This is a genomic window from Sphingomonas sp. PAMC 26621 (assembly GCF_000251145.1).
Classification (GTDB): Bacteria; Pseudomonadota; Alphaproteobacteria; order Sphingomonadales; family Sphingomonadaceae; genus Sphingomonas.
The window spans coordinates 1-42,262 of the sequence record NZ_AIDW01000031.1; the positions used below are offsets into that span (position 1 = coordinate 1).

A 42,262-nucleotide genomic window follows, 5' to 3' on the forward strand; every position below is an offset into this window, starting at 1 on the left:
CCTATCCCCTGTGTGCCTTGGCAGTCTCAGTGATGCCGTTCTTCTGGCCGACCCGCGCCTCATCCTGCCACCACAGTTCTATAGGTGTACCGCCAGGGAGCGCTGCCCGGATCGCTGCCACTTGGGCGGGGAAGCCTTTTTAAAAACGTCGATGGCGTCAGCCGCCTGCGCATGATGCCTCGGTCGTGCCGTCAGCTTCCTGTAGCCCATGGCGCGCAGGTCGCGGCTCAGCGTCTGCTTGCTGACCGACACACCATATTCGTCGAACAGCCACTGGATCAAATCGACGATCCGCCAGCGCACCACGCCATGCGACGCCGGGACCGGGCCCTGTTCGATGATCTCGGCAAGCGCCCGCTTATGCTCTGGGCCAAGCACTGGACGGGGACCGGGGGCTTTGCCGTCGAGCAAGCCGTCGGGCCCGCTGGTATTGAAGCGCAGCACCCAGTCTCGAACCGTCTGCAAACCAACGCCGCCGACCTGTGCCGCCGCGTGCCGCGCACCACCATCGTAAATCACCGCCAGCGCCAGCAGCCGCCGGACCTGATTGGCGTCACCGCTCAAACGCGCCAACCTTCGAAGACCAGACCCGTCGAAATCGTCCCTTAGCCCAACCGCTGATGCCACCGCCAACCTCCCACCGTTTGCGATGTTGAATCAGATCATGACCGACTTGGGAATCCCCGGCGCTGAGTCAGGCTCCGAGGGACTTGGTATAAAGCTCCCTGCGTTTGCGCCACTCCGCTATGTTCTGGAGGATCGCCGTCCGGCTTATGAGCGCCGCTACAATCAGGATGTCGCCGGGGCTGGGGGGGGCGCTAGTGTATTCCGCCAGCTCGATCGTGAGGAAAGCCTGACTGCGCTGCTGCGGGTCAATTTGCTTAAACGCATGGAAAGTTCGGTCCATGCCTTCGCACTAACGATCGGCCGACAGCTTGAGGTGGTTGAAGCGCTGATTGCTCGCATCGATGCCCATGACGACAGCGTAACCGCGCCCTCAATCGACGACTTGGATGACGACGATCCTGCCTTCGACCAGCTCGGAGTTGGACGAAGTGTACGCGTTCTGCTGAGCGATGCAGACCTCGTCCGCTGGCGTCAGGATCTAGCGGAAGATCGAGATCGGCTTGCGCGCCTCCACGCACAAGCGGAAAGCGTCACGGCGGAACGTGACGCCAAGCTCGCCGACTTGAAGGAGCTAACTGCCGCCAAGCTTGCCGAGCCATTCAACCCCGGCAATTCGAAGCTACTGGTCTTCACCGCCTTCGCTGATACCGCCGCCTACCTCTATGAAGAGCTACGTGCCGACTACCCACGTTATATGGCGCTAGTAACGGGATCGGGCCGCAACAAGACAACTCATCCAAAGATCACCTCCGACCTCGGCTCTATCCTGACCGCTTTTGCGCCTCGCGCTAGGTCCCGCCCTGAGGCCTTATCCGACGAGGAGGAAATCGACCTGATCATAGCCACGGACTGCATCTCTGAAGGTCAAAACCTGCAGGATTGCGACTGTGTTGTGAACTACGACATTCACTGGAACCCAGTCCGCATCGTACAACGTTTCGGCCGCATCGATCGGCTTGGGTCGCCCAACGCTGTCATTAAGCTGGTTAACTTCTGGCCTAATATGGACCTGGATACCTACATTGGCCTTGAGCGTAGCGTGTCGGGCAAAATGATGCTTCTCGACGTTTCAGCAACGGGCGAGGAGAACCTGATCGAGGCGCAAGCCGGCGATCAGATGAACGATTTGGAGTATCGGCGCCAGCAGCTCGAGACCCTGCAATCGCGGGTAGTCGATCTGGAAGATCTGTCCTCGGGTGTGTCCATCACCGATTTAACACTCAATGACCTGCGGCTGGATTTGGCCCGCCTGTCACCCGACCAACGCGAAGTTCTCAGCAAGCAGCTGCTCGGCACCTATTCGCCCATTTTTGCTAGCGACGATTTCCCACCCGGCGCACTGTTCGTTCTTCGTGCAGCTACGCCGTCGGCTGAGCGGTCGATCGCGAAGGGGGATCCGCTGTTCCCGCATGCCCTGATCTACGTCGGTGGAAAGGGGCACATCATCCTGCCGCATAGCCAACCCAAGCGCATGTTGGACCTACTACGCCTCGCTGCTGCAACACCGGCGGACCGACAGGCCGAAGCCTGGCTCTGCTTCGATGCGGAAACCAAAGGTGGTGACGCGATGGAAACGTGGCAGGCATTGCTTGCCGCTGCTATCCGTGGAGTCACTGGAAAAGCCGAGGAGCGCGCGGTCGAGAGCCTATTCACTTCCGGTGGGATTGAGGGGGCGGGAGGCGAGAGCGGGCTGGACGATTGGGAAGTCGTTTGCTGGCTGGCAATCCTTCCACCCGTATGACGATCACGCCTGCCGATGTCCGGGCCGCGCTAACGTTGCCGTTGACGGGGGCGCCGGTGCGGCGTCTTCCGAAGGACGTGTTGGCACAGCACGGCGCGGGCAATGCGGCTGATCGCAAAATGATCGATAACGCGATCGAGCGGCTAGACTGGTGGGCGACGCTGTCGCCAAGCACCGTGGGGGTCGCAGCAGGAACCGATGGCGAGCGGCCTGTCCCGGCTATTCAATTGCTGGCGATGACCGCTCGGATCGAACCTACTCAGCGGCTGCTGACGCTGATCCACCGTGCCATTCCAGTGCCAATCATTCTTATTACGGCGTTACCGGGGAATGCCGGCACCCGCCTGAGCGTCGCGCCGCTACGCCGAGCCGAGCGTATTACAGACCAAATGGTCATTGAGAGGCTCATCGTTGCGCCGGATCTCACGGCAAAGACCGATACTGCTACGTCTGCTTTTTTAAGCAGCCTTGCGCTACTCACGTTGCCTCAAACCACGCTTGCGGCTCTCTATGGTGCGCTGATCGAACGGACCGAAGCGCTCGCAGTCTCGCGCATCACTAACGAGCCATTCAAGCTTCTCAGCAATCCAATGTTGGTGACGGAAAGGCGCGACGCGCTAGTCCGTTACGAACAGGCTGAAACCGAATGGCTCGCCATCCGCTCAGCTGCAAGGCGGGAAAATCGGCTGGCCGAACAGGTCGTACTTGGCAATCAGGCGCGCACGCTTAAGGATAGGCTGCAGGCCATTGTGGGCGAGTTGGCCAACGCCGCAATCGCTTGTCCATAGTGTTTTTTAAAGAGATGCACGCCGATGGCGGGCACGGAGATAAATGTGACTGACGCCAGCGATCCCATTCTGCAGATCACCCGTGATAATGAGGCTGCGGGGAGTGGCGATCTTGTCGCGGGCAATGTCGCCCGGTTGAAGGCAATTTTTCCCGACATCGTGACCGACGGTAAGATTGACCTAGACACTTTGCGGGAGTTGCTCGGAGACGAAATAGAGGATGGTCAAGAGCGCTACGGCCTCAACTGGAAGGGTAAGCGCCGTGCTCGCGCTTTCGCGCTAACGCCGAGCCTCGGCACGCTGCGGCCTGCACCCAATGACAGCGTCGATTGGGAAACGACGCAGAACATCGTTGTTCAAGGCGACAATCTTGAGGCCCTCAAGCTCCTTCGGCGTTCTTACGCTAACAAGGTTAAGCTCATCTACATCGACCCGCCGTATAATACGGCAGGTGACTTCATTTACCCAGATAACTACAGAAATCCAATAGCCCAATACTTAGCTCTCACTGGTCAAACTGGGGGCGATGGAGAAGCGCTTATTAGTGACCGTGAGGAGCGCGGTCGCCTTCACACCGACTGGCTTAATATGATTTATCCCCGATTGATGCTCGCCAAAGAGATAATGGCCGATGACGGTATCATAGCCATTTCAATAAATGACATCGAGTCACCTAACCTCAGACTAGTATGTGATGAGTTGTTTGGTTCTGAAAATATAATATCCCAGTTTGTGTGGAACAATGAAGGCAACGTCGATCAGCAAAGCAAGATTAAAGGTGTACACGAATACATCGTTTGTTATGCTAAAAAGATTGCTATGATTGCCCGGCCAAATATCATTGATCCAAATGTCGAGGAAACTAGTAAATTATTTAATGATGCAATAGAAAATACCATAACGAAAAATGGGCCGGCAAACCCTGCTTCCATTGTGGTATTACCTATAGGCTTTCCCGCAACTTTCTCTGACGGGATCATAAAACCACGAAAAGACATGTGGCCTCATATTCACGAAACTATACGGGTTAAAGATGGTGTTGTGACTGCGCCTGCCACTGTCGAGAGTGGATGGAGTAGCCGCAACCTACTTGACCTATTTATCAGAAACGGGTTCGAAGATATTGTTGATGCGGAAGGCAATGCGAGGCGCTTTGCCCTGACGGAAAGTGGTGCGATATATACTTATAAGTCGCGCGGAGCGGGCCAGGGGCACGTTTTATCCGTAATACGGAATGTCGGAACTACAAAACAAAACAGCTAAATGCTAAAGAAATGGAATATAGACTTTTCATATCCAAAGCCAGTTCTACTAATTGAGCATCTTATACGGGTATTCAGTCAAAACTCCGGAGATGCAATTCTCGATTTCTTTGCTGGTTCGGGAACTACCGGACATGCTACATTCCGGGCTAATGCACGCGACGGTAAAACCCGACGATTTGTCCTAGTGCAACTTCCGGAGCCCGTTGAGCGGGGTAGCATAGCGGACATTACGGTAAAGCGACTTCAGTGTGCCGGTGCGCAGGTCAAGGACGAAAACTTAGACAAGACAATTGATGTGGGCTTTCGAGTCTACAAACTTGCTACGTCAAACCTGAAACCATGGCAACCAGACGCAGAGGATCTAGAGGCGAGCATCCTTGACGCCGTCGACAATGTGCTGCCGGGTCGCACCGAGGACGATCTCCTTGTCAAGTTGCTACTCAAGACGGGCATCGACCTAACTTTACCTGAGGAAAAGCGGGGCGTCGCCGGGCAGACCGTTTATGCACTGGGTGGCGGTACGTTAATAGTATGCTTGGGCAATGTCGGTGCCGACAGCGCCGAAGCGGTGAGTCAGGGCATAGCTGATTGGGTGAGCGAGCTCGATCCAGTGCAGACCACAGTCTATTTCAAGGATACTGGGTTGGGTACCAACGGTAATCGGGCCGCGACTAAGGCAAACCTCGCGGCAATTCTGCGCCAGCGCCTTGGCGATCGCATCGCCAAAATCGCCAGCATTTGATCGGCGACCCATGAAATTTGTCTTTGAAGCTGAGCTACCCCACCAGATCGGGGCAATCGATGCGGTCGTCGATTTGTTCGTCGGCCAGGAAGAGCGTCAATCTCTCTTCACCATCGCGCCGCGCCAAATTGCGGGTGAGCTGGAATATAACGAAAAACTGCTTGGCTATGCCAACCGCTCCGACCTGCTGGAGGAAGCGGTGCTGGACAACTTACACAACGTGCAGAACCGCCACGCACTGCCCGCCTCGCCGGAGCTGAACGTCGCGGCCAAGGGCAAGAAGGATGCTGGCGGTGATTACGGTATGGATTTCACCGTTGAGATGGAGACCGGCACTGGTAAAACCTACGTATATCTGCGCACTATTTTCGAACTGAACCGACGCTATGGCTTCACCAAATTCGTCATTGTCGTTCCCTCTGTTGCGATCCGCGAGGGTGTTAAAAAGACAATAGAGCAGACCGGCGAGCATTTCCGCCAAATCTATGACGGCGTGCCATTCGAGAGCTTTGTTTATGATAGCTCCGACCTGTCACAGATAATCGATTTCGCTTCTTCTCCATCGATTCGAGTGATGATCGCTACTGTGCAGTCGCTAGGCAGCAAGGCTGCAGTGTTTCAGCAGGCGCGCGAGCAGACCCGCGACATTCCCGGCGTAGATTGGGTAAAGAACACTCGGCCGATAATCATCGTCGACGAGCCGCAATCAGTCGATGCCAATCCCACTGGCGCCGGGCGCACGATCATGCGGGCTATGCAACCACTTGCGACGATCCGCTACTCGGCAACGCATGTGGCGAAGTTCCACCCGGTGTATCGCCTCGACGCCTTTGACGCGCATGATCGTGGACTGGTCAAATCGATCGAGGTCGATGGAGCTCAAGTTCAAGATGCAAACAACAGCCCGTATGTAAAGCTTCTGGAGATCGAGATCAAAAAGGGCCAACTGCCGCGGGCCCGGATCGAGATTGCCAAGCAGATGAAGGGTGGCGTTTCCCGCCAGTCGATGTGGGTTTATGACGGTAGTGAACTGGCCGAGGAGCAAGTTTCTGGCGGACGCACGGTCTACAATGGCTATCGGATCGGTATCATCGAAAAGATGCGTGGCGCCGGCTCTATGCAGCTGGTCGTACCGGGCGACGGCGTGAAGATACTGGAAGCCGGAGGTACCTGGGGCGATGTCGATGCCGGGTCGCTCTCACGCGCAATGGTGCGGCAGACGATTGAGCATCACTTTCGTAAGGAGCTGCGAAACCGGCCACTAGGGATCAAGACACTCAGCCTCTTTTTTATCGACGCCGTCGCCGATTACCGCCGGTATGATGAGGTCGGCCACGCCCAACGAGGCCCGCTCGCGGTAATTTTCGAAGACGAATACGCCAAGCTGGCGGCTCAGCCACGCTTCCAATCGCTATTTGCCAAGGTGCCAGCCGATGCATCCCGTTCACATGACGGGTACTTCTCACAGGACAAACGAGGGCGGTTCACCGAACCGACACTGAACGCGACGGGTGAGTTCTCGAATCAGAGGAGCCGTGACGAAGCCGAACGTACTTTCGACCTCATTATGAAGGACAAGGAGCGTCTGCTCGACGAGGCCGAGCCGTTGCGGTTCCTGTTCTCGCACTCGGCGCTGCGCGAGGGGTGGGACAACCCCAACGTCTTTCAGATCTGCTCGCTGCGTGAGATGGCGAGCGAGACCCGGCGGCGCCAGTCGATCGGCCGCGGGCTACGCCTGTGCGTTGATCAGAGCGGGCAACGCCGGCGCGACGAAGGGCTCAATGTCCTTACCGTCATCGCGCAGGAGGGCTACAAGGCATTCGCCGAGGGCTTGCAGACCGAGATGGAGCAAGCGCTCGACATCAAGCTGGGGATCGTCACCGCTGACCTCTTCGCCGGATTGACCTACGTCCTGCCAGACGGGGGCACGGCCGTCGTTTCAGTTAGGGAAAGCCGGGACATCTTCGAAGGCCTCGCCAAGGCGGGGCTGATTGACGAAAAGGGCAGGGCTAAACCGGAGCTGCGCACGGCCCTCGCCCAAAACACGGTGTCACTGCCCACCAATCTACCGGCACCAGCAGCCAAGCTGGTCCGTGACATGCTCCACCGCCTGGCGCGGAAGGTGCCAGTCAGCGATGCTCGAGCGAAAGGGCAAGTGAAACTGAACCTTGCGGTTTTGGAGGGGCACGACTTCAAGGCGCTGTGGGATCGCATCAGCCGCAAGACAACTTACCGGCTCGACTTCGATGACGCGGCGCTGGTCGCGCGGTGCGCGCAGGCGTTACGAGATATGCCACGTCCAGGCGAGGCCCGCGTAACCTTCGAACTGGCCGAAATGTTGATCGGCCGCGAGGGTGTGACGCCTGAGAAGGTCAGCACCTCAATTCCGCAGCGGCTAACCGGCACTCGCCTAGAGGTGCCGGATCTTTTAGGCGAACTGCAGAACCGCACCAAACTGCCCCGGAAGGTATTGGCCGACATCCTTATTCAGTCCGGACGGCTGCCGGACGCCGCAGTGAACCCCTCTGCCTTCATCGACGCAGTGACGGCAATCATTCAGGCGGGCAGGCGGCTGATGATGACCGACGGCATCGTTTATAAGCCTTTGGACGAATGGTGGGCACAGAGCCTGTTCGCCGCCGAAGAAGATGTGCCGCTCGACCGGCTTGTCGAGGTCAAACACGCGCCGCTGGATCACATCCTCACTGACTCAAACATTGAGGCCGAACTAGCGAAGGCGCTTGATATCAGCGGAGCGATCAAGATCTTTGCTAAACTGCCGCCCGGGTTCAAGATTACCACACCGCTTGGAACCTACAATCCAGACTGGGCGATCGTTCGCCAGCATGATGATCGAGAGGACGTCTATCTGGTAAGCGAGAGCAAGGGTAACCTGAACACCCTGCGCGAGGCTGAGAAAGCGCAGATTGCCTGCGGCAAAGCTCACTTCAAGGCGCTAAACGTGCCGTTTGTTACCGCTACAAATCTTTCAGAGATTCTGGTTCAAGTGTAATTGTATAGGGTGCTGCTCAAAGCTGAGAGTCCGGCCCAGACCATACCCAGGAGAGGACCGCATGAGCACTATGGCGTCGCCTAATACTAGTGAGTACAATATCGACGGGCTAGACGATATTCGATCGGTCGCACGCGAGGCGCTGGATGCATTTGGGGCAATCTCGACTGCCGCGCGCAGTGATCTGGGGCAACGCGGCGTCCATCTTGGTAGCCTCGCCATGGTCAACGAAGCGACTGCCGAAACCATTGCGCGCGATATGCGCGAGCGCAACGATCAGCGGATCGGCGATAGTCAGCGGCTGCAGCGCGAGCCCGCCATTGCCCGGCTCGTTATCGCCGACGAAGACGACGTGCGCGAAACGCTATATATCAGCGCAAGCGGCACGGTCGCTCAACAGACGGTCCGCTTGTGCAGTTATATGAGCCCCAAAGGACAGTTGGCGCCGCTCAGCATCGGCGATTACCGGAAGATCGCTCTACCCGGCGGTGCACGCGCGTTTGAGGTAATCGAGAAGACTACCTTCAGACCCATCGATTTAGCGAGCGAATGGGATTCGCAGCCAGCGGTGCATTTTCGCGAAAATTTGCCCCCGCTAACCGTTAGATCACTCCGCGACTTGCTGCGTGAAGATGGTTGGGATGAGGCAGGGATCGACACTGTCGAAGCTTGGCTTAACGATGGCGAAGCAATCGACGATGACAACGTGTCCGAGGGTATCAAACGCGACACGCTGACCGCAATGCAGTTGCGAATTGCCCCAATCCTTGACACCTTTCAGGACCGGATTTTTCGTCTGCCACTCGACAGCGAAATTGCGGTACTGGGTCCGCCGGGCACCGGCAAGACAACCACGTTGGTGCGGCGTTTGCGCCAGAAGGTGGATTTCGCCTATCTCGATCCTGAAACCGAGCGGCCATTAGTCGAGAATCCCGACGCGGCAGGGCTATCGCATGCTGATAGCTGGATCATGTTCACGCCAACGGAATTGCTGCGCCTGTATGTGAAGGAGGCGTTCGGCAAGGAAGGCGTACCGGTACATGACGACCGCATCCGGACATGGGATGATCACCGCCGAGAGATCGGACGGCGCAACCTGGGCATACTGCGCACAGGCACCGGGGGTGGCCTACAATTGCGCGCTGATGACGGCTTGCTGCTGGAAGCGACGCTGACCGAACAGATTGCCTGGTTCGAGGCGTTCGACGCACATCAGCAGGCGGGTTTTGTCACCACACTGACGACGGAGGCCGAGCGGCTTCAGCGGGCGAACGACCCTCGCCTTGTTGCGCTCGGGCGACAAATTGGCGAGGCAATCGTGCGCAGCGGTGACAGGCCACTCCAATTGCTTGGCGAACTCGCCGCCCTGTGGACGCGCCTGCGCGAGGTCGCCGGGACCCAGCGCGACGAAACCCGCGTTGCGCTGCGCGCTCCTTTGCTCACCTTTGGCCGCGACCGCCCAGGTTTTCTCAACTCGCTGACCGAGTTTGTTGGGATACTTAACAACGACTCTTCCGAGGAAGACGAGGATGACGCCGACAGCGACGGTGATCAGGATGGCGACGATGCCGATCGTAGTCAGCCGCTCCGCGGGCGCCGCCTGGTCGAGGACGCTTTCATCCGTGCAATGCGTAGCCGTGCCATCGCGCAAGCCAGCGCTCGAAGCCCCGCCGCGGGTAGTCGTGCAGGACGGTTACTCGCCTGGCTTGTAGCGCAGGGCCTGCGCCTGCCCGATTTAAAACGCACGGGTGAGGCCTTGCTAGTTCAGCGCGCGGCTCTCAGGCTCGCGCGTGCCCCAAACGACTATCTAGGTCGCATACCGCGCCGCTATCGGCAGTTCCGCAGCGCGATGCGCGAACAGGCGCGATGGTATGCCGACACGAAGTCACGGCCGCAGGAGGTGCATCCGGCCGAGGTCGATCTAATAATCCTTGCGATGTTACGCACTGCCCGCGCAATCGAATCTGACCGGTTGCTCAATCAGAGGCTTGCCGATCGTATGCCGCCCATGCTGAACGAGATCGCGCGGTTACGTCGCGATCAGGTGCTCGTCGACGAGGCGACGGATTTCTCACCGATCCAGCTCGCCTGCATGCGCATGCTGGCTAATCCACGGACCGCCTCCTTTTTTCTGTCGGGCGATTTCAACCAGCGCCTGACCCGGTGGGGCAGCCAGTCGGATGACGCGCTGTTATGGGTAAGCCCCGCTCTGCAAATCGAGCGGATTTCGGTCACCTACCGGCAGAGCCGAAAGTTGGCGGCCTTTGCCCGCGCTCTCGGCAGACTGCACGGTTTTGCACTCGACGATCAGCCACCTGCCGATATCGACAATGCTGGTGTGGATCCGGTCATCGGCTTGTCACTCACCACAATCGAGGATCAGGCTGACTGGCTTGCGGCGCGGATCGGTGAGATCAACCGCTTCACTGAGGGTGACATGCCTACCATCGCGGTACTGGCATGCGACGCCGATATGCTCGATCCGCTCGCGGAAACGCTGAGCAAACGGCTGGAGGACCTCAACATCCGCGCAGTCGCCTGTCCAAAAGGGCTGGTAAAGGGGCAGGCCGGCGACGTCCGCATCTTCGAGGTTGAACACATTAAAGGGCTGGAGTTCGAAGCGGTCTTTTTCATGGGCCTCGACGATCTGTACACTCGCGAACAAGAGATGTTCGATCGCTATGTCTATGTCGGTGCAACGCGTGCGGCCACCTTTCTGGGATTAGCGACCAGCGAGCCGTCGCTGCCCGGGCGACTCGCCGACCTGGACGCGGCAACGACGCTCGACCATTGGTGAGTGCGACCGAAGCTTGCTCCCCAAATTGTCGGAATTTCAAATTGGCTTCAATCAGGTCCAAGGACGTGTTCTTTCAGGTCAAACATGGGGCGGTCGGACCAGTCACAGGATACGTTATCGCCGGGGGGCTCTAATGGAAGACGTTCGCACAGGGGACTGGCAGTCAGGGACGAGGTTCGGAAGATTCGATTCCAAAGTTCAAACAGCGCTGTCCGAAGTCCGCTTCGACACGATCAACGCGGCACCCGTCGCGAACGGAGTCAGCTATCTGATCGTGGCCTACGAACTATGCGACTCAGTAGTATCTAAGAAGCGGACGATCGGCCAAGACTTACCGGCGATGACGCGGGATAGATGCCGTGTCCTGCTGCCTTGTCACGACCGCGCGTTTCCACATAATCTGGCAAACCAGCTTTCGCGTGCGGGAACCGCGACATGACGGAAACCGACGTTCTTGAAGCGCAGCGCGAAGCGACAGCAACGATCCGCGGGTACATGTATCAATTCGACGCAAGCATCCTCGCAGTGCTTAGCGCGACTAAATCTCAGACGGTCACCGTAGAAGGTGTAGAGGACTTCGACGTTCTCGAAGAAGATAGTCAGACGTACGGACAGGTCAAATATTACGAAGCGCAAAAGCTCACAGACTCTACCTTGCGCGACGCCATTGTGCCGATGATCACAGGGTTCCTTCGATATCCCGCGAATGTTCGCCTAAGAAAGAAATACGTTCTCTACGGGTATTTCAAGGACTCAACTGATGTAGCAACGCAATATAAGCTTTCCGATATGAAGCGCATGCTCGTACGTTCACAGTACGCCACAGATCCTAAAACAAAGATTCGAACTAAGAGCACGACAAACCTGCAGACTTCAATGGGCGCTTCTAATCAAGATCTAACCGACTTCTGCAATCGGTTCACCGTCGTTCTCAGCGAACCGTTCGACACACACCGATCCCAGGTCATTGAGGCGCTCCGGATCGCGCTCGATTTGGCGGACGATGAGGCAAGGTATTACAGCTATCCGTCGGCGTTCTCGTTGATGGCATCGCTCTCCAGTGCATCGATGAAAGCCGCGCGTACAACGACGCGCAACGATTTCCTTAATCAGATCAAGCCCAACGTCGCCGTCTATTCGGCTTGGGCGCTCCGCAGGGAAAGTGAAACCAGCTACTGCAAAATGATCCGAGAAGCGCATTTTGCCGGTCTTAACGTCGAAAGCCATGATCGCTTTTTCATCATTGACCTGCCCGATACCGAAACTCTGGATATGTTGACGAGCTTGGTGCGCCACATCATCGGCGCGTGGAGCAGCCACACGTCTAGATCCAGGCCCGCGAAAGAGCGCTACGCACCATTCTTCTTTTTTCCTGGCATCGGCCCCGAAGATCTTATTCAGTTGAAGACGCGACTTATAGAGGAGAGGTATCGGATCACGGACGGTTATGCCTTCTACGGTGCGGCCTTTACCACTGAGCATCTACTTCTAGCCCAGACGACGCTCGAGCCAATTGCGGCCCGCATCGTCGCTGACGGTACGCAGCTACTCGCCGCTCTCGACGCATCCGTGCGACGCCGGCTTGTGATCCAGCTGCACGCCGGGAAACCGTTCTCTATCGATCCGAAGTTCCGGCAGATCTCAGTGCCGGTGCTAAGCGCGGCCATGGCCAGAAAAATAGTTTAGGGAGAGCAAATGTGACGGACGACAACGATATCAATGCCGAGGTTGTCTCAGTATTTCCCAACAAAGTCCGTATTGCTGTTAATGATCTCTTTTCGTTTGAGATCGCTGGACAGTCTCTACGCGTCGGGTCATTCCTGAAAATCTCCGACAACGATAATGTTTCGTTGATTTGCATCATCGAAAGTTTCTCAATCGAAATGCGAGCGAAGGGTGACGATCACCAACGCGTCTACATGATCGATGCCTATCCACTTGGTACGCTCAAGGGGAACACCTTTCGGCGTGGCGGCGATGAACTTGCTATTCCACCCAAAAAGGTAGTGCCAGCTACGCGCGCTGAAATTGCTGCCATTTACGCCAACGCCTTTGAGCAAGGGCAGAGGCTCTGCTTCTCATCGCTCACGCGACAACGCGACGTAAAGGTTCCCGTTTACGGTGACCGCTTTTTCAATAAGCATATTGCGGTGGTTGGCGCGTCTGGTTCGGGGAAGTCTTCAAGCGTGGCGCGAATTTTGCAGGAGGCAACTGCAGCTAAGTCTGACGGATACACGGGACTTAATAATTCGCATATTGTGATTTTTGATATCCACGGCGAATACGCATCCGCGTTTCCAAGTGCCAAACTTCTGTCTGCCGACGACATCGTGCTCCCATATTGGTTGCTCAACGATGGCGAAATGAGCGACATGTTTCTCGAGTCTGGTGACAGCAACAATTATAATCAAGAAGCGTTGCTTCGGTCGATCATCACGCACTGCAAGGAGATGGCGAACCCCGGGGTCGCGAAGGTCAATTTTGACAGCCCTCTAAAGTACGACATGGCACATCTACAGACATGCTTTATGAACCTTTCTCGTGAGACAAAGGATGCGAACGATCCACTTACAATCAAAACCAAAGATGGCAACTCCGTAACATATGCAGATGACCGGGCACGGCTGACGGCCTATTCTAATAATGTAATCGACTTTGCTATAAAGGCTCAGGGAAAGATCAATAACGGGCCCTATGCTGATGGCACGATCGATAAGTTTGTCAGGAGAATATCCGCAAAAGTTAATAACGCCCGCCTTGGTTTCATGTTTGGTTCAACAGCGCTTGAGGCGACCCTGGAAGACGTCATTCGTCAGATCACTGGCTACGAAAAGACCTCCAGTGCTAACGTTACAATTATTGATCTAAGCGGTATTCCGTTCGAGGTGCTCAGCATCACCGTATCCTTGGTGACACGACTTCTGTTTGATTTTTCCTATCACGCGCGCCGCCAGACCGGTAAATGCGAAACGCCCTTCCTACTCGTTTACGAGGAGGCTCATAAATATGCGCCGCGGAGCGATCTCGCACGCTTCAAGGCATCGCTCAGTTCGATCGAACGGATTGCAAAGGAAGGCCGCAAATACGGGGTAAGCCTGATGATCTCGAGCCAGCGCCCATCGGAAATTTCGGAAACGATTTTCTCTCAATGCAGCAATTTCTTGGCAATGCGGCTGACCAACCCGGATGACCAAGCCTATGTAAAACGTCTGCTGCCGGATACACTTGGCAATCTGACGGCCGGTTTGCCAGCACTTGAGCAAGGCGAGGCGCTACTCATTGGCGATGCAGTCGCGATGCCATGCGTCGTGTACGTCAATGAATGTTCGCCGCGGCCGTCTTCGAACGACATTCGGTATTACGAGATTTGGAAAAACCCGTGGCACGCGGCCGGCGTTTCCGACGATTTCGATCACTGGCTGAAGTAACCCGCTGCACGCGGGTCGCAACATGGGGCGCTGCTACATTTGGTCCTTTGGGTTGGGTCTGGCCGACAGTCATTTCGCTCTGACTTGCAAGGTGGTAGAGGCCAAACATGTCTGGCAACCTTACCTTCATCCATGCGGCGGACATACACCTAGACAGCCCGCTGCATGGCCTGTCGCGCAGCGATGAGGCCTTCTCTCGCCTGGTGCGCGGCGCGACCCGCAAGGCGTTCTCCAACGTCGTGGATCTCGCGATTGAGGAAGGCGCTGCCTTCGTCGTAATCGCGGGCGATCTCTACGACGGCGCGTGGAAGGACCAATCGACCGGCCAGTTCGCCATCGCCCAGTTGGCGCGGCTCACGCGCGCCGGCATCCGCTCGGTAATAGTCTTCGGCAATCACGACGCCGAGAGCCGGGTCACCCGCCACCTGACGGCGCCAGAAGGGGTCTACAAGCTCAAGAGTGCGAAGTGCGAGAGCGTGCGGTTCGACGATCTTGGCGTCGTTGTGCACGGCCGCAGCTACAAGGAAGCGGCCACTACCGAAAACATTGCGTCGACCTACTGCCCGCCGGTCGCGGGCATGTTTAACGTCGCGCTACTCCATACGGCTTTGGACGGGCACGAGGGACATGCCAATTACGCACCCTGCAGTCTCGGGGAGCTGCAGGCGGCAGGGCACGACTACTGGGCGCTAGGCCATGTCCACGATCATGCCATTCGATCCGATCACCCCCATGTCGTCTTTGCCGGCAATACCCAAGGGCGACACATTCGAGAAACTGGCGCCAAGGGCGCTGTAGTGGTCCGGGTCGAAGAAGGTGCAATCGTCCATGTCGAGCACCGTGCGACGGACGAGGTGCGCTGGGCGCATGCTCGGGTAGATGCGATCGGCGCCGCAGACCCGATGGAAGCGCTAGCCGCGATCCAGGCGCAGCTACGTCCCGCCGTCCTTGGCGCCGATGGTCGTCCGCTGGCCGCGCGTGTCTCGATCACCGTCGATGGTACTCTCGCGCAGCGCTTGCGTGCTGATCCGGCTTGGTTCGAGGCCGAGGTTCGCGGCCATGCAGCCGGTGTCTCAGACGTCCTGTGGATCGAGCGCGTGAAGATCATCGCAAACGACGCCGCAATGCCTATCGGCCTGCCGCCCGAGTTGATGGACCTACTAGCGCAGGCGCTTGATGATCCTGACTGCGCGCGTGCAATCGAGAGCGCCATCGCCCCGCTGACCGCAAAGCTGCCGACAGACATCGGGGATCCCGACACGGCACCATTGCTCGCGTTTGCACGCGAACGGAATGGCGCAGCACTGGTCCGCGCTGCCCGGGCGCTTGTCGAAGCACGGCTCGGCGAGAGCACGCATTGATGCGCTTTCGCCGGCTGGAACTCCTACGATACGGTGGCTTTGCCGATCGCGTGTTTGATTTTGGAAGTGACGGCCCTGACCTGCATCTCATCGTCGGGCCCAACGAGGCGGGCAAGTCGACGGCGCTGCAGGCTATCGGCGACTTCCTGTTCGGCATCCCCGCGCAGAGCCGGCAAAACTGGCGCTATGAATATGCTCAACTCCGCTTGCGGGCAGTAATTGAGCATGACGGCGAGCTGCTCGACATCACCCGGCGCAAGGGCAACCGGGACACCCTGCTTACCGCTGACGGCACACCCTTCAAATCGGATCCACTGGCATCGTTGCTCGGCGGAATCGACCGTGCAGGGTTCGAACGAATGTTCGGGCTCGATCATGCCAAACTGCGCGAAGGCGGAGCCAGTATCATAGGCGGCCGGGACGACGCCGCTCGGATCACACTCGAGGCGGGCACCGGCGTCTCCCATATCGGTAGCGAGCTCGCCAGGCTGACTGAGGCAGCCTCGTCGCTATTCAAGGCCGGCGGACAGAACCCTCCGGTGAACCGTCTTATGCGGGAGCGATCAGAGGCGCTGGCGCAGGTGCGGCAAACATCGATCACCGATGCCGACTGGACACAGGCCCGGCAGCGCCGTGCCGACGCCGAGGCGCGCCGCACTGCGCTGATCGACGAGGCAGACGCCCTCGACCGTGAGCAGGCCCGCCTGGACCGGGTGGGGAGGGCGCGGGTGCCCTTCGCCCGTCTAAGCGTCGCGCGAGCCGAACTAGCTGGTCTCGAGGAACTGCCTACGCTGGCGCAAGATGCGGCGACACAGCTGGCTACTCTTCGCGCCGATCGCGTTACGGCCACCGAACTTGCGGATCAGGCGAAGGGGGAGTTGGCGCGCGTCGAAGAGGCGATCGCCGGTATCGAGCGGCCCGGCATCATCGTGTCCGAACAGGATCGTATCGAGGCACTGGAAGAGCAACGACCGGTCATTGCTAAGGCGGCAGGCGACTTGGACCGGCGTCGCACGGAGCTGGACCGGATCGATACCAAGCTGGCCGCTGCCCTGGCGGAAGCACGGATCACACCGGGACAAGCAATCCCCTCTGCCGGGTGGCGCAAGCGTGCGGCCGCGCATCTCGATGCCGTTCGGGAGCTGAAGGCGCGTGAGGTCGTAGTTGAGAAACAGCAGGTCAAACTGGCCGGCGACCGCGCTGCGGTTGAGCATGACCTCGGGGCGGTCAGCGATGCGATCGACCCGGCCGACCTGATTGCGACGCTTCAGCTCTTGCCTGCCGATGCGGAAACGCGGTTGGCGGACGCTACCTTGGAGGCTGAGCGGAAGCGGACGCTCGCAGCGGAACGGCTATCCGATCTTACCCCGTGGCAGGGATCGATCGCGAGTCTACGCACGCTTGGCGTACCTACCGAGGCGGAAGCAGCCGTGGTCCGAAGTGCTGTCGAGACGGCCCAGAATGACGCAGCTGGTGCGCGCAAGGAGGGCGAGACCGCGCAAACCAGCGCCATCCGAGCAGACGCGAGGCTGAAGGGTTTGATCGCCGGCGGATCGCTTCCGACTCCTGACGTGATTGCAACTGCCCGGCAGCAGCGCGACGCTCTCGTTACCGAGGTCCGCGAGCGGCTGGCGACGCCCTATACCGGAGACCACGTTCGGATTGGCGACGCACTTGGCCACTCGATCACAGAGGCCGATCGATTGGCTGACCGACGCGATGCTGAAGCAGCCCGCGTCGCCGAATATGTCCTGACGACCGTCGCCCGCGATGAAGCGAATGCACTGGTGGCCGCGGCGCATCAGCGAGAGGCCCGATATCAAGCAGCGTTGGATCTGGTTGGACAAGGCTGGGCCGAACGATTGCAGACGCTGGGCTTCGAGCGGGTCATCGCACCTGCAGACCTCTCCGGGTGGCTCACGAAGCGCTCGGCAGCGCTGGAGGCTGATCGGGACGCGGCGTCCGCGGAACTGGCACTTAAAGCGCTGACTATCCGGTTCGGGGAGACACGCACCGCGATCGCAACCGCTCTTTTGGCAGTGAAGGGACAGGTCGCAGCATCCGACGATCCGAAATTAGTGCCGCTGGCTAGCGGTCATGCTGCTGCGCTGACGACCGCCTCAGCCGATCGCGATCGGCTGCTGGCTGCCCTGGCCACGATCGAACGTGCGTCGGGTGAGCTTGCAGTCGAGGTTGCCGAACTGGCGCGCGCACGAGTGTCGCTCGATCAAGAACGGGCAGTGCTGGCAGGGGAGGCAGCACTTCCTGCCGATGCCAGCGAGACTGTCCTTGCCGACGCTCTCGTAGCCATCGCCCACGTTACTGAGGAAACCGGGGTATGGGATTCGATCGCGCGGGAGATCGAAGGCATCGAGCGGGACCGGTCGGCGTTCAATGCCGAGCTGGCAGCCGTGCTTGTTGTGCTGCAGGTTACCGGCTCTGCCGACACGGTCGAGCACGTGCGGCGACTGGCGACTTCGTTGCGCGCAGCAATACGCGCGCGTGATACGTTAGCGAGCCTTGAAAAGGATCGCGCGCGCATCACCCGCGAGCTTGACCAGGCGGAGCGTCGGCTTGCCGGCATTGCCGTCGCGATCGATACACTGATGCAGGCGGCCGGCACGACGGATGAAGTCAGCCTAGACGGCATCATCGCAAGCGTTGCCCGGCGAGACTTTCTTCAATCGTTGGAACGCGAAGCGCTCGACGAACTTGCAGGTGCCGACAACGGCGCCGGGCTTGATACGCTGGCCGATGAAATTGCCGGTGTGTCGGTCGAAGACGCCTCAAGCGCTCGAGCTCGGATCGACGACCGCCGGCGCGAAGTGGCAGCTGAGCGAGAAATCGTCGGACGAGCGCTGAACGCGGCGGACGAATTGGCCGGCCGAGCGGCAAGCGAAAGCGCTGCTGCTGACGCACAACAGACAGCTTCCGAGACGACTGCGGCACTGGCGCAGGCGGCGGAGGAGCACATCCAGGCTGCGAGCGCGGCCGCGCTGCTTCGTTGGATGCTGGACCGGCATCGTACAACCAATCAGGCACCGCTGATTGCGCGGGCCGGCGTGCTGTTCGCAGAGGTGACGGGCGGTGCCTTTACGGGCCTGAACGTCGGCTATGGTGATAACGACAGTCCGATCATCCTCGCGCAGCGCTCGGACGGTGGTGAAGTTCGCGTCGAGGCGCTCAGCGAGGGAACGCGCGATCAGCTATACCTCGCGCTCCGGCTGGGCTCGATCGAAGGACGCGCCGGCGCGGGGTCCTTGCCGATCGTCTGCGACGATCTGCTGATCACCGCAGATGATGATCGGGCTGCGGCACTCCTCCGGGTGCTCGCCGCAGCGGCAGCACATAGCCAGGTGATCGTCTTCAGCCATCACGCACATCTAATCGACGTCGCGCGCAACGCGGTGGGATCGGATGGCTTTCGCCTTCATACGATCGAACCGATCGGCTCGATCGCGGCGTAGCAGAGTCCGTCGAACAGACGCATGATTGCCACGGCAAGCCGCGGCCATCCGCCGCTACGAGGCATTCCTGTCCAAAAGCACGAATGCCATGCCTTTAACGCTCCGCCCACCGCGGATGAGTCTACCCGCATCATGGGACTCCGTTTCCTTCACCTCGTCCCAAGATGCGGTGGGTCAACGTTCGTAGTTATCGTCATGCAGGATGACGGACATGGCTTTTTGGGCGGATCGACGCGAAATCGCGTTCGGCTCGGTCGGCAGGAATTCATAGGCATTGCCCCGCTCGGTGGAGCGCCAAATCGACCGCCACGTGCGGCTCGTGAGACGAGCTCATGCCTTGAAACTGGCTGCTCAACCGTAGACCCAGTGGTGCAAGTCGCATAACTTACGGTCCGCCGGCTACGCTTACGTTACACGTTGCTGTTAGTCGGGTGAGGCGATCACGAATGGACGTAGCGTGACGGCGAACTCTCTATGTCCAATCTCGCCGGCTGCGAGACGCTCCATCAGACTTGCAAGCGGCTGCCGCTTCTCCGAGTCCTCAATATCAATTTCGAGGCTATAAAGGTACAGGAACTCGAGAAAGGCGATAGTCGCGGTCCGCTTGTTACCGTCCACAAAGGGGTGGTTGCGTGCAATCGCCTCGGCCAAGCGCGCGGCCAGGTAAAGAATTCGATTCTCGCCAGTGTACGTCCAAAGGTTAAGCGGCGCGGCTAGCGCGCTCTCAAGCAATTCCAGACTTTTGACGCCAGCTAACCCACCGAAGCGTCGAATTTGATCGTTATGGATGGCTATCGCGTCTTCGACGGTCAGCCATACCCAGCCGCTATTTGCCAAGGCGGCGTAGGGTGTGCTCGTAACGAGAGCTCAGCTTCTCGCGCAATGCAGCACGATCGCCTACGGCCCGAAGGGTGGGAACAAGTTCCTTACCCGCGGAGGGCTTGTCGTATGCATGCATTGCAATCCTCCTTCGTTTGAGATGCCTAGGTCGTTGATGTAGGCGATCCGTATAGCTGGTCAACGATTAACTCTGCCTTACGGTCCCAGCCCAGCCTCTAGTTCCACATCGACGTCACGATCACCTCACGCGGCAGTCGGCCAATTACGGATCAGTTCATCGGCTCGTTCCACGTCAGCCAGCCCGCATTCCGGGATCGTCGCGTGGAGGTTGGTCCACCCGTTGGAGAACTGGAATGTGCGATGCAGGAGGGTCAACTTATCCATCGCGCCCTCTGCACGGCAAAATCTGATCGCATGGGACCACCAGTCAAGCCGCTAGTGGCTCGCATATGCTCTGACTTGCTTGGCAACGTCTTCGACCATCCGCCTACCTCGCGCTAAATCGGCGAACGCCGCCCGCCTCGACTTAGTGTCCGCCGTCCCCTCGAACTTCAATTTCGAGGTCCTCAAAGTGCTTATCGCGTTGTCGAGGTCGAACACGACCGAACGCGCCCCGAAGGCCCATGGTTCAGGCACCTTGCCGAACCGTACCGTGTCAATTTGATCCTTCGTGGTTGGCTTGCCGTCTCCACCGATCGTCGGGATCTGCCGCGTGACGTAGCGGTCCATGAACCCGTCATTTTTGCACGCTGTTTCAAGCAGCTTGAACAACGCTGGCAGGCTTGTCTTCAATCCTCGCCACGCTGCCTCGTAGGATTTAATCGCGCCTTTCAGCGCGACGGCCCGATCGTAGGCGGCTGTAATCTGGTTGAGGGCAGGAAGAACTCGAGCCTCGTAGTACACCGTGTCCTGCTCTCGTCGCAGATCGACGTGCATGCGGGCCCACTCGCCGTCGCCAAAATGTCTTTCCCCGCAGTTGATACCGATCAGCGCCGGCCGACCATCGGGCATCTCGGCGACGAAACCGCGATTGTGCTGTTGCTGGTGGGCACACGCTGAACAGCGAACTTTACGCCCGGTGGTGCGGGAGGTGTCATAGTCCTTCAGCAGGCGAACTGGGTCCATCCCTGCAGGAATCGGGTGATGTCGGTTGGCTATCGTTTCTGGATCATCGACGGAAAGACCTGCCTCGCGAATGATCGCTTGGCGGGTGATGGCTTCGTCGTCCCTATCGGGAGGGGTAGGTAACTTGGCTGCGAACGCGGATCGGACATCAGTCATAGATTCTCCCGGAATCACGATACGGCACTATGCGCCAATGAGCTCAAAGAGTGAACACCCCCTCATCACCGGTGCGTTGCGTCAGCGACAGCATCTTTCTTCAGCATAGCGTCTTTAAGCGTATTGCCGGCGATCCCACCGGCCGCAACCGCCACCACAACATTACCCACGAAGAACTCGACGATACCAACAACGCTGCCAAACGCGATCAAGGCTGACGTCGTAACCGGGAGCGCAGCCGTCGCCTTACCGATCGCTATCTTGGCCTCCTGCCGGACAAGCCGTAGCCGCTCGAACACAGGCTCGAGCGGTCTACCGTGGTCGACAGCCGCAATGAGATCGCCCAGCGCATGATGCAGCGCCTTCAGCTGCTGCAGCGCTACCGCGCGATCGGCATCGACCGGCCCACCATTGTCGCGAGCGAGTTCCTCATCGTCGATCAGCCGTTGCACGGCTTCCAGGGCAACAGGCGCTAGTGCCTGAATGACAGCGGCATGCTCGCGTAGGGAAGGGCGCCCGGTCCACGTTGCCGAACTGACGGCATCCGGTCCGCGAACCTCGTCCCAGAGCGCCTTGAACTGCTCACGGACCATTTCACGCCGCAGTGTGCGATCCTTGGTCTCTCTCGCATGACGTACGAATGCCTCAAGGCTGGGCTGCGCTGCGACGAAAGCCGGCGCTAACGACCGCAGGTCGGTCCGGCCAAGCAGCGCCCGGCGCAGCGCCTTATAGCGCGTGTCGTCTGCCAGATCCTGAATGCCATCGCAAGCGCCCAGACATAGAGTTTGCAGACGCTGCAGCGCTTCCTCGTCGTTCAACCCTTCCGGCCAGTGTGTTCCTGAATAGCCCATCGCATTCGATCCGTTTCGACTCAGCTGACGGTCGGATGCACGAATGTTTGCCTGTAGGACATAGCAAGAACATCAAAGGACCAGAACGTCGCTAGACATACGGGTAGCGATGATGTTGGTGGAAGGCACCGATGCCGATCCGCCCCGAACATGTCTTCCTGTACCCGATCGATTGGCCCCAACTATCGCATCTGGTCCGCTTCGTGCGCGCAGGCGGACGCTGCGAACATTGCGCGCGCCCATACGGGCAACGGGTCTTCCACATGGGCGACGGACGCTGGTGGAACAAAAGCCGGTCGTATTGGCGTATTGGCGATGGCAGACGTGATCGCCGACCGACCGAGAACATCCTCGATTCAGGCAAATGGACACCGGCGGTGCTGGCCTGCGCGCATCTCAATCATGACCCCAGTGATAGCGCGCTTAACCAGCTGGCAGCGCTCTGCCCGCGCTGCCACATGATGTACGATGGTCCTGAGCATCGCCGTCGACGTTGAATGAACGCGCATTACCGTCGTGCGCTCGACAATCTGTTCTACGGCCCATATCCGATGCGGGGGGCGGACTGGATCACCCCGACGCCCATCAGCATGCTCAACGACAGCCGATCGCTATACGCAAACGTCCGATAACTCGGAGCACCACATACGCTGTGCCGGCCGCATGCAGACAAAAAAAGGGGCCGCCAAAAGCGACCCTGAAGTTTTAGGAGAGGATGCCTGAAAGGCGTCATCTTGGTATCCCGCAGGTCGGGCGGTGGCGAATGCAAATCTGTCTAATCTGGATTGCATTTCATGCACTTGGAGGAAGGTTGGAGCCAAACTCGTTCCCTGGCTAGCTCGAGACAGGGGCGGTATCTACGAGGCTCGACACTGCGAGGAAACGGTCTGGATCCCGCACATTGATCGCATGCCTGACGGCAATCGTTCGGCTAGCTTGCCCGCGCGCGTTTCCACATCGTCGCGAGACTATTCGGCCCATATCATTACCGAGTGCCCACGCTCGGATATTCTAATATGATAGGTAAGTCGGATATGACATGATTTAACATAACGATTATTATCGATCTCAGTGTTTGTAAGCGCCAGATAGAAATGTCACCCGTCCGCTAGATAGAAATGTCACGGTTCCATACCGGGCGGATCTTCGGTGTCATGCCGCCCACGTTCACGAGGGTGTGCGCAGATGATGGTGGTTTCGATGAGCCAAGGCGAACTCTCGCGGTACGACACGTTGCAAAGGGTCGAGCGCGGCGACTTGCGGATTGATGATGCTGCTATGGTTCTCGGACTGGGCCGACGCCAGGTATTCAGGCTGCTTGACCGCATGCGTGCCGTTGGTGCCGAGGGCCTGGTATCGCGAAAGCGCGGACGGCCAAGTGATTTTCGCTATCGCGACGCCTTACAAGACCAGGTTATCGTGCTGCTGCGCGGGTCTTTTTGCTGGCTTTCGGGCCGACGGTTGGGGGCGCACGTATCTGGACGACGGAATGGTATCCGGCTAGCATTAGACAGTCATTGGCACATGCTAACACATCTTGGTGGCTGCCGAGTTGTGGTAGGACCATGAGGGACGCGGCTGGCCCGTATCGGCCGTTTCACGCCGTGTCGCTGCGCGATATCAAAGGCCCTGCCCCCTGCCCCCTGCCGCTTGCCCCTTGCCCAATGCCCCTGCCCCCTCGCCCCTACCGGAACCTAGCTTGCGTTCATTCAGCACGAAGTTTTGCAGTTCATGGCAAAATCAGCCCACGCAACATAATGGCAGCACAACTGACATAGTTACGTAATCAACCGCTCATAATCCTGTTACGTGGACCGAAAGACCGTTCGGTAGCGCCGACCTTCGGTGGTTGCCGAGTGGTGGCCCCGCTGGTTCCACAAACGGGAGCCGCGTTTGATGATTTTCTCGGTCGCCGCTGCTGCTGACCTGGCGCGTCAATGCGCGCCAGGTGTGGCCGTCGAAACGATGCTATCGGTGATCCACACGGAAAGCCGGTTCAATTCGCTGGCGATCGGCGTCAATCGCGGTGGTCGGTCCAAGCCGAAACCACGCAGCTACGCCGAAGCCGTGAATACGGCGTATGCCCTTATCCGCGCCGGGTATAATATCGATCTCGGGCTGGGTCAGATTAACAGCGCGAACCTTCGCCGGTTGAACCTGTCGATTGAAGACGCCTTTGATCCATGCCGTAGCCTGACCGCAGCCGCTACAGTGCTGACCGCGAATTATCTCCGCGTCCTGCCACGTTCGCAATCGACGCAGCACGCGCTCGCTACTGCGCTGTCGATGTATAACACGGGCAGGGAATGGCGTGGCTTCACGAACGGCTATGTCGGTCGCGTGTACGGCTCGGCCGGGACGGTCGTTCCAAGCATTGCCGGGCTTCCCAAGCTCGCTCCCCCTTCCACGGTTCTAGCCATGAACCGGCCATCAGATTTCGGCGCGGTCGCCCGCCGTGCCGATCCCCAACCCGCTCCGCCTGTACGCCTACCAGAGGAAGGCCCTCCCGCTCGGGAGGCTCCTGCTGCGAGCGTGCAAGGCGTGATGGTGTTTCAATGACGGGCAACACCTACCGAAAGGACGGACAAGTGCTGAAACGACACCACGAACACCTCAACGGGCATCATAATTCCGCCCGTCGTACAAAGGATCTGACGCGGTTCGCCATTGCGGCGGTCGCGTGCTGCCTGATCGCTCATCCTGCCTACGCTCAAGGCACGGGCAACATTCAGAGCTTTGCGGACTCGATCAAAGAGTTCGTAACCGGGACGTTCGCAAAGAGCGTCGCGGTCATCGCGATTGCTGTCACCGGCTATCGCTTCTTCACCGGCCGCGCGAGCGCTGGGCCGCTGATCGCCGTCGTTGGCGGCTGCTTCCTGATCTTCGGCGCGTCGTGGTTCCTCGATCAAATCGTGGGCGGCTAATCGGTCGCTGCTGACGACGCCTAAACCAACTGGAGAACGATCTTGGGTGACGACGAACCACTAATCAGCGAGCCGCTTTTCTTGGCGGTCACGCGCCCGGCTATGTGGTTCGGCGTCCCCATCGAGGCCGGTATTCCGATGGCGATCGCGGGCGTCCTCGTCCTGATCGTCTCGGACAATCCGATTTACGGCGTGATTGTCGCAGTCGTCGGATTCGGGATCGCCCGGCTTGTTGTGCGCCACGATCCCAACGCCTTCCGGCTTTTGAACCTCGGCGTTCAAACGAAATGGAAAAACCGGGACCGCGCGTGGTGGGGCGGTAGCTCTTACTCGCCGCTCCCTGTGAAGGCTCTCAAGCGCAAGGGTTTTGCAGGTGAATAAACCGACCGTCGCCGAAAAGCTCCAGACGCCTTGGAACATCGCCAAGCGCGAACAGGAACCTAAGCGCTTCCTCCCATACTCACGCCATATCGACGATCATGTAATTGCGCTCGATGACGGCTCGCTCCTGACGATGTTTCGTCTCGACGGCATGGCATTTGAGACGGCCGATCGCTCGGACCTCAATTCGTGGCACGAAAATCTAAACAGCATTCTCCGCAATAGCGCGGACGAACGCGTTGCATGGTGGACGCATACCGTTCGCCGTCGCACCGACACTTATCCGGATGGCGCATTCCGATCGGAGTTCGCCCGCGACCTCAACGAGACGTATCGCGGCCGGGTCACGTCGGAACGCATGTTCGTCAACGAACTTTACCTGTCGATCGTCATGCGCCCGGCTGTCGGCGCTGCTGACAAGCTCGCGGTAGCGTTCAAAAATCTGGTGTCGAAACAGGCGCGCGTCGATGCGCTGGCAAAGGTCGACGAGGAAGACCTACAGCGGTTCAACGAACGCGCCAGCGAGACGGCAAAGCTGCTCGGGCGGCTCTCCCCGAAACGGCTCGGCCTGTATGAGTTTGACGATCTGCTGTTCTCCGAACCGCTGGAGGTTTTGGAGCTGATTATGATGGGCGCATATCGGCGGATTCCGCTGGTGCGTGGTCATCTAGGATCGGCGCTCTATGGCGAACGCCTGATCTTCGGGCGCGAAGCCGTCGAAATCCGCGCGCATGATCGTAGCCGTTTCCTCGGCCTTTTCGGCATCCGCGAATATCCGTCACGCACGCGGCCGGGGATGCTCGACTCCCTGCTTAATGCGGATTTTGAGTTCGTGATGACGCACTCGTTTGCGTTCCTCGGCAAGAATGACGGGATGACGCGCCTGATCCGTAAGCGTCGCCAGCTTGGCAGCACGGACGACGAAGCCGTGTCACAGGCGGAAGCCCTTTACGACGCGGCGAACGATCTGGCGGACAACCATTTCGTGATGGGCGAGCATCATTTTTCGATCGCTGTGTTTGGCGATACCGTTCGCCAGCTCAACGATAACCTATCGTCGGCGCGTGCCGCTCTGTCGGACGCTGCGATGGTGTCGGCTCGCGAGACAAGCGCCAACGAAGCCGCATTCTGGAGCCAGCTCCCCGGCAATTTTACTTGGCGCGCGCGTCCCTCGGTCATCACGTCACGCAATTTCGCGGCAATGTCGCCTTTCCATACCTTCCCGGCTGGAAGGCCCGATAGCAACCATTGGGGATCGGCCGTTGCGCTGCTCCAGACAACCGCGCTGTCCCCGTATTATTTCAATTTCCACGTTGCCGATATTGGTCACACGGCCATTTTCGGACCTACGGGCAGCGGTAAAACCGTCGTCCAAAACTTCTTCATGGCAATGCTCGAAAAGAGCGGCGCGCGGCAAATCTTCATCGACAAGGATCGCGGCGCGGAAATCTATGTCCGCGCATCTGGCGGTACATATCTGTCCCTGCAAAACGGCCTTCCGACCGGCTTCGCGCCGCTCAAGGCGTTTGATTATACCCCGGAAAATGTGTCGTTCCTTAGCGGTTTCATCCGCCAACTGGTGCGCCGCGAGGACACGCATCTGACTGTCGCGGAAGAGCGGCTAATTCACGAGGGCTTGGTTGCTCTCGGCCGTCTCCCTGCTCACCAACGCTCGATCCGCGCCCTTCGCGAAGTGCTGGGGTTCAAGGATGCAGAAGGCATCGGCGCGCGTCTGGAGCGTTGGGCGGAAGGCGGGCCGCTCGGCTGGGTATTTGATAACGAGGCCGATGCGCTCTCGCTGGAGGCGCGTTTCCTCGGGTTCGATATGACGGATTTCCTCGATAACGAGGAAGTTCGCACCCCTGTTATGATGTATATGTTCCAGCGGTTTGAAGAGCTGTTGGACCGCAAAGAGCGTCTCGTCATCGATATCGACGAGTTCTGGAAGGCGCTGGGTGACTCGCAATTCACCCGGTACATCGAAGACGCATTGCTTACCTACCGTAAGCGCAACGCCTTCTTGATCTTCGGCACACAGAACCCGGATCATGCGCTGCGCTCTCCGATCGCGAGTAGCATCGTCGGCCAGGTCGCAACGCTCATCATCATGCCGAACCCGAAGGCGAGCGAGGAAAGCTATCGCGTCGGGCTCGGTCTGACCGCGAAAGAGTTCAATCTGATCCGTCGCGAGCTGGTTCCGGAATCCCGGCAATTCCTCATCAAGCAGGGTCACGATTCAATCGTGGTGAAACTCGACCTCGACGGCCTCGACGACGCGCTGGCGATCCTGTCGGGCCGGTCGTCGACTGTCGGGCTTCTCGACGAATTGCGCGCCGAGTTGGGCGACGATCCTAAGGTTTGGCTTCCCGAGTTCCACCGCCGCCGCAAGTGGCTCAAGTAAGGAGAGAAGACGATGAAACGATATGTAATCGGACTCGCCGCACTCATGCTCTGCACAACCGCACCAGCGGCAGCGCAGGGCATCCCCGTCTATGATGGGACTTCATACCTCAAACTGCTGGAACAGGCGAAGACCGCCGCGTCACAGCTCAACACGCTGCAAGAGACGTATAATCAGGCGGTGAAGGCGTATGATGCCGCGAACGGTATCACGAACGTCAATGATATCGGCTCGATCCTGAACAGCTCGCAATCGCGAAATTGGATCCCTTCCGAAGCGAAGGATATCCAAAAGCTGATGAGTGGCGCGAACGATCAGCTCGGATCGCTCGGCACCGCCGCCAATAACATTCGCAACGGAAGGCGTGTCGATATCCCGGCGTTGGGCGCGAATGCGACGGAAAGCGAAAAGGCGGCGCGCAAGGCTCTCGATACGAACGGCAACAGCTATGCGACTGACGCTGCGGTTGCAGAAGCTGCCTATAGCGCAACCGGCACCCGCACGAAGGGCCTAGAAGAGCTGCGGCGCTCGCTCGATACTGCGACGACGCAAAAACAGGTGCAGGATATCCAAGCCCGGATCGCCGTCGAACAGGCGCATATCCAAAACGATCTAATGCAGTTCCAGGCGGTGCAAGCGCGTCGAACGGCCGAAGGCGAATTGCGCGGCCAACAGATGCTAGAAACGCAAGCCGCCGCCCGCGCCGCCTATGCTAAGAGCCGCCAAAAGTGAGGGTCGTTCTGACCGTCATTGTTGGCGCGATGGCGCTAGCCGGTTGTTCGGAAAACTCCCCGATCGCGGCGCAACCGCGATCGTTGGACTTCTTCAAGGCGAATACCGCCGTCCGCAAAAAGGTCATGGCGGCATGTAAGGCGGCGCAAGGCACGCACGCTTATCAGCCGGAAGAAGAATGCGGAACGGCACAAATTGCCGATCAGCAAGTAGCTCGCGAGAATTACGCTCGCGAGCGCACCGGAGGGAAATAGCAATGAATCCGGCAAGCCCTACGCTTTTCACTGAGGCATATACTTACTTCAACAGTCAGTTGAACATGTTTCTAACCCAGCGGTACGGCGATGTAGTTGACGCCGTTCGCGGGCCTCTTTTGGCAGGGCTTGTCATTTATATTGCGATCTACGCCTTCGCGATCATGCGCGGCGTGGTGCAGGAACCTCTTACCGATTTCGTCTATCGCGGCGTCAAGTTGGCAATCATCTTCACGGCTGCGACCACCGTTGCCTATCAGGATTGGATCACGGGACCGCTATTCAACGACGCGCCTAGCGCCGTCACGGAGGCTATTTCCGGCAAGCAATACGGCTCGATGGGCATGGTGTTTGATGCGCTGGAATCTCAATCGATAGCGGTTTCAAACAGACTTCAAACCGCCGCTGACGCAATGCCACTTCTCATGGCACCACGCGCGATCCTGTATTACATTCTTTCATTCATTGTTCGCCTGTTCGCTGAAATTGCATCGTGCGTTGGTTTCGGCGTCAGTATGCTGGCGCTGATATCGCTTGCGATCATTATCGCAATGGGGCCGATATTTATTGCGTTGTCGCTATTCGATTGGGGAAAGCGGTATTTCAACGGCTGGTTAAATCAGGCGTTTAACTACATCGTCCTACTTGCGATCATAACGACAATGGCAAGCCTTATTACCGATCTTGGAGATAAGGTCTTAGGTCAAATGAACGTCGAAGACGATGTATCTGCTGCCGTCCTTTATATCGGCTTCTACGCTCTCGGTACTTTCTTCTTTTTCCAAGCTCCCTCCATTGCATCGGGCATCACTGGCGGCGCTGCCGCTGGCGCTAGCGATCTGGTCGGAAACGTCGCCCGCGCTGCCTCTAAGCCGTGGTTGCCGTCGCGGGGCGGCGGGGGTGGCGGCGGTGGCCGTGGTGCCGGGGGCCGTGGTGCCTCGGGCGGCTCAATCTCAAAACGATAATCTAGCTCGGGGAACGTCATGAACTGCAATTTGAATAACCGACGCTCGCGCGGGTTTAGACTCGCGGCAATCGTCGTCGCTGTCGCGGGTCCGCTCGCCGGGTGCGCCACGTCCAAAACGCCAAAGCTCGCTGTCTGTGATGGTCGGCACAAGCGGCCAGCCAATCCCTACGGAAGCATCCTGCCGGGTGCGCCGCCTGTTGTGTACGTTCCCGGTAAAAAGGGCGTGCCGGTCCCCGTACCAGCGCCATCAGCGCCAGGTGCGCCTGCACAGGTCTTTTCGCCCGATCCTGCGGCAACGTCCGCCCTCACGCCCGACGCCGCGCGTCGGGTCTTCGCTAGCTGCTGATAGGAGCCGGAAATTGGCCGAAGGTGTCTCAAAATCCGACCTCCAAAAGTATTTCGCCGATGCGCGAAGCTGGGACGAGGATCGCGCACGCGCTGCAATTAAATCGAAGCGGTTTGCCTACATCATCGCGGGTGTTGGTGCTGCAACCGGCATTGCTGGCCTTGCGGCTGTGGCAATGCTTGTCCCTTTGAAGCGTATCGAACTCGTCACCGTCCGCGTTAATCAGACGACGGGCGCTGTCGACGTTCAAACGGAGCTTAGTGGCAAAAAACAGATTGCTTACGATGAAGCCGTTTCTAAGTATTTCCTCGCGAATTACGTTCGTCTGCGGGAAAGCTGGAACTCGGCTTCCGGCAAGGAAGACTTCAACGCTGTAGCAATCCTATCGACTACGCCAGAGCAACAGCGCTTGTCCGATCTTATGAACGTGACAAACCCTAAAAGCCCTCGGGCCGTGCTTGGTGAAAACGGGTTTGCAAATGCTCGGGTGACAAACATCACCTTCATCAACAACCGCGTTGCTAACGTGCGCTTCACGCGCACTGTTCAGACAGCGACCACGGAACCCACATCAACGGATTGGATTGCGACTGTGACGTTCGGTTACACCAATGCGCCAATGGCGGAAGGCGACCGCTTTCGGAATCCTCTTGGGTTCCAAGTCGAGAATTACCGCGCTGATCCAGTGGTGGTCGGACGATGACGCGGGTTGCACTCGCAGCCTTGGCGCTGGGCCTAATCTCGGTTCCCGCACTGGCATCCGAAACGCCTCGCGCTGGCTTTGCCGATCCGCGCGTTCGCACCGTCAATTATGATCCGGAACAGGTTTACCGGATCGTCGGCGTCTTCCGCACGGCAACACAGGTGCTGTTCGGTAGTGACGAGGAAATCGTCAACGTCGCTGTTGGCGATAGCATCGCTTGGGAGGTCGTTCCTCGCGGCAACCTAGTATTTATCAAGCCCCGCGAACGCGCTGGTCCGACGAACCTGATCGTCTCGACGATGCACGCCGGGCAGTTGCGAAACTACACATTCGAGCTGACCGCACGGACAGGCTCGATCAAAGCCAATGCCCGCGACACATTCTTTCAGGTTCGCTTTCGGTATCCGGAAGACGAACGATTGAAGGAAGAGCGGATGCGGACCCTGCAAGCGGCGCTCCAGCTCGCCAAGGTACAGGAAACCGCGATGAAAAGCGCGCTCGATCATGGCGTTTTGGAAGGGCCGCGCAACCTCGCCTATTCGCTCCAAGGCTCATCGGATCTCGCTCCCTCGGAAGTCTCCGACAACGGGCAATTTACGGTGCTGCGCTTTCCTGCAAACCGCGAAATGCCAGCGGTCTACCTCGTGCGGCCTACGGGTGAGGAAACCCTAGTCCCGTTCGACGTGCGCGACGATTTCATGGTGATCCACACGGTAGCCAAACAATTCCGTCTCCGTCGGGGTGCGGAAGTCGTCTGCATCTACAACGAAAACCCCAAAACCTACGGCGTCGACCACGGCACCGATACCGCCTCGCCCCTCGTGGAGCGGACTATGAAGGAGGAAGAGCGTTGAGCACGATTCCGCCCATTACCGATAGCGAGCCTGTCGACCGCACCCCGCCAATCCGCGACCGCACGCCCGAACAGGCCGATATCCAGCGCGGTATTACGCCAGTCAGCCGGGCGAAACAGACCGGCAAGATTGCTCCGATCGCGGGCGGCGCTCTTGTCGTTGCGGCGCTCTTGTGGATCAACCTCGGGGGCCGCGATGACTCCGCAACGACAAACACTATGGCGATGGCAAAGAGCGCCAAGGAGCGGCCGACCGATACGGCAAGACAGGTTGCCGAATATCAGAACGGTACGCCGACGATCGCCACCGCTGCGACCGATCCCAACGCGCCGACGCTTGGGGCGTTGAACGTCGCGCCAGGTACACCGGGGACGACGACGCTCGCGAACGGCCAAGTCGTGCCGGCGATCCAACCGGGCGCATATCCAGCGACCGGGCAGGGGGGCGCAAACCAAATGTCGCCCGCGCAAACTCTCGCACAACAAAGCCGCCGATCCCCGCTGCTCGTGTTCGGTGCTGGCGACGATAGCGGCCCGGGCGGGCAAGCTGGGGCGCCAGCGGGTAACAATGGCGGTGGTCAGCTCGGGGGCGTCCAGAACGCTTCGGCGGAACAGGAAGCGCCCGGCGAACTCGACCGACTGCGCCGGGCATCGTCGATCGGTGAATCTCGCGCGACGATGATGCCGAACCGAAATTACCTCATCACAGCCGGGACGCTGATCCCCTGCATTCTGCAAACCGCGATGAACTCGACGCAGCCGGGCTATACCTCCTGCATCGTGCCGCGCGACGTGTTCAGCGAGAATGGGCGTGTCGTTTTGCTGGAAAAGGGGACGAAGGTTCTCGGCCAGTATCAGGGAGGACTCCAGCAGGGGCAAAACCGCCTTTTCGTGGTCTGGACTCGCGCCACGACGCCTCGCGGCGTTGCGATCGAACTCGGCTCGCCCGCGTCTGACGCTCTCGGCCGGGCTGGCATGGCTGGCGGTGTCGATACGTTCTTTTGGGCGCGGTTCGGCGGTGCTGTCATGCTGTCGCTCATCGATGCGGCCGGACAGGCGGGGTCGAACGCAGTTGCCAGCAGCGGAAGCTATAACGTGTCGCAGCCGTCCAACGCTGCCGGGCAATCGCTCCAGCAATCGCAGAATATCCGCCCCGTCCTCAAAAAGAACCAGGGCGAGGAAGTCGGCATTTTCGTCGCGAAGGATTTCAATTTCGCGGACGTGTACGGACTCGCTCTCAAGTGACCCCTTCGAGCGGTATTCTAGAACACTACATGGAACCGCTGCGCGCTCTTCTAGCGCCTGACGACGTGACCGAACTTGTCATCAATCGGCCGGGGGAAGTCGGGATAGAGCGGCGCGGCGGTTGGGTATGGCATGACGTGCCAGAGCTTGATTTCGCATGGCTTATGACACTCGCCCGCGCTGCCGCTGCCGTTACGAAACAGGACATATCGGCTACGTCGCCCATCTGTTCGACGGTTCTCCCAAGCGGCGAGCGGTGCCAATTCCTGATCCCGCCAGCGACGCTAGACGGCATCGTATCGGCAACGCTCCGCAAGCCTTCTACCGTCACAATGGACGTTGAATCGCTAATCGCGGGCGGTGTGTTCGACGAGACGGAAGCGGCATCGCGCGCGATTTCCCCGACCGATCAAGAATTAAAAAGGCTGTTGGCTGCGAAGGATTGGCAAGCCTTCCTTCAACTCGCGGTCGTCAGCCGGAAAAACATCCTAATCAGCGGCGCAACCGCCTCGGGTAAAACCACGATATCAAAGGCGCTAATCCGGATGATACCGGAGGACGAACGGCTCCTGACGATCGAGGACGCCCGCGAGCTGACGATGCCGCATAAGAACGTCGTGCATATGATGTACGCCAAAGACGGGCAAAGCCTCGCCAAGATCGGGCCGAAAGACTTGCTCGAAAGCGCTTTGCGAATGCGCCCTGATCGCATCCTGCTCCAAGAGCTGCGCGACGGGACCGCGTTCTTTTACTTACGAAACGTCAACTCGGGCCATCCCGGTTCGATTACAACCGTCCACGCCAGTTCGGCCGAAGGCGCGTTTGAACAGCTAACCTTGCTCGTAAAGGAATCGGAGGGCGGGCGTGATCTTGCTCGTGACGATATCCGGGGTCTGCTCCGCAGCCTTATCGACGTGGTTATTCAGGCGCAAAAGGTCAAAGGCCGTTGGAAAGTGAAGGAGATATTCTTTGATCCGTATATGGGGGAAAAGTCCGGCGACTAAGACGGCTGTTGTCGTCTGCGCCGTGATCGTCTTCGCTGTTCTATCGTTCGTCATTGGCGTGTTCATTGCGCTGGCCGCGCTGAAACAGCTCAATTCGCATATGAGTTTTGCTGCGATCCCTAAGTGGGTCTGGTACTATCGGTATGATCCGATCCTGCAAACGTGGCTCATGCGCGGGTCGTTCCTCGGCGCGGCGCTGGTGGCGATCGGCGCGCTACTCCTGTTCCGAAATACCAAATCGCTCCACGGGGAGGCCCGCTTTGCCAACACCAAGGAAATCGAAACCGCTGGGCTTCGATCGAATGACGGCATCCTGTTGGGCAAGTTCGCCGGGCGCTGGCTGACTACCAACTCGGAAGCGCATGTCCTGCTGGAGGCTCCCACGGGTGCCGGTAAGGGCGTCGGGATCGTCATTCCCAATCTGTTGAATTGGGCGGGGTCGGTTGTTTGCCTCGATATGAAGCAAGAGAACTTCAACAAGACTGCTGGCTTCCGCGCCAAGCACGGCCAGGCGGTGCATCTGTTCGATCCGGTCAACAGGGAGGGGCTTACGTCCTGCTATAACCCGATCGGCTATATCGACCGCGCCGATCCCGTTCAGGTCGTCGACGAGTTGCAGAAGATCGGCGCGATGCTGTTCGCCGCGCCGGAAAAGGGAGATCCTTTTTGGGCGGAAGCTGCTCGGACGGCTTTTGTCGGTGTCGGCGCATGGCTGGCGGCAACGCCAACACTCCCGTTCACGATCGGGGAAATCTATCGCAGCATCACGACGGGCGATCCTAAGACCCGCTTCGCACAGGAAATCATCGATCGGGAAGCGGCTGGAAAACCGCTCTCGATCGCGTGCATTACCGCGCTTTCTGATTTTACCTCGGCGTCGGACAATACCTTTTCCGGTATCAAACAGAGCGTCACGACAAAGCTCGGGCTGTGGCTCAATCCGTATATCGACAAGGCCACCGCGACGAGTGACTTTGATCTGCGCGAGCTGCGCCTAAAGCCAATGTCGATCTATCTCGGTGCGACCGTCAACAATATCGACCGGCTTGCACCGCTCTACAACCTGATCTTTCAGCAAATCGTCGACCTCAACACCGATTCAAATATCGGTGAGTATGATCCGAAAACACAACACCGCTGTTTGATCCTGCTCGACGAGTTTGCGAAGCTCGGGCGGGTGCCGGTGATCGTCTCGGCAATTTCGTTCGTCCGCAGCTACGGCTTGAACCTCTTAATCGTGGTTCAAAACAAAGCACAGTTGAAGGACGGTGCCGACGAAATCAGCGCGAACAGCGACGTTACGGTGGTTTACACCCCGAAGGAGTTTAAGGACGCCAAGGACATATCCGATCGCCTCGGGACACATGGGCTTGGCGCTAAGTCGAAAAGCCGGGGCGGCTCACTGTTCGGGCAGTCGAACAACAGCGTATCGGAAAGCGAACATGCCCGCGCACTCATGTTGCCGCAGGAAGTTCTATCCATGCCGCTCGACGAGATTCTAATCTTTAAGCGTGGCGTTTTGCCGATTAAGGCGGCGAAGCTCATTTACTACAAGATGGAAGAGTTCACGTCGCGCCTTCTGCCCGCTCCAAAGGTACAAGCTAGCGATGCCTCGGCGCTCCCCCCGCCTAGCTGGGTGGATAAGGCTCCCCGTGATGCCGGGGCAGTACCGCCAACGCCGCCAACGGAACCGGCTCCCGCCGCTCCAGATGGTGCCGCTGCTACTGTACCAGCCGACGCCCCGCATCAGGCTCCCCCGGCTCCGCGCGACCTGACAGACGAGGAAATTGATAGTCCTGCGCTGCTCGATACCAACGCGCTGATCTTGGGCGATCACAATCCATTCGAGGCAATCAAGGCCGGTGCCGACAAGGTTGTAGCGGTCGAAAACTGGTTGGCTGTCGTGATGGACCCCGAAGACCGCGAGCGGGACGCCGCATAACCACGAAGGAGGATTTCCGATGGCCGATCGCCAATATCTCTCGGTCCCCTACGCTGAACGGGACGAAGCAAAGGCCGCTGGAGCGCGCTGGGACAAGGATAAGAAGCGTTGGTACGTCGGCCCCAAAGCCGACGCGGAGGCCGTTCTAGCACGCTGGCGCGAACGCTCACGCGAACAGCTTTCCGAGTCTGATATCCGCGCCTCCTTCGCCAGTGCGATGCGCGACCTTGGCCTTAATCCAACCGGGCAACACCCGATTATGGACGGCAAGCCGCATCGCATCCCTGTCGAGGGTGAGAAGGGCGGTCGGGAGTCCGGTCGGTATGTCGGGTATCTCGACGGGCATCCGGCCGGGCATATCAAGAATTATAAAAGCGGCATCGATACGCCGTGGAAGCTGGAGGGCGTCACCATCGCCCCCGAAGAATCCGCCCGGTTGAAGGCCGAATTTGAAGCCAAATCGGAAGCGCGTGCGGCCGAACGTACCGCCACCTTCGACGCAACTGCGCGGCGTGTTACCCGTCAAGCTGATCGGCTGTCGCCTGTGGTCGCGGCTACGCCATACATGGTCGCAAAGGGCATCAGCCCGGCCGAAGGTGCGCTTACGGATCGCGACGGAAAGACGACGTATCTCCCCGCGATCGACGTCACCGGCAAACAATGGACGATGCAATATATCCGTGACGACGGGACGAAGCGGTTTGCAAAAGATAGCCACAAGGAAGGCACGTTCCACGTTGCAGGGGGCAACCTCGCTTCGCTGGAAAAGGTGCATGTCATCATCATTGGCGAGGGGTATGCGACTGCCCGCACCGTTGGTGAGGAAGTCGGGTTCCCGACTGTTGCAGCGTTCGATTCCGGCAACCTCAAAGCCGTAGCTCTCGCCCTGCACGATCGCTTTCCCGACAAGCCGATAATCATCGCTGGGGATGACGATCGCGCGGAAGAGCTGAAAGGTCGACCAAACCCCGGCAAGGATAAGGCCGTCGCCGCTGCCTTGGCCGTGAATGGTCGGGCGATCTTTCCCGAGTTCGGCCAGGAGCGCGACGCCAACCCCGGCGCATATAGCGATTTCAACGATTTGAAGATGCGTAGCCCGAACGGGCATGTCGCCATTTCTCTCCAATTTGCCGAAGCTGTGCGTGACGTGGTGTTTGCAGCCGCCCGCGCCGAGCAAGAGCGAACAGCCCATCAAACAGACGCGAACAAGGAGCGCCCTATGCCTGACGACGCAAACCCGGAACCGGGTCGCGATACGGAGCGCAATGCGCCCGCGATCGAGCGTCCCGCCGCTGCCGTCCCCGCGCCGGAAGCCCCTCCCGTTGACCCTGCAAAGCTCGATGCTGACCGCGAAAGTTCGTCCGGACGAACTTTTCGGGAGGATACCGCGCCCGCCAGCACGCCACCCGAGCGCGCCGATGATCCGGCTCCGGTAGCTCAACCCGCGCGCAAAGCGGCCGATAACGAACGGGGCGCGGCGGAAAATCAGCCTCCTTCGCCAGCCAACGAAAACACCATTGGCCCGGTCGGACCTGAAAGCGCCCGCGATCGGGGGCCGGGTGCTGCCGCTGCCGGCGTTCCACCGATCGATCGCGATAGCCGCGTGGACCCTGACCGTTCGGCCGGTCCCTCGCGCGATGCTCCCGGTGAACCGGATCGCCCGTCTGATCCTGCCGCGAAGAAGCGCGAACAGTCGCTAGAACCGGGTGACGTACCGGACGAGATTGCGCGCCGTTATTTTGTCCAGAAATCCAAATGGTCGGGCGAACCCGGTTTCTATGAATCTAGCACGGCGAAAGACCCGGCGTTTCGCGATCAAGGCGGCAAGCTCGTCGCGCATACCGATAGCCCGGCGACTGCGCGTGATCTGGTCGCGGTTGCTCAACATCGCGGCTGGGGTGAAATCCAAGTCACCGGGACCGACGCCTTTAAGCGCGAAATCTGGTTGCAGGCGATGCAGCAGGATATCGGCGTGAAGGGCTACAAGCCTACCGAACGCGATCTACAGGAATTGAACCGCCTTCGGGAGGCCAACGCCGATCGCCAGAACAATAGCGTTGCGCCGATCGAACGCAGCGGCGCGGAACGTGTCTCGCCCCGTCGTGCTGATAGTCCCGATCGTGTGCCAGGTGCGCCCCCCGCCGATCGCGCGGCCGATTTTAAGGACGGCGTTCGCGGAAAGCTGGTCGAAACTGGCCGGGCAAACTTCAAGGAAGGCGATCCGTCCAGCTCGTCGCCTTACGTCGATGTTGAACTAGCGAACGGCGATCGTCGGCGCGCTTGGGGTGTCGGCCTTCCCGATGCTCTCGCGCGCTCGAGCGCGGCAATCGGTGACACGGTTGTTGTTCAACGTGGCGAGCGTGAAACGGTCCAAGTCCCGCAACGCACGCAGGATAAGGAAACCGGCGAATGGTCGACGAAGACGATCGAGGCGCAACGCGCCCGGTGGTCTGTCGAGCTGACCGAACCTAATCGCCAACAGTCGGTTGACCGCGCTGCGAACGATCGAGGATCTAGCTCGCCTCAAACACCCGATCGCCAGCCGACGCAGGACCGTTCGGCCGCAAGTGCGCCTGACCGGACCCAAACACCGCCGACGCCTCGTGACGGGCCTTCCCGTGGCTCTGACGCTGCCCCGGCTGAACGCCAATATCTCGCGGTTCCCTACAAGGAGCGTGAAGCGGCGAAGGCGGCTGGCGCACGGTGGGACGGAGCCGAAAAGCGTTGGTACGTTGGCGAACGCGCTGACCCGGCCAAGCTCGAACGGTTCACGGTTCGCGATCAAGGCGACGATCGCGCCTCAAAGCTCATCGGCGCCGATCGCACCGCCCGCGCTAACATGAAGATGATTGAAAGCGTCGTGGGGAAGGCGCTGGCTGACGATCCGGAAGCCGCAAAAAAGGTGCTGGCGTCGGCCCGGTCGCAGCTTGCCGATCGTGTCGAACAGGGAACCGGCGTCCGAACCCCGCAAGTCCGCGGTGGTCCCGATCGCACGCAGCAAGCCGGAAGCTCACAAGCAACGCCAGCCCGCCAACCCGCTCCAGCTCGTGCGGTCGAGGGTGCGCCACCTGTTCCGCCAACCCCTCGGCGCGAACCCCCGCAACGATCGCGGGGGCGCTAGGCGATGCTGCTGCTCTGCCTCGCCATCGCCTTGCACGACGTTGACGGTCCTATTCGGTGCCAGTCGGGCGAACGCATCCGCCTTGCCGGTGTCGGTGCAACTGAACTCGACGGCTCGCGGCGACCGGGACAACCCGGCGTTGCGGGTGATCCGTTCGCACAACGCCGCGCAATGGCTGTCGCGCTGGGTGGCGGCATTGGGGCGGACAATCGACGGCCGGACGGATATCTTACTTTCGCCCGGCCGGTTCGCCTGTCGTGCGAAGCAGTCGGGACAAGCTGGAATAGGACCGTTGCGTGGTGCCAACTACCGAACGGCCAGGACGCGAGCTGCGTCGCGATCCGTGCTGGTATCGCCGTTCGCTGGGCTAAGTTCGACCCTAGCCAACGGTTAGCCCGCTGCGTGCGATGATGGCGTTTGTAGGTAGCGAATTGGCTGGGATGGGCGGTGTTACGCTCTGTATTTTTAGCCGTTTGCACCCTATATTTGATAGGACAAGGAGCGCGTGATGGCCGATGTTGGACTAGCTACCGGGAAAACGGAAGCGGAGCTTATTCGGGAAAGTATCGACGCGAACCTCCCGTATCTCCATTCGCAACGCTGGGCCGTAGAACAGGGTCGACTCCGTGGTGTGATCGATAAGGCTCCAGACGCCGAAAAAGCTGCTGCAAAAGAGGCGCTTTCAAAGCACTACGATACGCGCGGCGATGTAGAGAGTAGCCGCGCCCCTTTAGTGCAGCGCGCAATGGAACAGATAGAAGCTCGCAAAACAAGGTGAGTGACGATCAAAAGCCATTGCGCGACGATGAACGCGAGAAACTTGCTCGCGATCTAGCAGAAACCGGAATCGAGAAATCGACCGCTGTAAAAGAGCCGTTGGCTATTTCTACAGCGGGGCAGTCGGGTTCTGGAAAGAGCATGATCGTCAACTCGATGCGGATTCAATTCGAGGGTGTTGGCGGTGCCGTCGAAATTGATCCGGATAAAATCAGGCCGCAAATCCCATACATGCGCGACCGGATCGAGCGCGGCGATTTAGATATTCCGCAAGTCGCATTCTCTGACGCTGGCAATCTCGCGCACCGTGTCATGCAGATATCCGCAGAAGAGCGGCGGAATATCATTTATGATGGGACGCTATCGAACTACGGCAATTCATCCAAAAGTATGGATGAACTGAAAGATAAGGGCTACCGTGTCGAGGTTCACGGAATGGCTGTGTCTCCGGATTTAAGTCATGCAAGCACTTACGATCGCCGCGAGGTCGAAATCGTCGACTCCAAAACCGGGTTCGGTCGTGGAGTAAGTGATGAGTTTCACGATCAGGCCGTAAAAGGTCTGGTCGATACTATCGAGAAATTGCAGCAGAACAACAATGCTCACGCCATCGTTCTTTACGGTCGTGACGGAAATGTTGTCGGCAGTAGTAACCTAGAAAACGGCAAGTGGGTGCCCGATGAACGCCTAGCGGATACCCTTCGCGACATTCACAACAACCCCGATCGCCGCAGCCTAGAAGACGCTGCTAAAACTTGGGATCGTGCATCGGATCTTATGCGCTTCCGTGGCGCTGATCTTGACGAACAGCGCAAAATTGAAGGCTTTCGCGTTGCCTCTCACGAACGCCTACCGGCTGAACCGTCGATCGACGCAGCGGCCCCAAACCGGACGAGTCCGGATGCCGATCGCGCGAACACTGGCGAACGCCTCATCATCGCGGACGGAACGCGCATTCACGAAAGGCGCATTGATGGTGGCTGGCGCGAGCAGGACTCGGAACCACAGGGTTCTAGCCCCAAGGGGGTCTATCGTCTCGATACCGCGCGGGAAGCCGATCCTAAGTCGAAGGAAGAGTATCGCGGCGCTGTGCTGCACGTCGACAAAGCGAACGTGTACCAGCTCGGCAACGACGGCCAAGTAACGCGCCACGATCGCGACCGCTTCAAGGATACGCCTAGCGTCGGGGACAATGCTCGAATTGGATACGACAAAGGCCAAGCCGCTGTGCTGACGCGCACGGCCGAACCTACTCCCGATCGCGCTGCACCTTCCCCAACCGTGCAGACGCCGGCAGCGCCAAGCCAAACGCCAACCCGCACGCCTCCCGACCGCGAGCGGTAGGCCGTGCGGGCTTCTGCATGACGAAAGCCGGGCGCATCGCAGCCGCATCATTCGCGGCAATTCCGATCGGGATTGCGATCGAGCTGGGTTTGGAAATCTCCACCAGCCTTGATCGCTACAACGCCTCCCTCCCGCAAGCGATCGACGCTGCGCGCCATTCCGTCTTCATGCTCCACGGCATGAAGGATTGGATAGTTTGGGCCGCGCTAGTGTTGATCGCCTTCGCTGTTCGCGAGGCCGTTACCGCCCGTCACGATAGAACCTCGGAAAAGGCATAAAGATTGACCACCGATCGCCCGCCCGAACGTGCCGAACGGCTCGTAATAATGAACGGTAGCCGCCTTCACGAAAGGCACCTTGGCGGCCAGTGGACCGTAATGGATTCAGAACCGCAGGGCATGAACCCTCGCGGTATTCATCGCCTCGACACAGCCCGGGAAGCCGATCCTAAGACCAAGGGCGAGTATCATGGTGCGGTGCTGCACGTCGACAAAGCCAACATTTACCAGCTCGGCAACGATAGCCAGGTGGTGCGCCACGATCGCGACCGCTTCAAGGAAACGCCACACGTCGGGGAGGGGGCGCGGATCGGATACGACAACGGCCGGGCTGTGATGCTCAATCGAACTTCGGAGCCGTCTCCTAGCCGTGGTAATCCGACGATAACCACACCAGCAAGACCAGCACACGATAGGGGCCGCTAGGTATTCAAACACGCTCTTTATAATTCCCGCTTTCCCATCACTGATTGGCAATTTTGAGAAAAGCCAATCGGGAACAGATTTTGAGAAAAGGGGATGGCGTGGCCGCTATCGCTGGAGTCGCTAGGGCAACTAGCCCGCATTGGGTTCCCTTTCGGGAAAGCAGGGAACGGTCGGAAGCGCCTAGAAGCTGACATTGCGAAGCGGGGTTCTGACCTTCGCAAAGCCGCGCGCGGGTGGCGCGGCGCGCGGGTCAAAACCAAACCGGTTGTGACGCCAGCTCAAATCCTGCACATTGACCAATCAGGATCGGCGTTAAGTATCGATGCATCGCCATAATCCACGATCTTGTTAGACGCAGTTTTC

Annotated in this window: 34 protein-coding genes and 1 pseudogene; 30 read left to right on the top strand and 5 right to left on the bottom strand. The window is 59.1% G+C overall.

What is annotated here, in order from left to right; genetic code table 11:
* Nucleotides 1-31 precede the first annotated feature (31 nt).
* Nucleotides 32-651, bottom strand: a pseudogene (locus tag RI03_RS16175) (winged helix-turn-helix domain-containing protein); the annotation flags it as partial.
* 13 nt (nt 652-664) lie between these two features.
* Between RI03_RS16175 and RI03_RS16180 the strand changes: the two are divergent.
* The 10 genes from RI03_RS16180 (at nt 665) to RI03_RS16220 (ending at nt 19,229) form a co-directional block, all read left to right on the top strand.
* Nucleotides 665-2,368, top strand: coding sequence for a C-terminal helicase domain-containing protein (locus tag RI03_RS16180; RefSeq protein WP_170318386.1), 1,704 nt, complete (start codon nt 665-667; stop codon nt 2,366-2,368).
* Nucleotides 2,365-3,156: a DUF4391 domain-containing protein gene (locus RI03_RS16185; protein WP_010218622.1), complete on the top strand. Its 792-nt coding sequence runs from the start codon at nt 2,365-2,367 to the stop codon at nt 3,154-3,156. Before RI03_RS16180 ends, RI03_RS16185 begins: the two co-directional genes overlap by 4 nt.
* A 45-nt stretch (nt 3,157-3,201) precedes the next feature.
* Nucleotides 3,202-4,419, top strand: a complete 1,218-nt coding sequence (locus tag RI03_RS22300; RefSeq protein ID WP_238542416.1) for a site-specific DNA-methyltransferase — start codon at nt 3,202-3,204, stop codon at nt 4,417-4,419.
* Nucleotides 4,420-5,163 (top strand): DNA methyltransferase, encoded by a 744-nt coding sequence (locus tag RI03_RS22305; RefSeq protein WP_081504236.1) that lies wholly within the window; start codon nt 4,420-4,422, stop codon nt 5,161-5,163.
* Nucleotides 5,164-5,173: 10 nt separating this feature from the next.
* Nucleotides 5,174-8,176 carry a restriction endonuclease gene (locus RI03_RS16195; protein WP_010218626.1) on the top strand — a complete coding sequence of 1,001 codons (3,003 nt, stop codon included), beginning with the start codon at nt 5,174-5,176 and terminating at the stop codon, nt 8,174-8,176.
* Between the two features lie 61 nt (nt 8,177-8,237).
* Entirely contained in the window at nt 8,238-10,973 is a 2,736-nt protein-coding gene (locus RI03_RS24755) for an ATP-binding domain-containing protein (protein WP_138995692.1), read from the top strand.
* 435 nt (nt 10,974-11,408) lie between these two features.
* Nucleotides 11,409-12,659, top strand: coding sequence for a DUF4297 family anti-phage-associated protein (locus RI03_RS16205; protein WP_010218628.1), 1,251 nt, complete (start codon nt 11,409-11,411; stop codon nt 12,657-12,659).
* Between the two features lie 11 nt (nt 12,660-12,670).
* Nucleotides 12,671-14,401, top strand: coding sequence for an ATP-binding protein (locus RI03_RS16210; protein ID WP_010218629.1), 1,731 nt, complete (start codon nt 12,671-12,673; stop codon nt 14,399-14,401).
* 107 nt (nt 14,402-14,508) lie between these two features.
* Complete coding sequence (locus RI03_RS16215; RefSeq protein ID WP_010218630.1) at nt 14,509-15,762, top strand: metallophosphoesterase family protein; 1,254 nt, start codon at nt 14,509-14,511, stop codon at nt 15,760-15,762.
* Nucleotides 15,762-19,229 carry an ATP-binding protein gene (locus RI03_RS16220; RefSeq protein ID WP_010218631.1) on the top strand — a complete coding sequence of 1,156 codons (3,468 nt, stop codon included), beginning with the start codon at nt 15,762-15,764 and terminating at the stop codon, nt 19,227-19,229. Before RI03_RS16215 ends, RI03_RS16220 begins: the two co-directional genes overlap by 1 nt.
* Nucleotides 19,230-19,652: 423 nt before the next feature.
* Here the strand turns inward: RI03_RS16220 and RI03_RS16225 are convergent, their stop codons facing one another.
* From RI03_RS16225 to RI03_RS16235, 4 genes are all read right to left on the bottom strand, one after another.
* On the bottom strand, nt 19,653-20,066 hold the full coding sequence (locus RI03_RS16225) for a type II toxin-antitoxin system death-on-curing family toxin (protein ID WP_010218632.1): 414 nt from the start codon (nt 20,064-20,066) through the stop codon (nt 19,653-19,655).
* Between the two features lie 246 nt (nt 20,067-20,312).
* Entirely contained in the window at nt 20,313-20,453 is a 141-nt protein-coding gene (locus tag RI03_RS24120; protein ID WP_170318388.1) for a hypothetical protein, read from the bottom strand.
* 51 nt (nt 20,454-20,504) lie between these two features.
* Complete coding sequence (locus tag RI03_RS23640) at nt 20,505-21,350, bottom strand: hypothetical protein (protein WP_138995693.1); 846 nt, start codon at nt 21,348-21,350, stop codon at nt 20,505-20,507.
* Nucleotides 21,351-21,415: 65 nt separating this feature from the next.
* Nucleotides 21,416-22,201, bottom strand: a complete 786-nt coding sequence (locus RI03_RS16235) for a hypothetical protein (protein WP_010218633.1) — start codon at nt 22,199-22,201, stop codon at nt 21,416-21,418.
* 131 nt (nt 22,202-22,332) lie between these two features.
* Between RI03_RS16235 and RI03_RS22795 the strand changes: the two genes are divergently transcribed.
* The 20 genes from RI03_RS22795 to RI03_RS23650 all read left to right on the top strand — a co-directional run bounded on the left by RI03_RS22795 (nt 22,333) and on the right by RI03_RS23650 (nt 41,899).
* Entirely contained in the window at nt 22,333-22,698 is a 366-nt protein-coding gene (locus tag RI03_RS22795) for a hypothetical protein (RefSeq protein ID WP_081504237.1), read from the top strand.
* The gene (locus tag RI03_RS25130) at nt 22,699-22,833 is read left to right on the top strand and encodes a hypothetical protein (RefSeq protein WP_274517566.1); all 135 of its coding nucleotides are present in this window, start codon (nt 22,699-22,701) and stop codon (nt 22,831-22,833) included.
* A 646-nt stretch (nt 22,834-23,479) separates the two neighbouring features.
* Nucleotides 23,480-23,770 (top strand): helix-turn-helix domain-containing protein, encoded by a 291-nt coding sequence (locus tag RI03_RS25395; RefSeq protein WP_443208564.1) that lies wholly within the window; start codon nt 23,480-23,482, stop codon nt 23,768-23,770.
* 327 nt (nt 23,771-24,097) lie between these two features.
* Nucleotides 24,098-24,760 (top strand): lytic transglycosylase domain-containing protein, encoded by a 663-nt coding sequence (locus RI03_RS16245; RefSeq protein ID WP_010218635.1) that lies wholly within the window; start codon nt 24,098-24,100, stop codon nt 24,758-24,760.
* Nucleotides 24,757-25,125: a TrbC/VirB2 family protein gene (locus tag RI03_RS16250; RefSeq protein WP_010218637.1), complete on the top strand. Its 369-nt coding sequence runs from the start codon at nt 24,757-24,759 to the stop codon at nt 25,123-25,125. Before RI03_RS16245 ends, RI03_RS16250 begins: the two co-directional genes overlap by 4 nt.
* 42 nt (nt 25,126-25,167) lie before the next feature.
* Nucleotides 25,168-25,506 (top strand): type IV secretion system protein VirB3, encoded by a 339-nt coding sequence (locus tag RI03_RS16255; RefSeq protein ID WP_026046796.1) that lies wholly within the window; start codon nt 25,168-25,170, stop codon nt 25,504-25,506.
* Complete coding sequence (locus RI03_RS16260; RefSeq protein ID WP_010218639.1) at nt 25,499-27,907, top strand: VirB4 family type IV secretion/conjugal transfer ATPase; 2,409 nt, start codon at nt 25,499-25,501, stop codon at nt 27,905-27,907. Before RI03_RS16255 ends, RI03_RS16260 begins: the two co-directional genes overlap by 8 nt.
* A 12-nt stretch (nt 27,908-27,919) precedes the next feature.
* Complete coding sequence (locus tag RI03_RS16265) at nt 27,920-28,639, top strand: type IV secretion system protein (protein WP_026046797.1); 720 nt, start codon at nt 27,920-27,922, stop codon at nt 28,637-28,639.
* Nucleotides 28,636-28,893 (top strand): EexN family lipoprotein, encoded by a 258-nt coding sequence (locus tag RI03_RS24125; protein ID WP_037515466.1) that lies wholly within the window; start codon nt 28,636-28,638, stop codon nt 28,891-28,893. Before RI03_RS16265 ends, RI03_RS24125 begins: the two co-directional genes overlap by 4 nt.
* Nucleotides 28,894-28,895: 2 nt before the next feature.
* The gene (locus RI03_RS16275) at nt 28,896-29,858 is read left to right on the top strand and encodes a type IV secretion system protein (protein ID WP_010218641.1); all 963 of its coding nucleotides are present in this window, start codon (nt 28,896-28,898) and stop codon (nt 29,856-29,858) included.
* 361 nt (nt 29,859-30,219) lie between these two features.
* Complete coding sequence (locus tag RI03_RS16280) at nt 30,220-30,909, top strand: virB8 family protein (protein WP_010218642.1); 690 nt, start codon at nt 30,220-30,222, stop codon at nt 30,907-30,909.
* A complete protein-coding gene (gene virB9, locus RI03_RS16285; RefSeq protein WP_010218643.1) occupies nt 30,906-31,763 on the top strand; it encodes a P-type conjugative transfer protein VirB9 in 858 nt (285 codons plus the stop codon). The genes RI03_RS16280 and virB9 overlap by 4 nt, the downstream gene beginning before the upstream one ends.
* Nucleotides 31,760-33,007, top strand: coding sequence for a type IV secretion system protein VirB10 (gene virB10 / locus RI03_RS16290; protein WP_010218644.1), 1,248 nt, complete (start codon nt 31,760-31,762; stop codon nt 33,005-33,007). The genes virB9 and virB10 overlap by 4 nt, the downstream gene beginning before the upstream one ends.
* Before the next feature lie 29 nt (nt 33,008-33,036).
* Nucleotides 33,037-34,011 carry a P-type DNA transfer ATPase VirB11 gene (gene virB11 / locus RI03_RS16295; RefSeq protein ID WP_010218645.1) on the top strand — a complete coding sequence of 325 codons (975 nt, stop codon included), beginning with the start codon at nt 33,037-33,039 and terminating at the stop codon, nt 34,009-34,011.
* Nucleotides 33,977-35,953, top strand: a complete 1,977-nt coding sequence (locus RI03_RS16300; RefSeq protein WP_238542417.1) for a type IV secretory system conjugative DNA transfer family protein — start codon at nt 33,977-33,979, stop codon at nt 35,951-35,953. Before virB11 ends, RI03_RS16300 begins: the two co-directional genes overlap by 35 nt.
* Nucleotides 35,954-35,972: 19 nt before the next feature.
* Nucleotides 35,973-39,074, top strand: a complete 3,102-nt coding sequence (locus RI03_RS22310) for a DUF5710 domain-containing protein (RefSeq protein ID WP_010218647.1) — start codon at nt 35,973-35,975, stop codon at nt 39,072-39,074.
* 508 nt (nt 39,075-39,582) lie between these two features.
* A complete protein-coding gene (locus RI03_RS23645; protein ID WP_138995695.1) occupies nt 39,583-39,852 on the top strand; it encodes a hypothetical protein in 270 nt (89 codons plus the stop codon).
* Nucleotides 39,849-41,195: a zeta toxin family protein gene (locus RI03_RS22805; RefSeq protein WP_081504240.1), complete on the top strand. Its 1,347-nt coding sequence runs from the start codon at nt 39,849-39,851 to the stop codon at nt 41,193-41,195. The genes RI03_RS23645 and RI03_RS22805 overlap by 4 nt, the downstream gene beginning before the upstream one ends.
* A 17-nt stretch (nt 41,196-41,212) precedes the next feature.
* Nucleotides 41,213-41,473 carry a hypothetical protein gene (locus tag RI03_RS16320; RefSeq protein ID WP_010218649.1) on the top strand — a complete coding sequence of 87 codons (261 nt, stop codon included), beginning with the start codon at nt 41,213-41,215 and terminating at the stop codon, nt 41,471-41,473.
* A 99-nt stretch (nt 41,474-41,572) separates the two neighbouring features.
* Complete coding sequence (locus RI03_RS23650) at nt 41,573-41,899, top strand: KfrB domain-containing protein (protein ID WP_443208563.1); 327 nt, start codon at nt 41,573-41,575, stop codon at nt 41,897-41,899.
* The last annotated feature ends 363 nt before the right edge of the window (nt 41,900-42,262 follow it).

What these genes read in the sequence shown, in the direction of transcription:
- RI03_RS16180 (WP_170318386.1), top strand. Translation starts at nt 665, where the DNA reads ATGACCGACTTGGGAATCCCCGGCGCTGAGTCAGGCTCCGAGGGACTT.
- RI03_RS16185 (WP_010218622.1), top strand. Translation starts at nt 2,365, where the DNA reads ATGACGATCACGCCTGCCGATGTCCGGGCCGCGCTAACGTTGCCGTTG.
- RI03_RS22305 (WP_081504236.1), top strand. Translation starts at nt 4,420, where the DNA reads ATGCTAAAGAAATGGAATATAGACTTTTCATATCCAAAGCCAGTTCTA.
- RI03_RS16195 (WP_010218626.1), top strand. Translation starts at nt 5,174, where the DNA reads ATGAAATTTGTCTTTGAAGCTGAGCTACCCCACCAGATCGGGGCAATC.
- RI03_RS24755 (WP_138995692.1), top strand. Translation starts at nt 8,238, where the DNA reads ATGAGCACTATGGCGTCGCCTAATACTAGTGAGTACAATATCGACGGG.
- RI03_RS16205 (WP_010218628.1), top strand. Translation starts at nt 11,409, where the DNA reads ATGACGGAAACCGACGTTCTTGAAGCGCAGCGCGAAGCGACAGCAACG.
- RI03_RS16215 (WP_010218630.1), top strand. Translation starts at nt 14,509, where the DNA reads ATGTCTGGCAACCTTACCTTCATCCATGCGGCGGACATACACCTAGAC.
- RI03_RS16220 (WP_010218631.1), top strand. Translation starts at nt 15,762, where the DNA reads ATGCGCTTTCGCCGGCTGGAACTCCTACGATACGGTGGCTTTGCCGAT.
- RI03_RS24120 (WP_170318388.1), bottom strand. Translation starts at nt 20,453, where the DNA reads ATGGATAAGTTGACCCTCCTGCATCGCACATTCCAGTTCTCCAACGGG.
- RI03_RS23640 (WP_138995693.1), bottom strand. Translation starts at nt 21,350, where the DNA reads ATGACTGATGTCCGATCCGCGTTCGCAGCCAAGTTACCTACCCCTCCC.
- RI03_RS16235 (WP_010218633.1), bottom strand. Translation starts at nt 22,201, where the DNA reads ATGGGCTATTCAGGAACACACTGGCCGGAAGGGTTGAACGACGAGGAA.
- RI03_RS22795 (WP_081504237.1), top strand. Translation starts at nt 22,333, where the DNA reads ATGCCGATCCGCCCCGAACATGTCTTCCTGTACCCGATCGATTGGCCC.
- RI03_RS25130 (WP_274517566.1), top strand. Translation starts at nt 22,699, where the DNA reads ATGAACGCGCATTACCGTCGTGCGCTCGACAATCTGTTCTACGGCCCA.
- RI03_RS25395 (WP_443208564.1), top strand. Translation starts at nt 23,480, where the DNA reads ATGGTTCTCGGACTGGGCCGACGCCAGGTATTCAGGCTGCTTGACCGC.
- RI03_RS16245 (WP_010218635.1), top strand. Translation starts at nt 24,098, where the DNA reads ATGATTTTCTCGGTCGCCGCTGCTGCTGACCTGGCGCGTCAATGCGCG.
- RI03_RS16250 (WP_010218637.1), top strand. Translation starts at nt 24,757, where the DNA reads ATGACGGGCAACACCTACCGAAAGGACGGACAAGTGCTGAAACGACAC.
- RI03_RS16265 (WP_026046797.1), top strand. Translation starts at nt 27,920, where the DNA reads ATGAAACGATATGTAATCGGACTCGCCGCACTCATGCTCTGCACAACC.
- RI03_RS16275 (WP_010218641.1), top strand. Translation starts at nt 28,896, where the DNA reads ATGAATCCGGCAAGCCCTACGCTTTTCACTGAGGCATATACTTACTTC.
- virB9 (WP_010218643.1), top strand. Translation starts at nt 30,906, where the DNA reads ATGACGCGGGTTGCACTCGCAGCCTTGGCGCTGGGCCTAATCTCGGTT.
- virB11 (WP_010218645.1), top strand. Translation starts at nt 33,037, where the DNA reads ATGGAACCGCTGCGCGCTCTTCTAGCGCCTGACGACGTGACCGAACTT.
- RI03_RS22310 (WP_010218647.1), top strand. Translation starts at nt 35,973, where the DNA reads ATGGCCGATCGCCAATATCTCTCGGTCCCCTACGCTGAACGGGACGAA.
- RI03_RS23645 (WP_138995695.1), top strand. Translation starts at nt 39,583, where the DNA reads ATGGCCGATGTTGGACTAGCTACCGGGAAAACGGAAGCGGAGCTTATT.
- RI03_RS16320 (WP_010218649.1), top strand. Translation starts at nt 41,213, where the DNA reads ATGACGAAAGCCGGGCGCATCGCAGCCGCATCATTCGCGGCAATTCCG.
- RI03_RS23650 (WP_443208563.1), top strand. Translation starts at nt 41,573, where the DNA reads ATGGATTCAGAACCGCAGGGCATGAACCCTCGCGGTATTCATCGCCTC.